The following is a 54,546-nucleotide window of genomic DNA, read 5'->3' as shown; positions in this document are numbered from 1 at the left end:
CGTGGACCCTCCGCCGGATCGTGAAGCTCGTGCCCTGGTTCCTCATCGGCTTCGTCATCGCTGCCGCCGTGAACTCCACCGGCGTCCTGCCCGGGCCAGTGCACCCCGCCATCTCGGCGATCGCAGCGTTCCTGATCACCGTCGCACTGAGCGCGATCGGTCTGTCCACCGACGTGGCCGGGTTCCGCCGCGCCGGGTTCCGGCCGCTCGTGCTCGGGCTGGTGCTCTGGGTCGTCGTCACCGGATCGAGTCTCGGGCTGATGGCGTTGACCGGGGCACTGTAAGCCGCGGTACCGTCGTCCGCATGAGCGTGACGTTCCCGGTGATCGACGGCCACAACGACCTGCCGTGGGAGCGGCGCGAGTCCCACGACTCCGGTGTCGAGGGCATCGACACCGAGGAGTCGTCGCTCCACACCGACATCCCGAAGCTCCGCGCCGGCGGTGTCGTCGGGCAGTTCTGGTCCGTCTTCGTCCCCGCCGACGAACCCGACCCGGTTCGCACGACCCTGCAGCAGATCGACCTGGCGCACCGGATCATCGCGCGGTACCCGGACGACCTCGCGCTCGCCCGCACCGCCGCCGAGGTCCGGGCCGCCGTCGCGTCGGGACGGATCGCGTCGTTGCTCGGCGCCGAGGGCGGGCACTCCATCGGGGACGACCTCGCCGTGCTCCGCGACTTCGCCCGGCTCGGCGTGCGCTACATGACCCTGACGCACAACGACGACACCCCGTGGGCCGACTCGGCGACGGGTGCCCGCGCCCACGGCGGACTGACCGACCGCGGCCGACAGGTGGTGGCGGAGATGGAGCGGATCGGCATGCTCGTCGACCTCTCCCACACGGCACCGTCCACGATGCGGGACACCCTCGACGTGGCCACCCGGCCCGTCGTCTTCAGCCACTCCTCGACGATCGCCGTGAACGACCACCCGCGGAACGTCCCGGACGACGTCCTCGCGCGGTTGTCCGACAACGGCGGCGTCGTGATGGTCACGTTCGTGCCGAAGTTCGTGTCGCGGGCATGGGCGGACTGGGAAGAGGCGGGCTCCGTCGGCGAGGGGCCCCTCGTCACGGTGTCCGACATCGCCGACCACGTCGAGCACGCCCGGGACGTCGCAGGGGCCGCGCACATCGGCATCGGTGGCGACTACGACGGCACCCCCGTGCTGCCGCCGGACGTCCGGGACGTCTCCCGCTACCCGGTGCTCGCCGAGGAGCTGTCGCGCCGCGGATGGGGTGCGTCCGACCTCGAGGCGTTGGCCGGCGGCAACGTGCTCCGCGTGCTCGAGGCCACCGATGACCGTTTCGCGCTGAACGTCTAGCGCGTCAGCCGTACGTCGGGAACTGCGGCCAGCCGTCGGGGCTGTCCTCCCAGTCCTGCTGCCGTCCGTACACCGTGCGGTCCATGACGTGCGCGACCGGCATGATCGCCTCCGTGCCGCGCGCCGTCGTCGAGTACGTCAGGTAGGGCACGCCGTCCCGGAGCAGGTAGTACGAGTAACCGGGGACCGGCCCCTCCGGCTGCGTCCAGCCCCAGTCGTCGTGGTAGCTCGTCGCGCCGGACGACACCCACGTGTGCGGCCAGCCCCGCGCCGCCTTCCACGCCTCGAGCTTCTCGATCGGGGCCTGCGCGATCATCGCGAACGCGATGCCCTCGTCCGCCAGCCGACCCATGTCAGCGGGCAGGTTGTCGGCGCCCCACGTGCACGCCGGGCAGGCCTCGTCCCACTCCGGGGCGTACATGACGTTCTGCACGAGCAGCAGGTACTTGTCGCCGAAGAGCTCGGTGAGTCGGACGGGGCCGTCCGGACCGGTGAACGCGTAGTCGTCGACCTGCACCATCGGGAGCCGCCGTCGTGCGGCTGCGACCCGGTCGCCGTGCCGGGTGAGTTCCTTCTCGTCCTGCACCTGCGCGTCGAGTGCCGCGTCGAACGTGGCACGGTCCACCACCGGTGGCGCGGCCTCGGGTTGAGACTGCTGGAACATGCCGACCTCCTCGTCGTTGCCGCGGAATGTACTCGGCTCGCCGCGTGCGCGCCCGAGTTCCGCGGTGGGCGACCGATCACGGGCATCAGCGGAGGAATGGTGTCGCTCAGCGTGCGACTCGGTGGGCAGCGGACCGGAGGCGCGAGCCGACCTGGGTGGGTGGGGCGCGTCATGGACAGGGCCGGATCGGGTCCGATGGCTAGGATCGGGCGCACACCGCGCCTCCAGGAAGGGTCGCGGACTCGACCCGAGTGAGGACGGACCGGATGAGCGGCACCATCTACGACAACATCTCCCAGGCCTTCGGCAACACCCCGCTGGTGAAGCTGAACCGGCTCCCGGCGGAAGGCGGGGCAGAGGTCCTCGCGAAGCTCGAGTTCTACAACCCCGGCGCCAGCGTCAAGGACCGCCTCGGCGTCGCGATCATCGACGCGGCAGAGGAATCCGGGGACCTGAAGCCGGGCGGCACGATCGTCGAGGGGTCGTCCGGCAACACCGGCATCGCGCTCGCGCTCGTCGGGGCCGCTCGTGGGTACCGGGTCGTCATCACGATGCCGGAGACGATGAGCGTCGAACGTCGTGCCCTGATCCGCGCGTACGGTGCCGAGATCGTGCTGACCCCGGGTCCGGAGGGCATGAAGGGTGCGGTCTCCAAGGCCGCGTCGATCGTCGAGGAGACGCCCGGCGCGATCCTGGCGCACCAGTTCGAGACCGCCGCGAACGCCGCGATCCACCGGAAGACCACCGCCGAGGAGATCCTCCGCGACACCGAGGGACATGTCGACGTGTTCGTCGCGGGCGTCGGCACCGGTGGCACGATCACCGGTGTCGGGCAGGTCCTCAAGGAGCGTGTGCCCGGCGTGCAGATCGTCGCCGTCGAGCCGAAGGACTCCCCGCTGCTGACGGAGGGCAAGGCCGGCCCGCACAAGATCCAGGGCATCGGTGCCAACTTCATCCCCGAGGTGCTCGACCAGTCCGTCATCGACGAGGTGTTCGACGTCGAGCTCGACGACGCGTTGCGGGTCGCCCGTGACCTCGGGACGCAGGAGGGCATCCTCGCCGGCATCTCGTCCGGTGCGATCATCCACGCCGCGCTCGTGATCGCAGCGCGCCCGGAGAACGCGGGCAAGCGCATCGTCGCCATCGTGTGCGACACCGGCGAGCGCTACCTGTCGACCGTGCTGTTCGAAGGGCTCACTGCGTGACGCATCGCCGACGTGGCGTGCTGCGGACCGTCCGGGAGGACCTCGCCGCAGCACGCCGAGGTGATCCCGCTGCTCGCGGGGACCTCGAGAACGCCGTCGTCTACTCGGGGCTGCACGCGATCTGGGCCTACCGGCTCGCCCACAAACTGTGGATCGCGGAGGGGCTGCCCGGCTCCCGATTCGCGGCGCGGGTCGTCGCGCAGACCGCCCGCGCCCTCACCGGCATCGAGATCCACCCGGGGGCACGCATCGGGCGACGGTTCTTCATCGACCACGGCATGGGGGTCGTCATCGGGGAGACCGCGGTCGTCGGCGACGACGTCCTGGTGTTCCACGGCGTGACGCTCGGCGGTCGTGGGGGAGCGCACGGCCCCGGCGCGAAACGGCACCCGACCGTCGGCGACCGTGTCGTGCTCGGCGCAGGGTCGTCGCTGATCGGGGACATCACGGTGGCGCACGACTCCGTCGTGGGCGCGAACACCGTCGTGACGAAGGACGTCCCGCCGCACTCGGTCGTCACCGGGGTCGCCGGCACCGCCCGTCCGCGGTCCGGTGGCGAGGGCGTCCCGACGCTGTAGGCGCTCGGGTCAGCTCAGCTCGCACGCGATGCCGTCGGCGTCAGCGTCGAGCTTCTTGTTGGCGTTGTAGAGCGCGTCGTCCTTCTTCACCGTGCCCTTGAACGCACGGTGGGTGACCTTGCCGCCCGACCGCACGGTGTTGTCCTTCGTGGCCTTCAACGCGATGCCACCGGAGTAGGCCTTGTGGACGGCGTCGCAGTTCTTGTACGTCGTGGTGGCCGCCTGCGCCGAGGTCGCGCCGCCGAGCGCGACCGTCCCGGCGAGGACGGTGGTTGCCGCAGCGACGGCGATGGTACGGATGACGCGCATGGTTCCCCCTGGATCGAGATCGCCGCATCGGGCATGCGGCAGGGGCGATCGTAGGAAGCGTCGTGCCGCGACGTCGCACCCCAGAACGGGGTGCTGTCGGCGGTGTGGGGCATGCTGGGGGAATGGACGGCACGGAGCTGCACGAGGTCGCTGCCCGCACCGCGCTGGCGCTCCCGGCAACCGAGGAGACCCAGCCCTTCGGCGAAGGCGCGTTCGTCTACAAGGTCGTCGGCAAGATGTTCGTGATGACGTCCGAGCTCCGCGGGGTGCCGATCGTGAACCTCAAGTGCGCGCCGCCGCACGGCGCCGCACTGGTCCGTGACCACGAGGAGATCACGCCGGGGTGGCACATGAACAAGCGGCACTGGATCACGCTCGCACCAGGGGACGGCATCGACGAGACCGTCGTCGAGGACCTCGTGGCGAACGCCTACGAGCTCGTGGTCGCGGGGTTGCCCGTGGTGAAGCGGCCCATCGATCCGGCACGCCGACGCGGGTCGGACTGACGGCGCCGGGGCATCTGGCAGGCTGTGGTCATGCAGTGGCGCAACGACCGGACCGTGCTCGAAGCCGCGACGGCGGTGGCCGAACGACTCGGCGGTGACGTCACCCACACCGTGGCGTCGGCTGCGATGGACCTGTCCGGCCGCGTGCACACGGCCGTGAACGTCTCGCACTTCACCGGAGGCCCGTGCGCGGAACTCGCCGTCCTCGGTGCCGCGGCAGCGGTGTCCGACGACCCGATCATGACGATCGTCGCGGTCGCCGATGCCGGACGCGGGGTCATCCCGCCGTGCGGTCGGTGCCGCCAGGTGCTGCTCGACCTGCAGTCCCAGGCGATGGTGCTGATGCCGGGGGACGGTGACGACGACCCGGTGGGGACCCCGGTGCGCGATCTGCTCCCCGGCGCCTACGACTGGCCGGACGCCCGTGCTCAGCGGGTCGTGCGGTTCGCCGGGCGGTACCACGACGACGTGCTGACTGGACGGAAGACCGCGACGATCCGGTTCCGCGATCCGCAGGGCATCGGCCCGACGACGTTCGTGTTCGAGGACGAGCACGCCGACGGGTTCGTGACGGCCGACGCCGTGGTCGACTCCGTGACGGTGAAGCGCGTCCGCGAGATCGACGACGCCGATGCCCGGGACGAAGGAGTCGGCGACGTGGCGGCGCTGCGCGACGGGCTCACCGGGCACTACCCACAGCTGCGTGACGACGACCTGGTCGAGGTCGTCCGCTTCCGGGTGGTCTAGACAGCGGCCCTGGCGAGGACCTTCGTCACGTCGCGTTGCACCTTCGGCGCGAGCGGCCGTTCGCTCGACAGGACGGCCCGTGCCTGGTCCGGGGTCATCCCCGCGAACATGTCGCCGATCGTGACGCCGTGGTCGGGGCGCTCGAGCACCGTGATCGGGTCGCCCGCCGCGACCGGTCCGGACTTGACCACCCGGAAGTAGGCGCCGGGTCGGCCCTCCTCGGTGAACCGCTTCACCCACTTGTCCACGCGGAGCCGGCGGGCGAAGGTGCCGCAGGGGATCCGCGGGATCGTGACCTCGAGCAGCAGGGTGTCGCCGACGAGCCAGCGTTCGCCGGTCACGGCCCCGGTGACGTCGATCCCCGACGTCCGGAGGTTCTCGCCGAACAGCCCGGCGGGGATCGGACGGTCGAGCAGGTCGGCGAAGTGGGCGGCGTCCTCGTCGGCGTACGCGTAGACGGCCTGGTCCTCCCCGCCGTGGTGCTTCCGGTCCGCCTGCACGTCAGCGTAGAGGCCGAGGGGTCGGACGCGGACCGGTCCGTCGACCGGACGCTTGTCGATCGCGGTGATCCCGATCGTGCCGGAATCGGGCAGCAGGCGGTCGACGCGGCAGACGGCGGTGACGAGCGACATGGGAACAGGATGCCCGAGATGTGTGACGAAGTGCAGTCTGGACGCGTCACATCCGTGAGCGCAGCATGCTCGCAACTCCGACCAGTAGAAGGAAACCGTGCACCACCCACCACCCAGGACGGCTCTCGTCGACCTCGACGACGGTGTCCTCGCCGGACGGTCGGCCGACGGCGACGTCCGTGCCTTCGAGGTCCTCATCCGCCGACACACACCACTGCTCCGCGCGTACGCACGCCGGACCCTCGGTTCGACGGACGAGCTGGACGACGTCGTGCAGGAGACCTTCATCACCGCCTGGAACCGCCTCGACGCCCTCCAGGACAACGCGCACGTGAAGGCGTGGCTGATGCGGATCCTCAGCCGGAAGTGCATCGACCGCATCCGAGCGCGCCGGGACCACGACGACGTCACCGAGCTCGAGGTCGCCGCTCCGTCCGACGATGCCCCGGAACGCGTTGCCGAGGCGCGCGACCGCGAGCACGCCGTCGAGATCGCGCTCGCCGAGCTCCCGGACGCGCAGCGGCGGTGCTGGCTGATGAAGGAAGTGCTCGGGTACCGCTACGAGGAGATCGCCGAGGAACTCGACGTGCCGCTCTCGACCGTCCGCGGGCTGTTGTCCCGTGCCAGGAAGAACATGATCCGTCTGATGGAGGGATGGCGATGACCGCCGCACCCGAACCGCTCGAGCCCGACCGCGTGGTGCTCGCCGCCCTCGAGCCGGAGGACCTCGACGGACACACGATCGACGAGCTCGCCGACTACCTCGACGCCGGCATGCAGCCGGCGGACCCGGACATCGACGACTCACCGGCCTGCCAGAACGCGCTCGCAGCGATCATCCGGCTGCGGCAGGTGTCATTCGGTTCGCTCGAGGCGGCGGCCCTGGCAGAAGCCCCCGCCGACGAGTCGTGGATCGGTGGTGTCCTCGCGAACATCTCACTCGAGGCCCGATCCGGCCGCGACGTCCCGCTCCGCGCCGAGGCAGCGACGGAACACCCGGTCATGACCGAGGGAGCGATCCGCTCACTGGTCCGTCGAGCAGGTGACGCCGTCCCGGGCATCGTCGTCGCACGCTGTTCGATCGACGGCGACGTCACCGTGCTCGCGGCCCCGGTGCGGGTGACCGTCGAGGTCGCGATCGTCGCCGGCCCGTCCATCCCGACGACCGCCGATCTGGTCCGCGCCGCGGTGGCCTCGGCGCTCGCCGAGCAGACGGACCTGGTGGTCGAGGCGATCGACGTGGTCGTCCGTGACCTGATCCAGACGACGTCGGAGGAGGAACGATGAGCGAGACGCGGGACGAGGACGTGCAGTCCGACACGACGGACACGGGGTCCGCCGTGGCCTCGATCGAGACGGCCGTGCTGGGGGTGGCCGGTGTCGCCGACCTGTTCCACGCGAAGCCGACACTCGGCAGCACCGCGAGGGCCGTGCGGCACCTGACGACGCCGGCATCGGCGCCACGGATCGTCGTCGACGGTGACGTGCTCCGCGTCGTCATCGGGACCGACGGTGTCGTCCCCGCGCCGCAGGTCGCACGAGCGGTGCACGACGCGGCCCTCGCCGAGGCGGCGCGCAACGGTCTCGTGCTGGCTCGGATCGACGTCCGAGTCGCGCGAGTCGGCTGACAGGCGGGTCCTTGCACGCGCGCGGGAGCGACACCGTCGTTGTCGTACGACAGCGATCGTGTCGTTCCGAGTCGGCACCGACGCGCCACCCGCCACCCCCGCCACCCCTCACCCACGCGCCCTCGCGTCCGCGACCTCCAGCACCACGACGATCGCGGCGACGAGCAGCGCGGTCGCGACGAGCGACACCTCCGGCACCGCGATGGTCGCGAGGACGGCCAGCGTCAGCACGACGACCACGGTGTTCCACCCGACGGACAGCGACGGCCGCAGGGCCAGCGCCCAGATCGCGAGGACGAACAGCGCGACGGGGACCGCGATCGTGGCGGCGACGGACGCGTGGGACAGGTCGGCCTCACCCGCGTCGGCGCTGACCGCCACCTCGATCCCGGCGGGCAGCGCGGCAGCGGCGGCGAACACGAAGTAGTGCCCGTAGCCGAACACCAGCGCGCTCGGCAGGCCGCGGATGTGGTCATGCTGCTCGTGCGAGAAGTAGATCCACCAGAGGCCCGCGACGATGACCAGTCCGCCGGCGGCCAGGACGAGCAACGGCCCGAGGTGCTCAGCGTGCCGGAGTCCGTCGATCACGGCGCTCGCGGACGCGACGAGCCCTTCACCGAGGACGATCAGCGTGAACAGCGAGTACCGCTCCGCGATGTGGTGCGTGTGCCACGGGGTGGTCTGCGCCCGGGACTCGGACCAGATCGGCACGAGGAGCTCGAGCAGGACGAACAGCGGTATGACGAACCCCGACGATCCACGGGGCAGGAACAGCATCACGACCCAGAGGACCTGCACGACGGTGATGCCGACGGCGTAGTGCAGTGCGGTCGACCGGTACTCGGACGTCGATGCCGCGACACGGATCCACTGCCCGACGAGTGCGAGCCGCATCACGACGTACCCGATGACGACGATCGTGAACGACCCGTCCTGCATCGCCGGGCCGACACCGGCGGCGAGCACGAGGACACCGGCCATCTGCACGAACGTCATCACGCGGTACAGCCAGTCGTCGGTGTCGAACGACGTCGCGAACCACGTGAAGTTCAGCCACGCCCACCAGATCGAGAAGAACACGAACGCGAACGACACGATCGCGGAGGAGATGCGCCCCTCGGCCTCGATCTCGTGGAGGTTCGTCGCGGCGAACCCGACGGCCACGACGAAGACCAGGTCGAAGAGCAGCTCGAGCGGGCTGGCGGCGCGGTGTCCCTCTGCGGGGTCGCGCGGCCGCATGCGGCGGAGTCCGATCGTCGTCACCGTGCATGCCTACACGACGGCGGGTGCCGTCCGCGATGGCGACACGACCTGCGGGCTCACCACGGGCCGTGGTCGCGCCCGGCGACGGACGGGAGGCCCGGTGCGGCGCCGCACCGCGCCTCCCGTCCGGCGCTGGCCGCGTCCAGGGCACGTCCGTTGCGTCCGCGACGAACGACAGCTCCCTCGTCGTACGACAGCGACTCTGTCGCTGCCGAGCGCCCGCAACTGTTGCAGACGCCTGACGACGACAAGGTCGCTGTCGTACGACAGCGACCTTGTCGTTCCGGGTCGAGCGGGGGAGGGTCAGCCGATCAATAGAAGTTGGTCGCCTGCGAGTGTCCCCACGCCGCGCAGGGCGTGCCGTAGGCGTCCTTGATGTACTGCAGCCCCCACGTGACCTGGGTGGTCGCGTTGTCGGCCCAGTCGGACGAGATCGTGGCCATCTTCGAGCCGGGCAGCGCCTGCGGGATGCCGGTCGCGCCGGACGGGTTGTACGCCTTGTAGTTCCAGCCGGACTCCTTGGTCCAGAGGCTGTTCAGGCACTGGAACTGGTCGGAGCCCCATCCGTACTTCGACGACGCGAGGGAGCTCGCGGTGGCCTTCGCCCCGGCGGGGGAGTTCGCCGCGGCCTGCGCTGCTGCCGCGGCCTGCGCTGCCGCTGCCGCATCGGAGGCCGCCTTCTCCGCGGCGGCCTTGTCCGCCGCTGCCTTCGCCGCAGCCGCCCTCGCGTCGGCGTCCTGCTTGTCCTGGTCGGCACTCGCCTGGGCGACGTCCTGGGTCGTGTCGACGGTGGACGCGATCCGCTCGGACAAGGCACCGCCGGAGAGCTTCGCGGGGTTCGACAGCGACGAGATCTGCTGTTCGAGCTTCGATGTGTCCGTCTTGTCGTTGGCGTTCTCGACGACGGTCTTCGCGGTCGCGACGGTCGCCGCTGCCTGGGCACGGTCGAGGGCGGTGCCGCTGAGTCCGGGGGTCGGGCTCGACGTCGGCATGCCGACGGCCTCGGCGAGTGCCGGCTGCGTCGTGACCGTGAGTGCACCGCCGGCGATCGCGAGGACCGCTGCACCGCTGGCGATGAGCACACCGCGCTTGCGGAGGGTGCGTCGGATCCTGCGGCTGGGGGAGTCCAGGGCTGCTCGGCGGGTGCCGGTCGTGGTGGTGGTCGGGAGGTCGGAGTTCTGTCCTGTCATCGATTCCGGTGGTTCGGGCGGTTCGTACGTGCGCACTGCGTCATCGCGAGAGAGCACCGAGAGCCGGTGTGAGACCGGACGGTGGTGTGGGGCCCGTCCGTTCGCCGGGAGGGCAGCCGTGTGGGGCGGCCGCCGCGATGGCGAAGCGGCAACGATGACGGGTCACCCTGGACGGCCCGTCCGGGAACACTGGCAGAACCGTCCGTCCACCCGTCGATAACGGTTCGGTAACGGCCTGATCAGACCGTGGAGCTGTGGGTCTCCTGGGTGACCTGGCCCTGCGCCACGCGCTCGAGTGCTCCGAGGGCGCGGGCGATGTCGTCGACGTCCTCGGCGGGGAGCTCGGCGATCAGCGACGCGACGATCCCGGTGCGCTCCGAGCGGGCGAGCTCGACCGCCGCGATGCCCTCAGGGGTGGCGCTGACCATGAAGGCGCGGCCGTCGGTCGGGTCGGCCTCGCGGGCGATGAACCCGCGCTGCTCGAGCTCGGTGAGGATACGGGTCATCGTGGGCTTCGTGACCACCTCGAGCCGCGACAGGTCGCCTGGGCGCAGGGGTCCGTCGCGCTGGATCGTCGCGAGCGCCGACACGATCCCGTACCCGAGTGCGGCGGAATCGGTGCGTGCCCGACGGTTGATGCGGCCGACCGCGGCGGCGAGGCGCGCGGCGATCTCGGTGCGGTCCGTCTGCCCCGTGTGCGGTTCGGGTTGGCGCTGCGTCATCTGCTGCTCCGGGGTCGTCGTCGAGCGGTCGTGGCGATGCTACCGGCTGCCCGGATCGCGTCGCTGGGAGCGTGCCAGGGGCGTCGCGTGGGGAGACACACGAAGGACGAACCGCCCGCCCCGGGGTCCGGGACGGGCGGTTCCTGTACGGCTGCTCAGTGCAACAGCGGATCGATGCAGCTCAGTGCTTCTCGCCGGGGAGCTGGTGGATCGCCTCGGTCGCGAGTTCGGCCTCGATGTTGTCGCCGTTCTCGGTCGCGGTGCGGAGGCGCTTGAAGTCCGCCGTCATGCGGTCCCAGTCGACGAGCTCGTCGAGGTTCGGCAGACGCAGACGGAAGGCGAGCCCGTCCATCGTGTCGACGCAGACGCGCCGCAGGTTCTCGTTGCCGCACTCCTCGACGTAGAGGGCGAAGACCTCGAGGGCGTCGGTGTTGACGCCCTTGATGTCGTGCGACTCGAGTTCCTTGATCGTCTTGTCCAGCGCCGCGAGGATCTTCTTCCGCGAGGCGGTGCCCAGTCGCGGCACCGCGAGCCGGACCACGCCGCCGAAGAGCACGCCGAGGGTCTGCAGCGCCTCGATCACCTCTCCGGGGTCCGGCGTGGTGACGCGCGTGTAGCGGTTCGGCGCCATCTCGATGAGCCCGGCACGGGCGAGCTGGCTGAGGGCCTCGCGGATGGGGGTGCGCGAGACGCCGAGCCAAGCGATGAGCTCGTCGTCGTTGAGTCGCTCACCGGGCTCGAGCGTGCCGTCCATGATCGCTTCGTGGATCTTCTGGCGGACGGTGTCGCGGAGCAGCTGGTGTTCGGTCGGGGCGCTGCTGGGGACCGGCATGTTGTGTCCTTCGGATCGGGGGCTCCGCACCTGTTTCGGGATCTGTGCGGACGCATCGGTCACGATACCTGATATGCGAACGGCGTTCCGGTCGGTTCCGGGAGTGTCACGTACCCGTCGACGGGTTCGGCCCGAGCAGGTCCGTCGTCCGGCGGTCCTCGGCCCCGCCCCACCACCGGTCGAGCACCGATCGGAACGGCCGGGGGTCCTCGGCGACGGCGGCGAAGAGCGTCATCGACGACCGGAGCTTCAGCGCGTCGATGCCGCCCACCAGCTCCTCGACCGAGCGCGCGGGGGCGGTGCCGGCTGCCTCGGCGGCGGCGAGCAGTCGCGGGCCGAGCACGGGGTGGGCCAGGTAGGCGCGGGCCTCGTCGGCGCCGGAGATGCCGTAGCGCTCGGCGGTCGGGCTGTGTCCGAGGCCGCGGAGCTGGGGGAACACGAACCACATCCAGTGCGATGACTTCCGGCCCCGGGCGAGTTCGGCGAGCGCGGTGTCCTGCACGCCGTCCTGCGCGCGGACGAAGCGGTCGAGTGCGAACGGGTCGCTCATCGGACGACGTCACCCCAGCCGTAGCGGACGGTGGTGCCGTCGAGGACGAGGAGCGAATCCGGTGCCCGGTCGAAGAGCCCCGGCATGCCGACGGCGTCCGGCAGGTCGCCCTCCAGCCGTTCGAGCGTCGCCGAGCGGAGCACGAGGGGTTGGTGCTCCCGCTGCCAGAAGACGGTCTGCGCGAGGTGTCTGGCGTGGATCCCCGCGCGCGTGGTGAGCTCGGCGGCGAGCGGTGAGGAGTCGGTGGCACCGGCCACGACGCGGACGAACGCGGCGTGGCGGGGGCGAGCCGGGCCTCCCGGCCGTGCGCGACGCAACCGGTCAGGGTGCCGCACCGAGCGGTACCGCAGCGCGTCCCCTCGCCGTTTCCCCCTGGCGTGCGCGAACGCGTAGGGGACCCCGAGCAACGCGTGCGCCGCGACGATGGCCGGGACGTTCGCCGTGTCGATCGTCCGGTAGGCGACCCCGTGCCGACCGCGGTCGTCGACGGTGAGGATCTCGATCGTCACCTCGGTCATCGTGCCCAGACGACCCGACGGCGGGAACGGCGGCACGCGCGTCTCGCGGAACACGTACGCGCTGAGCCCGGCCCATGCGCTCCCGTCCACCACGTCCGGTCGGGTCCCGCGGGGGACGAGCCGGGCGAGCGACGCCGGGTCGTGCCGCCAGTGCGCGAAGACGACGTCCTCCCACGCGTGCACCGTGACCGGACGGTGCAGGAGCGGCTCCGCGGCCCGACTGTCCGGCGAGGTGGTCATCGGCGTGGGGCTGACCGGCCGACGCGGAGCGCCCATGACACGAGCGGTGCCTGCAGGGGCAGGCGCAGGACGGACACGATCCGCATGGTGCGGCTGGACCGCGGGCTGTCGAGCAGGTCCTTCGCCATCTTGACGTTCGCGGGGAACACCGCCATGAAGAGGGCGGCGGCCGCGATGCCGGCCGCGCGGCGGGTGGCCGGGACGGCGAGTCCCGCGGCGATCCCGAGCTCGGCGACGCCGGAGGCCAGCGTCGTGGTCCGTGGGGGCAGGCCCTCCGGGACGATGCGGTCGTAGCCGCGCGGGCGGAGGAAGTGCGTGACGCCGGCGCCACCGAGGATCACGGCGAGGAGTGCCGCCGTCCGGTTGGCGCGTCTGGCGCGTGCTGAGCGTCGTCCCATGGCACCATCGTGGCCCGCATGCCCGTCGACGCTCTCAGAGCCGGCCCAGGATCCGGCAGCGCCGCGGTCGGGCGGGCGCGGGGCCGGGGCGCGTCAGGCCAGCGCCGTCGCGACGAGGTCCAGGACGACGGCTGCGACCTCCGCCTTCGTGCCGGAGGCGGCGCGCACCACCTCGCCGCCGGGGACGATGACCTCGATCGCGTTCTCCTCGCGCTCGAACCCCTCTGACCAGCCGACGCGGTTCACCACGAGCATGTCGGCCGGCTTCCTGGCGATCTTCGCGCGGCCGAGCTCGATCCGGGCATCGCGGTCCGGTTCCGTCTCGGCGGCGAAGCCCACGACGATCTGCCCGGTCCGACGGTTCGCCACGAGGTCCGCGAGCACGTCTGGGTTCCGCACGAGCTCGAGCGTCATCCGGTCGCCCTGAGCGTCCTTCTTGAGCTTCTCGGCGCGGACCTCGGCCGGTCGGTAGTCGGCGACGGCGGCGGTCATCACGACGACGTCCGCGTCCGCTGCCGCGGCGTGCACGGCCTCGGCGAGTTCCAGCGCCGACCCGACCTGGACGACGTGCGCGTCGAGTCCTCGGGTCAGGCCGCCGTCCACGTTCGCGCTGACGAGGGTCACGTCGGCGCCACGGGCAGCGGCCGCGGTGGCGATCGCGATGCCCTGTCGGCCGCTCGAGCGGTTGCCGACGAAGCGGACGGGGTCGAACGGTTCGCGGGTGCCGCCGGCGCTGACGACGAGGCGGACGCCGGACAGGTCGCCCTGCTCGCCGCGGGCGGTCGTCCCGGTCGTCCCGGTCGTCCCGGTCGTTCCGGTCGTTCCGGCCTGGAGGCTCGGCTCACCCCCGTCGGGTCGTCCCGCGTCCGGCGTCTGCCCCAGCACCGCCAGGGCGGCCGCGACGATCGTGTCGGGTTCCGACATGCGCCCCATGCCGGCGTCGTCGCCGGTGAGGGCCCCGACCTCCGGGCCGACGACGTGCACGCCGCGCTCGCGGAGGGTCGCGATGTTCGCCCGGGTCGCGGGGTGCTCCCACATCTGCGGGTGCATCGCCGGCGCGACGACGACGGGTGCCTCGGTCGCGAGCAGGGTCGTGCCGAGCAGGTCGGGGGCGAGGCCGGCGGCCATCCGCGCGAGCGAGTCGGCGGTCGCGGGGGCGACGACCACGAGGTCGGCCCGACGTCCGAGCGACACGTGGCGGACCTCGGCGACCTCCTCGAAGACGCTCGTCGAGACGGGGTTCCTGCTGAGTGCCTCGAGCGTCGGGAGCCCCACGAACCGCAGGGCGCCCTCGGTGGGGACGACGTGCACGTCGTGGCCGGCCTTCACGAACTCCCGGACGACCTGGACGGCCTTGTACGCCGCGATGCCCCCGGTGATCCCGACGACGATGGTCCTGCGCTGCTGCGGTGCGTTGGTCACGTCGGCCACGCTACCCGGCGGGGCGTGGCCGGACCGGGCCTGTGCCGGGCGCGGGTGCGGGCGGGTGCCGGGGGCGGGTGCCGGCGTCTGCTCGTGCTCGGGCGCGCATGGCAGGATCGGCTCCATGTGCACCGTCGTCGTCCGTGTCGAACCGGGCTCGGCGTGGCCCGTCACCGTGCTGGCCATGCGCGACGAGTCCCCGACCCGCCCGTGGGACCCACCGGCGGCGTGGTGGCCCGACCGCGACCCCGGGCTGCGCGGTGTCCGCGACCGCGAGGCCGGCGGTGCCTGGCTGGCGGCCTCGGACGAGGGCGGGCTCGCGGTCGTGCTGAACCGCTGGGAGGACGTCCCCTCCGCCGACGGCACGTGGACCACGCGTGGGGTGCTGCCCGTCGACGCGGTGGCCGACGGCGTGCTGCCCGGCCACGACGACACCGTCCCGACCACCCGCGCGTTCAACCTGGTCCGTGCCACGTCGTCCGGGGCGTCGGTGATCTCCTGGGACGGGTCGCGGGTCCGGACGACCGTGCTCGAGCCCGGCGTGCACATGATCACGCACGGCGAGCCCGATGATCCGGCAGCGCCGCGCATCGGTCGCTGGCTCGAGCCCTTCCGTGCCGTCGACGCACCGGTCGGGCCGCCTGAGCTCGCCCCGTTCGACGAGCTCCGCGCCGCCGACGTCGGGACGGACGCCGGTGACGGGTGGAGCCCCTGGTTCGGGGTCCTCGCCGCCTCGGCCGCGCTGGCGTCGGACGATCCCGACGCGATCCTCCGCGACGCGCACGAACCAGAGGGGCACTTCGCGACCCTGTCGATCGTGGCCGCGGCCGTCGGACCCGGGCGCACCGTGTTGCAGCACGCCCGCCTGGCCGACCCGGGCGACATCGACGGCAGCGTCGAGCTCCACCACGCCTGAGGCGTCGGCGCCGCCGGCCGTGCTCGCCGCCGGGCCGGCGGGGCGGGCGTGCGCCGAGCCTCCCGGCCGTGCGGCGCGCGTCAGGCGGGCAGGTGCGTCCCGGTGAGGTCCTCGGCGACGGCCCACAGGCTGCGGGCGAGCTCCGGGCTCCGCGCCGAGCGGGGGATCGGGGCGTTCGTGGTCGGACCGACCATGCCGAACATCCCCGACGGGCCGTAGTACGCGCCGCCGACGGCGTTCGGCCCGACCGCCGCGTACAACAGCGGCTCGCTGCCCTGCGCGACGTCCTGCGTGAACGGCCACGCCCGCTGCTTCGTCGACACCGGCCGTGATCGACCGAGCGAGCGACCGGACGACTGCAGGTTCGTGCGGGTGTACCCGGGGTGCGCCGCGGTGCTCACGAGCGGCCAGTCGAGCTCGACCGACAGCGTGTGGAGGTGCAGCGACAGCAGCAGATCGGCGAGCTTCGACTGCGCGTACGCCCGCCACGGGGAGTACCCGCGCAGCCACTGCAGGTCGTCGAACCGGATCCTCCCGGGGATCGCCGCGAGGCTCGACATCGTCGCGACCCGGGGTGACGACGACCGGAGCAGTGCCGGCATCACGAGGTTCGTCAACGCGAACGGGCCGAGGAAGTTCGTCCCGAACTGCAGCTCGAAGCCGTCGACGGTCTCGAAGCGCTTCGGCGGGATCATCACGCCGGCGTTGTTCACGAGCACGTCGAGCGGCCGGTCCTCGTCGACGATCCCCGCGGCGAACCGACGGACGCTCGACAGGTCGGCCAGGTCGAGCTCACGCACCTCGACGTCGGCGCCCGGGTGTGCCTGCCGGATCGACGCGGCGGCGGCGTCGCCCTTCGACGGCGTCCGGACGGCGAGCACGACGGAGGCGCCGGCCTCGGCGAGCCGGGTGGCGGTCTCCTTGCCCGTGCCGCTGTTCGCTCCGGTCACGACGATGCGGCGGCCGGTCTGGTCGGGGATCTTGGGCATGCGCGCGACCGTACACGCGGACTGTCCGAGGACACGCAACTGTGCTAGATTCATGCAAACGCATTCACTTGGAGGGCGCGATGAGCAACGCATTCGGAACCGGTCGTCCGTCGGACGTCCCGCCGCCCGCACCCGACCGCGTCGGACCCGTGCAGCTCGGCCTCGACACGTTCGGCGACGTCACCGAACTCGCCGACGGCTCGCTGCAGTCCGATGCGCAGAGCATCCGCGACGTGGTGGACCAGGCCGTCCTCGCGGACCAGGTGGGCATCGACTTCATCGGCGTGGGTGAGCACCACCGCGAGGACTTCGTGGTCAGCGCCCCCGAGGTCGTCCTCGCGGCGATCGCCGCCCGCACGGAGCGCATCCGGATCGGGTCCGCGGTCACGGTGCTGTCGTCCGACGACCCCGTCCGCGTCTACGAGCGGTTCGCCACCGTCGACGCGATCTCGAACGGCCGCGCCGAGGTCATCCTCGGGCGGGGCTCCTTCACCGAGTCGTTCCCGCTCTTCGGCTACGAGCTCGCCGACTACGAGGTCCTGTTCGAGGAGAAGCTCCAGCTCTGGGCAGCACTGCGCGGCGGCGACCCCGTCACGTGGAGCGGCACCAAGCGCGCGAGCCTGACCGACCAGGACGTCTTCCCGAAGCTCGAGCACGGTCCGATCCCGACGTGGATCGGCGTCGGGGGGTCCCCGCAGTCCGTGATCCGTGCGGCGTCCTACGGCATGCCGCTGTTCCTCGCGATCATCGGCGGGCAGCCCGCGCAGTTCGCCCCGTTCTCGCGGCTCTACCGGCAGGCCCTGACGCAGCTCGAGCTGCCGCAGCAGCCCATCGCGATGCACTCGCCCGGGTTCGTCGCCGCCACCGACGAGGAGGCCGCCGATCGCTACTGGCCGTACCACAAGGCCGTCACCGACCGCCTCGGGCGCGAGCGTGGATGGCCGCCCCTCGACGCGGCGCAGTACCAGGCAGGCCTGTCGGCCGGCGGGTCGCTCTACGTCGGGTCCCCGGAGACCGTCGCGCGCAAGATCGCCCGGAACATGCGGATCCTCGGCGTGACGCGGTTCGACATGCGCTACGCCACCGGGCGTCTCCCGCACGCCGACATGATGCGCTCGATCGAGCTGTACGGCACCGCGGTCGCACCCCGCGTGCGCGAGCTCCTGGCGGAGCCGGTCCCCGTCCCGTAGCGCGGGCGGTTCCCCGCGCACGGCGGCGCACGGCCGCGCACGGCGCGGCGCGGTCGGGAGGCTCGGCACGGGCCCGGAGCGTCGGCTCACGGCAGCGCCGCGTACGGTCCAGGGCATGTCGTCACGCCCTGCCATCGTCGAACGCCGGTTCCGCGGACGCATCACGGGCGTCGGCACCAGCTCCGGCGTGCGACTCGTCGTCGGGATGTGGGAGCGGTCCCCGTTCGGAGCGTTCACGGACGTCTTCGTGGAGCTCCCTGACGGGTCGAGCGTGCTGCTCGCCCCCGACGAGATCGTCGCCGCGTACGTCTCCGGCACGTACCGCTTCGACGCCGTCGAGGTCGTCGACGTCACCGCCAGACGGACCGCATCCGGCATCGACCTCGACGCGGGGCCGCTCCGCGCCGCGATCGACGTCGGCACGATCTCGCCGCTCGGTCGCGTGCTGCGGGTCGTCCCGAAGCCGATCGCCCGCGACCCTCGGTGGTTGCGCGCGATCGACCCGATCGCACGTCTCGTGGCACCGGGTGCAGGGACCGCTGGCACCGCGGGCGGCGGCCGACGCGAGTACTACGGCGTGACCGGGGCGCACGACGTCACCGGTGTCCGCGGGACCTGGGCGGACGAACCGCTCGGCTCCCTGGTGCCGCTCGACCCGCCGGTCCGGTTCGGGTTCGCGTCGATGCCGCGCATCCCGCAGGTCGTCGACGTCGAGACGACGATCCACGAGCCCGCCTGAGCCGTTCGGACGCGTTCCAGGGATCGGGGGCAGACTGGTCCGAACGGTACGGCCCCGCTCGCCAGGCCGCTCGTCGGGCGGCGGGGCGCACGATGCGAAGGAGCACCATGACCGACACCCAGACGGACCAGCGCGCCGCCATCTCGGACATCGTCCACGGAGCCCGCACCGCCCTGCTGACCACGGTCAGCGAGGACGGCTCCCTGCACGCCAGGCCGCTCGCCGTGCAGGACAAGGCCTTCCACGGCACACTCCGCTTCCTGGTGCAGGACGGCAGCGAGAAGGTCGAGGACATCGCCAGGAACCCGCACGTGAACGTCGCGATCGAGTCGCAGGGCGGGTACCTGTCCATCGCCGGCACCGCGACCGTCACCCAGGACGACTCGGTGATCGACGAACTCTGGTCACCGTTCGCCGAGGCGTGGTTCCCGGACGGCCGCGACGACCCCTCGATCCGACTGCTCACCGTCGAGGGCGACTCCGTGGAGTACTGGACGCAGGACACCGGCACGGTCGGCAGCCTGGTCCAGACGATGAAGGCCGCACTCGGCGGGCAGTCCCAGCCGGACGTCGGCCGTCACGGCACCGTCGAGCTCTAGTCGGCACCGCCGAACGCGAGACGCCCTCCAACACACGAGACGCCGCCGGGTTCGGCGGCGTCTCGTCGATCCGGCGGCGTCTCGTCAGCGTCGGGGCGTCACGGGGGGCCGAGCAGCCAGAGCACGGCGACCAGCACGGGCTGCCCGATGAGCGCGCACGACACCAGTGTCCAGCGCATCCAGGGCTTCGCGACGAGCTCGGGCGAGCCCATCAGCGGCGCGAGCGGCATGAGCAGCCGCGGCGTCGAGGCCATCGGCAGCGAGACCGCGAAGACGTAGAGCGCGTACCCGCCGGAGAACACCAGCGTCGTGAGCCCGAGCTTCCGCGTCGAGCGGCGCAGGAGCCAGATCGGGTACCCGACCACGAGCCCGATCACGATCGGGATCCCACCGATCCCGACCCACTGCAGCGTCGTGAGGAACCACGGCGTCAACGGCACGAAGTCCACGCGCCCGATGAAGTTCACCCACCACGACATCTCGGTCGCCAGGTAGGCGTCGGGGCGCCCGGTCACGTGCGACGCGATCACCGGCCACGCCACACCGGCGGCGACCATCACGAGCCCCGACAGCACGACCGTGAGCTGTTCCCGCAACGGGAACCGGTCGAGCACGCGATCGCCTGCACGACGGAGCCGGACCCAGCGCACCAGGGCGACGATGCCGAGCGTCAACGGGATCGCCAGCGCCCCCGGCCGCGTGAAGGCAGCGACGATCCCGAGTGCCGTCAGGAGCCCGTACCGCCGGTGCTCGATCGCGAGCAGCGCACCGAAGGTCAGCGCGAGGAACGTGCTCTCGGCGTAGCCGACCTGCAGCAGGAACGACAGCGGCCCGCAGGTGAAGAAGAAGACGGCCCACAGGGCGGCGGTGTCCCCGGCACGCTCCCGGACGAGTCGGTGCAGCAGGAACGTCGCGACGATCCCGGCCACGAGCGCGATCAGCGGCGCCGCCACCTCGAACGTCATCCCGGTCCACACGGTCACGAAGCGGATCGTGAACGGGAACGCCGGCAGGAACGCCCACGGGTTCTGTGCCACGTGTCCGGCGGCGTCGAGCGGCAGCGTCGTGGGGTAGCCGTGCAGCGAGATCTGCTCGTAGTACTGGCCGTCCCACGCGGTGAGGAACCGCAGGAACCCGTGGTCGTTCGTCCAGATCGCGTTCTCCGGCTGCGACCGCCCGATCAGCGGGTACGCGAGCGCGAGCCACAGCGTGGAGAGCACGCGCCCACCGACCCAGACGAGCACGACCGTCGCCCAGGTGGGCAGGCTCGTGACCAGATCGACCGCGCGGCGACGGCCGGCGGCGATCGACGACGGGGCGGACGGCACGACACGACGATAGTCACGGTGGCTGAGTGGTGCTCGCACTGGAGGCTCGTGGTGCGTTCTGCAGGCCAGAATCCGTACCGCGGACGGCCGGGCACGCCCCCGTGGCGCGCTCTAGCCTGGAGGCCCCGTTCGACCCCCACCGTGAGGAGCCACCGTGACGAAGACCGCCATCGTGACCGACAACGCCCCCAAGCCCGCAGGACCCTACAGCCAGGGCATCGTCGCGGGCGGGTTCATCTACACCGCCGGCTTCGGCCCGCAGGACCCCGCGACCGGGGCGCTCGCCGACGACGTCGCCGGTCAGACCGCCCAGGTCCTGGCGAACGTGGCAGCCGTCCTCGCCGAACACGGCGCGACGCTCGACGACGTCGTGAAGTCGACCGTGCACCTCGAGCACTCGGACCGCGACTTCCCGGCCTTCAACGAGGAGTACGCGAAGCACTTCTCCGAGCCGTACCCGGTCCGGACCACCGTCCAGTCGCACCTCGCGAACATCCTCGTCGAGATCGACGTCGTCGCGGTCCTGCCGACGAAGACCCGCGTCACCGACGTCGAGGACGCCTGATCCCGCGCAGCTGAGTCCAGTCTCAGCGACCCCCGGTCATGGAGTCCCGTCACCGACCTCGACGGAGACCCCGACCGGGGGTCTCGTGCGTCAGCGCACCGTCCGCGAGCACCAGCACCCCGGCGACGAGGACGTCGTCGATGCCCTCGGCGACACGCGTCGGGTGGTCGTACGTGGACTGCGCCGCGACGGTCTCCGGATCGACCACGACGAGGTCGGCGACCGCCCCGACGGCGACCCGTCCGCGGTCGCCGAGCCGGTAGCGCTCGACGGCGGTGGTCGACAGGCTCCGCTGGACCTCTGGCCACGTCAGCCGACCCGCGACCGCGTACTCCTCGAGGTACCGCGCGAACGTGCCGTACGCCCGCGGGTGCGGGTGCGTGCCGACGAAGATGCCGTCGGAGCCCGCCGAGTGCCCCCGGTGCCGGAACAGCGGCGCGAGGTCGTCCGCGGTCCGCGGCCGGGGGACCCGCATCACCACGGTCACCTGCAGGTCCGAGTCGACGAGCACGTCGAGGGCGAGGTCGACCGGGTCGGTCCCGGTGGCCTCGGCCGCGTCGGCGAGCGTCCGGCCCTGCAGCGCGTGGAACTCCGCGGCCGGGACGTGCGAGAGCGTGATCTGCTCGGCCCACCCGGTGCCGAGGTCGGCGCGGCCGAGCACCCGGTCGAGCACCGCACCGCGGACACGGGCACGACCGTCCTGGTCGGCGATCGCCCGGGCGAGGTCCGTCGTCCCCGGGCGGGCGAGCGCCGCCGGCAGGAGGAGCATCGACAGGATCGTGCACCCACGGGAGTACGGGTACGCGTCGAACGACATCGGGGCGCCGGTCCGCTCGAGGTCGGCGAGCGCCTCGAGCAACAGGTCGACCGGGGCGTGCAGGTGCGACACGTGCGCCCGGACCCCTGACGACCGGACGATCGCGGCGATCTCGTCGAGCCCCGCGCGGGCGTTCGTCTCGTAGCCGCCACGCATGTGCGACACGTAGAGCCCGTCGACGGCCGCGACCTCGGTGCACAGCGCGATGAGCTCCGCCGTGTCGGCGAAGAGCCCCGGCACGTAGTCGAGCCCGGTCGCGAGCCCCACGGCGCCGGCGTCCAGGCCCGCTCGCACGGCGGTCCGCATCGCCGCGAGCTGTTCGGGGGTCGCGGGCCCGTCGACGTCGCCGACGACCTGCTGCCGGACGGTGCCGGCTGGGACGAGCGTCGCGACGTTGACCGGGGTCGTCCCGTCGTACGTGTCCAGCAGCGCGCCGATGCCGCCGCCGCGGTACGTCGGGTGCGGCCCGTCGATCGCGGCGAAGTAGGTGTCCGCGTAGGACCCGTCGCCGGGAGCGGGGCCGACGCCGTCCTGTCCGGTGACGATCGTGGTGACGCCCTGCCGGAGGAGCGCGAGCTGGACCTCCGGTTCGAACACCAGTGAGCCGCCGTGCGAGTGCGCGTCGACGGACCCCGGCATGACGAGACGCCCGCCGCAGTCGACGACGGTCGCGCCGGCCGGGACGTCGAGGTCGGTCCCGACCCCGGTGATCCGACCGTCCTCGACGAGGACGTCCGCTCGGAGCGCTCCGGTCTCGACGATGACCGAGCCGCCGCGGAGCAGGACGCTCGTCACCTCGACAGCCCGGCGACGAGGCGTTCGGCCCGCCCACGGAGCGCGTCGAGGTCGCCGGACGTCAAGGCGTCACCGACGAGCGGGGAGCCGAGACCGACCGCGACCGCACCGGCGGCGATGTACTCGGCCGCGTCGTCGACCCCGATGCCCCCGGTGGGGATGACGTCAACGAAGTCGAGCGGCGCGAGCACCTGCTTGAGGAACGCGGGGCCGCCGAGCGGCGCGGCGGGGAAGACCTTCACGGCTCGGGCACCGAGCTGCCACGCCCGCACGATCTCGGTCGGCGTCGCGGCGCCCGGGTACCAGCCGAGCCCCCGCTCGTGGGCCCGTTCGCCGATCGCCTGGTCGGTGTGCGGGCTGACGGCGAAGGTGGCTCCCGCTGCCGCTGCCTCGTCGAGCTGTCGCGTGTCGAGCACGGTCCCGACGCCGATCGACGCAGCGCTGCCGTAGCGCTCGGCGGCCCACGCGATGCCCTCGCGCCACCGCGGGGTGTTCGTCGTGATCTCGATCGCGCTCACGCCGCTGTCGACGAGCGTGCGGATGACGTCCTCGACGTGGTCGCCGGTCCCGCCCCGCAGGATCGCGATCGTCGGGCCGGCGTCGTGACGGTGTCGCTGGGGGCGCGTGGCGGGGGATGCGGTGTCGGTCATCGTGCGTTCCTTCTTCGGATCGTGGTCAGCGGTCGACGCGGTCGTGGACGGCGTGGTCGATGCCGGCCGGGTCCACGACGCCGAGCGCTGCCGGGTCGGGACGGCGCCAGTCGCCGTCCACCGTGCAGGCGAGCGCGCCGGCGTCCGCGGCACGGTCGAGGGCCTGGTCGGGGGAGTCGCCGGCCAGGTCGGCGGCGAGCCAGGCGGCGACGAACGCGTCACCGGCACCGACCGGGTCGACCACGGCGACGGGGCTCGCCGCGCGGCGGTGCAGCACGCCGTCGATCGAGGCGACCGCACCGCGCGACCCGAGCTTCACGACGGCGCGACCGTTCGCGAGGGCGGCCAGCTCGTGCGCCAGCGACTCCTCGTCGCCGTCGTCCTCGTCGTGCCCGAGGACCAGTCGAGCCTCGTCGTCACCGGCGAACACGACCGACGACCGTGCAGCGACCGCGCGGTAGTACCCGCGTCCGGTCACGTCGTCGACGAGCTTCGGCCGGTGGTTGACGTCGAACGCGATCGGCACCCCGGCGTCGTGCGCCCGGACGACCGCGGCGTGCACGGTCTCACGGGCGGTCTCGGACAGCGCCAGGGTGATGCCGCTCACGTGCAGGAGCGACGCGCGCTCGACCATCCCCGACGGCAGGTCTCCCGGCGTGAACGCGGAACCGGCGGAGCCGCGTCGGTGGTAGGTCACACGGGTGCGGCCGTCCGCCAGTCGTTCCTTGACCATGATCCCGGTCGACCGCTCGGGATCCCGCACCGCGACCACGTCGACGCCCTCTGCTGCGACGTCGGCGAGCACCCGGTCACCGGCGGGGTCGGCACCGACGCGGCCGATCCAGGTCACGTCGACCCCGGCACGCGCCAGGCCGATCGCGACGTTGCTCTCGGCGCCGCCGGTGTCGACGCGCATCGTGTCGAGGTCGGTCAGCGCTCCGCGTCCGGCGAGGAGCAGCATCGTCTCGCCGAAGGTCAGGACGCCGGTCACCGGGCACCCCGCGCGAGGGCGAGCTGCGCGGACGACGACCCGAGCGCCACCGAGATCTCCAGCGCGGTGCGGACGACCCCGTCACCGAGCTCGCGCACCGCGGTCGTGCGGAAACGGGAGGCGAGCCCCGAGATGCTCATCGCCCCGACGACCTGGTTGGCGTGGTCGAACACCGGGGCGGCGACGCACCGGATGTCCGGCTCGTTCTCGCGGTCGTCGATGCCGTACCCGCGTTCCCGGGTCCTGCCGATCTCCTGCCGCCACCGGTCGTCGTCGGTGATGGAGTGCTCGGTCATCGCGGTCGCCGGGTGCGCGAGCACGCGGTCGAGCAGCTCGGGGTCCCCGAACGCGACCATTGCCTTGCCCGAGGCGGTGTTGCGCATCGCCAGACGGTTGCCGATCCTCGACCCCATCCGGACGGTCCCGCGGGTCTCGACCTTGTCGACGTACACGATGTCGGTGCCGTCCGGCACGACGAGGTGGCACGTCAGCCCGGTGCGTTCCGCCGTCCGCCGCAGGAACGGTGCGGCGGCTGCGCGGAGGTCGATGCCCTCGAGGTAGCTCTGGCCGAGCAGGAGCGCCCCGAGCCCGAGCGTGAACCCGGCGTCCGCGGTGCGGCGCAGCAGGTCGTTCTCGATCATGGGTGCCGTGAGCCGCAGGACCGTCGACTTCGACGTGCCGAGCTCGACGCTCAGGGTCGTGAGGCTGACGGACGGCTCGCCGTTCCTGGTGCGGTCGGCGACGAGGTCGAGGATGCGCAGGCCGCGGCGCAGCGACAGGGCGGCGTTGCGGGCCGGCAGCTCCTGCGCATCCGTCACGGTCATCAGAACCACGTCGCGATCGTCTCGAGCACGGTGTCGTCGTCGTCGATGACGTGCACCTGCCGCCACTTGTCGAACACCGTGCACGGGTGCGAGATGCCGAACACGACGACGTCGCCCGGCGTCAGGGCCACCCCCGCCGCCAGCGCGAGGTAGCAGTGCTGGTCGTCGAGGCGGGTGACGGTGACCGTCCCGGGTGCCGGGACGCTCTGTGTGGCGTCAGCCGTGCCTCTCCCCGTCGGCACGGCCGACCCGCCGCTGGCGCGTCGCGCCGGAACCGGCTCCGTGGGCCCAGTCCGGATCTGCCGGACCACCGGCAGCCCCTCGTCGAAGGAGATGTCGCGCTTGCCGACGGCCACGAGTGCCAGGCCGGGCTCGGGGCACGACGTGACCCGCCCCCAGACCTCGATGGCTGCGCGGAGCGCGCCCTCCGTCGGGTGTCGGTGGAACGGTGTGCGCTCCTCGTAGAAGCCGTCGTCGTGCGTGAGGTACGCACCGGAGCGGAGCAGCACGTCGAGGTCGTCCGGGCGGGCCGCGACGGCCTCGCTCACGGCGTCGAACCAGGCGCTGCCGCCCATGCTCAGCAGGGCGCGCGGACCGGCGACCAGCGGGCGGACGGCCGCGGCCACGTCGAGGACGCCGGCCACGTACGCGCGGGCCTCGTCGACGCCGGGCAGACCCCCCTCGTACCCGGAGACCCCGCGGAGGACGAGACCGGCATCGGAGGCGGCTCCCGCGACCGATGCCGCTGCCGCCGCCGATCGGGCGCCGGTACGACCGCCGGGGAACCCGACCTCGACCAGCACGTGGAGTTCGCCGTCGACGGCGGACGCGGCGGCAACGGCCGCGTCGACCCCGGCGGTCGAGTCGACGTAGCAGAGCACGTCAGACGAGGGGTCGACGGCGCGGCGCGATGCGAGCCAGCGGAGTCCTGCCGGGTCGAAGACCTCGTTCGCGATCAGGACGTGCCGGATCCCGTGCTCCCACGCGACCATCGCCTGCTGCACGGACGCCAGGGTGACGCCCCACGCGCCGGCGTCGATCTGCCGCTGGGCGAGTGCCGGCGCCATGTGCGTCTTCATGTGCGGCGCAAAGAGGAGCCCGTGCCGCTCGACGTACGCCTGCATGGCGGCGGTGTTGTTCGTCAGTGCGGACTCGCGGAGCGTCATCACGGGCAGGTGCGCGTCCTGCAGCACGTGGTGCGGTGCGGGAGCGCTCGGCTCCCACGAGCCCTTCGCGGTCACGGTGGCGGGGGTGGTCGGCATCGATCCTCCTTCGACGGGTCCCACGCTGGTCCAGCGGCGCTCGCCCGGACAACGTCGTCACGTCCACCGTTCCACATTGCAGAACGTCATGTGGTGGTGGCGGGCATAGCATTCGGTCTGACATGACGAGGACGACATCGACAGCACCCCCTGCCCGCCGACGCACCGGGAGCACCGCGGTCGCCGTGCTCGTGGCGGGGACGTTCTTCATGGAGCTCCTCGACGGCACCATCCTGGCCACCGCCGCGCCGGCGATGGGCCGTGACCTCGGCGTGGACTCGGCGGCGATCGGCATCGCGATCACCGCGTACCTCGTCACCCTCGCCGTGTTCATCCCGGTGAGCGGCTGGCTGACCGACCGGGTCGGCTCGCGCACGGTGTTCGTGGGCGCCATCGCGGTGTTCACGATCGCGTCCGGACTCTGCGCCCTGTCGACCGGATTGGTCGAGCTGACGATCTGGCGGATCGTGCAGGGGATCGGCGGAGCGCTCATGGTGCCCGTCGGGCGGCTCGTCGTGCTGCGGAGCGCCGGGCGCGAGCAGCTCGTCACGGCGATCGCGATCCTGACGTGGCCGGCCCTCGCGGCGCCGATCATCGCGCCGTTCGTCGGTGGTGTGCTCGTCGACACCCTGTCGTGGCACTGGATCTTCCTCGTCAACATCCCGCTCGGGGTCATCGCACTGATCGCCGCGCTCGTCCTCGTGCCGCAGGAACGTGCGCCGGAGCGCGTGCCGTTCGACTGGCCGGGGTCGTTGCTGGCGTGCGTCGGGCTCGGCGGGGTCGTCGTGATGGCGTCACTGCTCGCGCTCGACACCGTGCCGGTCGTCGCCACGATCGTGTCCGGCGTGGTCGGAGCCGCCTGCTGCTGGCTCGCGATCCGGCACTTCCGGCGGGCGCAGCACCCGATCATGGGGCTCGACGCGTTCCGGCTCGAGACCTTCCGTGTGTCGCACGCGGGCGGCAGCCTGTTCCGCCTGGCCGTGTCCGCGGTGCCGTTCGTGCTGCCCCTGCTCTTCCAGGACGCCTGGGGGTGGACGGCCGTCGAGGCGGGCAGCGCCGTGCTGTTCGTCTTCGTCGGCAACCTCGGCATCAAGCCGGCGACCACGCCGTTCCTCCGCTGGTTCGGCTACCGGCCGGTGATCGTCGTGTCGTCCGCCATCGCGGCGCTGACGGTCGTCGCGATGACCTTCCTGACGCCGGACACCCCGTTCTGGCTGCTCGCCGTCCTGCTCGTCGTGAGCGGTGCAGCACGCTCGGTCGGGTTCACCGCGTACAACACGATCGCCTTCGCCGACGTCGAGCAGGCCGACATGACCCCGGCGAACACGCTGTCCTCGACGCTGCAGCAGACGGCGGCCGGGTTCGGTGTCGCCGTCGCGGCCGTCGTCATCCGGGCCGGCGCCGGGCTCGCCGGCGACGGCGCCTACGTCCTGACGTTCTGGGTGATCGCGGCCCTGCTCGTGGTGGCCTGCGTCGAGGGGCTCGTGATGAGTCGGACGGCGGGGGAGACCGTCCGACCGGCACGACGGGTCCGCGCATGAGCCGTCGTGGCGACACGACCGTTCGTGTCGCCGTCACGCGCACGAAACCCGGCAGGCGCTACAGTCTCAGAAACTGCTTGAGGTCGACGAGTACCGTTGCCGCGGCAGACTGAGCGGGACGCAGGGACCCCACTCCGGAAGGAAGGCAGCATGACCGTGCCAGACCAGCAGGGGACGATCCCGACGGACACCGACGTCCGACCCACCACCATCCGCGTCGTCAGCTACAACCTGCGGGAGCACACCGCGAACGGCGAACTCGCCGCACTGGCCGAGGCGTCGGACGCCGACGTCATCTGCGTGCAGGAGTGCGACAGCAACGACCTCGCGCCGTCCGTCGGCGGGCTCACGCTCGCGGCGTCGACCAAGGCGAACCGGCTCGGACTCGCGATCTACAAGCGTGACGACCGGTTCGACGTGCAGGACTTCAGCATCCACTCGCTGCAGAAGTCGCTCCACGACCGCGTGCTCGCTCCGGCGCACGAACGGCTCATCGCGATGCACCTCCGCGACCGCGAGGCGTCGACCGACGTGATCGTCGCGTCGTTCCACGCCTCGCCCCTGACCGCGACGAACTCCCTGCGCCGCAAGCAGATCGAGGCAGCGCACCAGTTCGTCCGCGACCTGTCGAGCGAGGCCCCCGCGATCATGGTCGGCGACTTCAACTACCCCTGGTTCCAGACGAACCTCCGCCGCAAGATCGAGTCGCACGGCTTCGCGCTCTCGCTCTCCGACCAGCCGACGTACCTGCGGTACCGGAAGTTCACGGGGCACTTCGACTTCGCCACGAGCGTCGGGCTGCACATCGCGGGCGTGGAGACGCTGCCCGCCGGCATCTCGGACCACCGCCCGATCCTGGTGCGGGCGCACTACGAGGCCCCGGCAGCGTCGTCGTCCCGTCCCGTCGAGGCCGATTCCGCCGCCTGACCGGAGCGGGGCGCGCTGCGCGTCGCGCCCCGCCGACGGCCGGCGCCCGCCGACTGGTCACGACACTCCGCCGGCGGACCCCCGAGCGGTCACGAACCGTCGCTCGGGGACACTCCGAGCGACGCTCTGCGACCTGTCGGCGGACGTGAGCGGGGTGTTGTGACCGGCCGGACGACCGCTACCGGCGGAGCGTCGCCCGCGCCAGGCGGTTGCCGATGAACTGCCCGAGCTGCACGATCACCACGATCGCGGCCACCGACACGTAGACGATCCACCAGTCGTACCGCTGCGACCCGTACGTGATCGCGTACTCGCCGAGGCCACCGCCGCCGATCAGGGCACCCTGCGCCGTCATGTCGACGATGCCGATGAAGATGAACGTGTAGCCGAGGATGAGCGGCCCGAGGCCCTCGGGGATGAGCACCGTCAGCAGGATCGAGATCGGGTGCGCACCCGATGCCCGCGCTGCCTCGACGACACCCGGGTCCACGGACAGCAGGTTCTGCTCGACGATGCGGGCGACCGCGAACGCCGCCGCCAGTGAGATCGCGAACGTCACGGCTGGGACACCGATCGTCGTCTGCACGACCACGCGGGACAGTGGTGCGATCGCCGCGAGGAAGATCACGAACGGGATCGGACGGACGATGTTCACGACCAGGTTGATGACCGTGTACGCCGTCCGGCTGCCGAGCAGGCTGCCCGGTCGGGTGGCGTACAGCGCCAGGCCGAGCGCCAGACCGATGAGCCCGGCGATCACGAGCGAGACGAGCGACATCACGATGGTGTCGCGCACCGAGGACAGGAAGACGTCGAACGTGTCGATCACGCTCTGGAAGGAGTTGTTCACGCTCGGTCCTCCTCGTCGGTGGTGACCCCGGCCGCGCGGAGCGCCGAGACGACGTCGTCGATGCCGGGTCCGGACAGCTCGTACGTCAGGGAACCGATCCGGCGCTCCCGGATCTCACCGACCCCGCCGTAGACGAGCTCTGCGGTGACCCCCGCGGACCGGAAGACCTGGTCGATCCGGTTCTGCAGGCCGACCTCGTCGGTGATCTGCACGGTCACGAGCCGACCTGGATGGCGTTCCCGCAGCCGTGCCAGCGTCTCGGCCGACGGCCGGTCGTGCAGGGCCGTCCGGACGAACCGCTTGGTCGCCGGGTTGGTCGGCGTGGAGAAGACGTCGTACACGTCGCCGACCTCGACCACCCGTCCCTGTTCCATCACGGCCACCCGGTCCGCGATCTGCCGGACGGCGTCCATCTCGTGCGTGATGACGATGATCGTGACGCCGAGTTCCCGGTTCACACGACGGAGGAGTGCCAGGACCTCCGAGGTGGTCTCGGGGTCGAGGGCGCTCGTGGCCTCGTCGGCGAGCAGCAGGTCGGGGTTGCCGGCGAGTGCACGGGCGATGCCGACGCGTTGCTTCTGTCCACCGGACAGCTGCTCGGGGTAGGCGTACGCCCGGTCGAGCAGTCCGACGAAGTCGAGGAGTTCGGCGACACGGCGGTCGCGCTCCTCCTTCGCGACACCTGCGACCTTGAGCGGGTACGCCACGTTGCCGGCGATGGTGCGCGACCGGAACAGGTTGAACTGCTGGAAGATCATCCCGATGCGACGACGCGCCAGACGGCGATCCCGCTCGGGGATCGCCGTCAGCTCCTGGCCGGCGACCGTCACGGTGCCCGAGGAGGGCAGCTCGAGGGCGTTGACCAGGCGGACGAGGGTGGACTTGCCGGCACCGGAGTACCCGATGACGCCGAGGACCTCGCCCTGTTCGACGTCGAGCGACACGTCCTCGACGGCGACCACGGTCTCGCCGGTGTCGGCGCGGCGGTAGTGCTTCGAGACGCCGCGGAGTTCGACGAGGGCAGCCACTACTTCGTTGCCGCCTTCGCGTCCTTCTCGACCGACACGAGTTCCTGCTGCAGGGACGCAGCGCTCTCGTCGCTCGACACGGCGTCCGGGTAGTCCTTCGCGAAGACCTTCTGCACGGCGTCGTCCTGGAACAGCTTCGCCAGGTCGAGGTACGTCTTGTTGTCCTTGTCGGCGTCACGCACCGCGAAGACGTTCACGTACGGCTTGGCGGAGGCGCTCTTCGGGTCGTCCTGGAAGATCGCGTCCTTGGTGTCGAGCCCGGCCGAGGTGGCGTAGTTCACGTTGACGATCGAGCCCTCGACGGACCCCTGCTGCAGCGCGTTCGCGGTCTGCGAGGCGTCGAGCGTCTGCACGTCGACCTTGTGCGAGGTGATGTCCGCGGTCGTGGAGAAGGCGCTGCCGCCGTCCTTGAGCTCCAGCAGGCCGGCCGACTGCAGCACCAGCAGTGCACGCGCCTCGTTGATGGCGTCGTTCGGGATCGCGATCTTCGCGCCGTCCTCGAACTGGGAGACCTTCGAGACCTTCGTCGAGTACAGCGGGAGCGGGTACACGGCGGTCGCGCCGATCGGCTGCAGGTCGTCGTCCGAGGTGACGTTGTAGTTCGCCAGGTACTGGATGTGCTGGAACTGGTTGATGTCGATCTGCTTGTCCTTGAGCGCAGGGTTCGGCAGCGAGTAGTCCGAGAAGTTCTGGAGCTTCACGGTGACGTTGAGCTTGTCCTTCGCGAGCTTGACGTACGTGTTCCAGTACGGCAGCGACTTGTCGGAGACACCGATCGTCACGGTCTTCGGAGCGGCACCCGATGCGGCACCGTCACCGTCACCGCCGGAGCGGACCGCGACGGCGACGATGGCGACGATGATCGCGACGACGACGATCGCCGCGGCGACGATCCAGCCGATCGGGCGCTTGCGCTTCGGCTTCTGGGGCAGTGCGGGGGCGGTCATGGGTGCTCCTCGTGGGGCGGGGGCCTCGCGGGCCGTGCTGCGTGGGTCACACGGTCGTGACTGACCACGAGTGTGACGCGCAGACCGAGCGGCGGCGACTTGCGTTCCGCCGTGTTACATCCGTTGCGCAGGCGTCCGTGGGCAGACTCGACCCGTGCGGAGCATCGAGCTGGTCCTGGACGACGATTCGGATCGCGAGGTCCGGGCGGTGTGGAACGCGCTGACCGAGGCCGACCTGCCGAGCCTCGGGCGCTCCGGCACGAACGACCCGCACGTCACGCTGGCGGCGGGCGAGTCCCTGCCCGTCCCAGAGCGTTTCGACGTGTCCCTGCCGGCGGCGCTCCGCATCGCGGGGATCCTGCTCTTCCCCGCAGGACCCGGCCGGCACGTGCTCGGCCTCGGCGTGGTCGTCGACGAGCCCCTCGCACGGTTCCACCAGGCGGTGCACCACGTCTCGCCCGGGTCGCTCGACCCATCGGCACCCGGACGGTGGGCGCCGCACGTCACACTCGCCCGGCGCATCCGCGACGTCGACCTCCCCGCGGCGCTCCGCGCGCTCGCGGCGATCGGGCCACTCCCGCAGACGCTGGCCGTCGGCGGTCTCCGCCACTGGGACGGCGACGCGAAGGTGGTCACCCCACTGGCGTGAGGGGGGTGGCGGGCCGGTGCCGAGCCTCTCCCCACCGGCACGGCCCGTCCGCCGCTGGCGCGTCGGCCGGGAACCGGCGGCGTGGGCCCAGTTCGGTGGCCGGGGACTGCCGGACTGGAGGCTCGGCTCAGGTCCCCAGGACGCGCTCGCCGAAGGCGGACGCGAACGTCCGATCCGGGTCGGCCCTGCGGACCAGGTCACGGAACGCGGGCAGCCGCGGGTACAGCGCTGCCACCGCGTCCGCGTCGAGCGAGCTCATCTTGCCCCAGTGCGGGCGGGCGTCGAAGGGGGCGAGCCGCGCCTCGAGGTCCGGGAGGAGTGCCGCGACCTCGACGGGGTGCTTCTTCCAGGTGAACGCGATGCAGAACACGTCTCCGCCCTGCGTGGGGGAGAGCCAGAGGTCGTCGGCCGCCATCGTGCGGAGCTCGGCGACGTGCAGGTGTGGCTGGATGCGGTCGGCCAGTCCGCGGAGGGCGTCGAGGGCGGCTGCTGCGTGCCGGATCGGGACGAAGTGCTCGCTCTGCACCTCTGACCCGTGGGACGGGACGGTACCGATCGGGAAGTGCGGGAGTCGGTCCCACCACGGGCCCATCGACCCGTCGCGGGCGGTGCGGTGCTCGTCTCCCGGCGTCCCTGGCAGCCGCGGTGCGCCGACGAGCTCGTCGGGCACGTGCTCGCTGCGGGTCTTCACGAGGACCTCGCTGGTCTCGTCGCCGAAGCGCGTGTACGAGCAGACCGAGGTGCCGGCGGCGTGGATCTCGGCGGCGTGGTCGAGGAACGTCCGCCACGGGAACGGGCCGTACGCGTCCTGGCGCATGGCGTAGGTCGGCTCGAGGTCGAGCGTCACCCGGGTCACGATGCCGAGGAGGCCGAGGTGCAGGACGCTACCGGCTCCGTCGACGTCGTCGCTGCCGATGGTGCGCGTCTCGCCGTCCGGACCCAGCAGTTCGAGGCTCCTGACGGCCGTCGAGAGCGACCCGAGCGCGGTGCCGGAGCCGTGCGTGCCGGTGGCGATCGCGCCGCCGATCGAGATGTGCGGGAGCGACCCCATGTTGTGCAGCGCGAAGCCGGCCTCGTCGATCGCGGGGGCGACGTCGCCGTACCGGGTGCCCGCGCCGAGCGTGGCGGTCGCGCGGCCGTCGGGCATGCGGTCGATCACCAGGTCGGTCGGGATCGCCGTCAGGTCGAGCAGCACCCCGGGAGCGTCCGCGACGTCGTTGAACGAGTGCCGGGTGCCGAGACCGTGGACGCGGGGCTCCCTGGCGACGATCGCGGCGGCTTCGTCCAGCGTGCTCGGGCGTTCGACGCGCTCCGATGTGTACGTGACCGTGCCGGACCAGTTGAGCTCGCTCGCCGTCGACCGCATGCGCCCACGATGCCACGCGCGGGTGTGCGCCGCGGTGGCCGTGGTGCCCGCTGTGCCGTTTGCACAACCGAAAGCCGTCCGCGCCGCGATGTTGCGCGGTGCGGACGGCTTTCGGTTGTGCGGAATCGAATCGCGCTGCGGCGACCCCGTGAGCGGCGCCGGGCGCGTGGGCTCCCGCGGCGGGCTAGTGCGCCGGCGGGGGCGTCGGGGCGCCCTCCGGCAGTTCGGGCTTCCGCACGAAGAAGGCGGTGAGGATCCCGAAGAGCGAGATGACGCCGCCGACGAGGAACGCCGTCTTCACGCCGGAGGCCGTCGCGAGCGCCACGCCCTCTGCCCCGGAGCCCGCCGTCGCCGTCGCCGCGCCGATCGTCAGGAACGTCACGAACAGCGCCGTGCCGGCGGCACCCGCGAGCTGCTGCGTCGTGCCGAGGACCGCGCTGCCGTGCGAGTAGAGCTTCGGCGGCAGCACGCCGAGTGCCGCGGTGAAGAGGGGCGTGAAGGTCAGGGCGAGTCCGATGCTCAGCACGACGTGGGCGCCGAGGACGAACCACACGCTCGTGTCCGTGCCGACCGTGGACAACCCCCACATCACGACGCTGATGATGATCGTGCCCGGGACGAGGAGGACCCGCGGCCCGCGCCGGTCGTAGACGCGCCCGACGATCGGGGAGAGCAGCCCCATGAGCAGGCCGCCGGGGAGCAGGAGGAGACCGACGTTCAGGACCTCGAGCCCGAGGACGCGCTCGAGGTAGATCGGCAGCAGGATCAGCGTGCCGAGCATGACCAGGAAGCTCAGCCCCATGCCGACGATCGGGACGGTGAAGCCCCGGCTCTGGAACGTGCGGAGGTCGAGCAGGGCGCGGTCGCTGCGCTGGAGCCGGGTCTGCCGGAGGACGAACAGCACGAGCCCGACGACACCGACCACGAGGGCCGCGATCGGGACGACCGGTCCGCTGGTGGCGATCTCCGCGATGCTCGACAGGCCGTACACGACGCCGCCGAACGCGAAGGCGGAGAGCACGACCGAGAGCACGTCGAGCGGGGCAGGCCGAGGGGTCCCCACGTTCCGGACCTTCACCATGCCGAGGACCAGCGCGGCGATCGCGATCGGCAGCACGAACCCGAACAGCCAGCGCCACGAGAACGCGTTGAGGATGAGCCCGGAGATGGTCGGTCCGACGGCGGGGGCGACCGAGATGACGATCGAGATGTTGCCCATGATCCGACCGCGGTGTGCCGGATCGACGAGCGTCAGGACGGTCGTCATGAGCAGCGGCATCATGATCGCCGTGCCGCTCGCCTGGACGATGCGCCCGACGAGCAGGGTGGCGAACCCGGGAGCCAGGAGCGCGATGAGCGTGCCGGCGGAGAACAGGCTCATCGCCCACATGAAGACCGGCCGCGTGTTGAAACGCTGCAGCAGGAACCCGGTGATCGGGATGACGACGGCCATCGTCAGGAGGAACCCGGTCGTCAGCCACTGCCCGGTCGCCGCACTGATGTCGAGGTCGTCCATGAGCCGCGGCAGCGCGACACCCATGATCGTCTCGTTGAGGATCACGACGAACGCGGACACGAGCAGCAGCCCGATGACCAGGCGGTCGTCGGCAGCCGTGCGCGCCGGAACGCTGCCGGTCCGTGGTGCGGTGTCGAGGGCGTGGTCGGTCATGTGGCGGCTCCGAACGGTGGGTTGTGGGGAGTCCGCACGAGCGGACGCGTGACCGGGCGTCACGCCGGGCACTGGGTGTGCAGCACCTGAACGGACTCGATTATTCCGCGATCCACCGACACCCGTGGTGAACGGTCAGTGCAGGATGTCGAACGACGCCGCGTCGCCGTGCGGGACGACCGGGCGCGTCGAGACCTCGGTCACGCTCGCCGACGGCGGTCCGGTGTGCAACATCTCCACGAGGGCGTCCACGGCGGGCGACGGCCCCTCCGCCTCGACCTCGACCGTGCCGTCGAAGAGGTTCCGTGCGTAGCCCGTCAGCTCGAGCCCGTCCGCCTTGCGTGCCGTCCAGTAGCGGAACCCGACCCCCTGGACCGTCCCCGAGACGATGGCGTGCACCCTGGTCACCGTTGTCATGTCGCCCAATGTATGCGGGTCGGGTTTCCCCAGCATCACCAGGGTTTTTCGGGGCCGTGACCGATTGTTTCGGCAACGTGTCGACGGCATGTGGAGGCAGTGATAGAGTCGCGGGAACCAGAACACTTAAGGTCAATCAAACCTGAACGCAGGCACCTTGGACGAAGCAGCAATCCGCGTCGCGGTCTCGACCGTGATCGTCGCGCTGCGCCCGCACCCCGACACGGGGGCGCCGGCGCTGTGGATGCCGCTCGTCCGCCGCACCGCCGAGCCGTACGAGGGATCGTGGGCGCTCCCCGGTGGCTGGGTCCGCCCGGACGAGGGGCTCGAGGACTCCGCAGCCGCCCGCCTGCGCGAGACGACCAACGTCCAGCCGCGGTACCTCGAGCAGCTCTACGCGTTCGGCGACGTCGACCGGTCCCCGACCCGCGTCGTGTCGATCGTGTACTGGGCGCTGGTCCGCCCGGACGAGGCGAGCGTCGTGCCGGACGACTGGAACGTGCGGTGGTTCCTCGCCGACGAGCACCCGCCGCTCGCGTTCGACCACGACCACATCGCCGAGTACGCCCTCTGGCGGCTGCGGAACAAGATGTCGTACTCCCGCATCGCGCAGGCGTTCCTCGGCGACCGGTTCACCCTCGCCGAGCTCCGCGCCGTGTACGAGGCCGTGCTCGGGCGTCCGCTCGACCCCGCGAACTTCCGGCGGCAGGTCGCGCAGTCCGACGCCGTGATCGCCACCGACGAGACCACGAGCGGGGACCGGCACCGTCCGGCCCGGCTGTACCGCTCGAACCCTGACCTCGCATACGCGGACAACGGCCCGCTGCGACAGGGCACCACGACCGAGAACCAGACACGACCGCAGAACCGATAGGAACCACCGTGTCCATCGCAACGACCATCGAGCTCATCTCCAACGGCAAGGCCGACGGCAGCACCTGCACGCCGGACCTCGCGATGCCGACGTGGGACTTCGACGCCAGGCCCGGCTACGGCCCCGGTTCGTCGATGTCCGACGTCATCCCGACCTCCGCACCGCGGCAGGGCGTGATCCCGGACGAGTACAAGCACGCACCGGTGGAGGAACTGCACGAGCGCATCGAGCGGGCGAAGGCGACGCTGGGGGACCGGGTCGTGGTGCTCGGCCACTTCTACCAGCGCGACGAGGTCGTCCGGCACGCGGACTTCCTCGGCGACTCGTTCCAGCTCGCCAACGCCGCCCTGACGAAGCCCGATGCCGAGGCGATCGTCTTCTGCGGTGTGCACTTCATGGCGGAGACCGCAGACGTCCTTGCCCGTGACGACCAGCGCGTCATCCTGCCGAACCTCGCGGCGGGCTGCTCGATGGCCGACATGGCCGACATCGACAGCGTCGAGGCGGCGTGGGCCGAGCTCGAGTCCGTCTACGGCACCGAACCCGACGCCGACGGCCGCGTGCCGGTCATCCCCGTGACCTACATGAACTCCGCCGCCGACCTCAAGGCGTTCTGCGGTCGCCACGGCGGCATCGTCTGCACCAGCTCCAACGCGGCGACCGTGCTCGAGTGGGCGTTCGAGCGCGGGCAGCGCGTGCTGTTCTTCCCCGACCAGCACCTCGGGCGCAACACCGCGAAGGCGATGGGCATCAGCACCGACCTGATGCCGATGTGGAACCCGAGGAAGCCCCTCGGTGGCAACACCGCCGAGGACCTGCGGGATGCGAAGGTCGTCCTCTGGCACGGCTTCTGCTCCGTGCACCGCCGCTTCACCGTCGACCAGATCGACCAGGCGCGCCGCGACCACCCCGGCGTCCAGGTGATCGTGCACCCGGAGTGCCCGATGGCCGTCGTCGACGCCGCTGATGCCGCCGGCAGCACGGACCTCATCAGGAAGACCGTCGCGGCCGCGACCGAACCGACCACGTTCGCGATCGGCACCGAGATCAACATGGTGAACCGGCTCGCGGCCGAGTACCCGCAGCACACGATCTTCTGCCTCGACCCGGTCGTCTGCCCGTGCTCGACGATGTACCGGATCCACCCCGGGTACCTGGCGTGGGTGCTCGAGGCGCTCGTGCGCGGCGAGGTCCTCAACGAGATCGTCGTCCCGGACGAGGTCAAGGCCGACGCCAAGGTCGCCCTCGAACGCATGCTCGCCGCGAAGCCGCGGGACTAGGACGACGCCGTGCACGTCGTCATCGTCGGTTCCGGCATCGCCGGCCTCACCGCCGCGATCCGTGCGAGCGCCCGCCACGACGTCACCCTCGTCACGAAGGGCGCCCTCGCGGACGCCGCCACGAGCCACGCGCAGGGCGGCATCGCCGTCGCGCTCGGCGCCGACGACACCGTGGCGCTGCACGCCGCGGACACGCACGTCGCGGCGGCGGGCAGCGCCGACGCCCGTGCCGTCGAGGTCCTCTGCTCGGACGGGCCGGCACGCGTCCGCGACCTGCTCGCGCTCGGCGTCCCGTTCGACCGCACCGACGACCCGGCGAGCCTCGACCGGTACGGCGACGACCTCGCCCGCGGACGGGAAGCCGCACACGGGCGCTGGCGGGTCGTGCACGCCGCCGGGGACGCGACGGGCGCCGCGATCGAGCAGACGCTCATCCGCGCACTGCACCGCCAGCACGTGACGATCCTCGAGCGCACCTGCCTCACCGACCTCGTCGTCCGGGACGGCACGGTCGTGGGGATCGACGTGCTCGACCTGCTCGGCGAGCCGCGCCGCATCGACGCCGATGCCGTCGTGCTCGCCTCCGGGGGAGCAGGACACCTGTACCGCGAGACGACGAACCCGCTCGTGGCGACCGGCGATGGCGCAGCGGCCGCCTGGCGCGCTGGTGCCGTCCTCGCGGACCTCGAGTTCATGCAGTTCCACCCCACCCGGCTCGCGGTCGCCGGCGGCGGGCTCGTCTCCGAGGCCGTCCGGGGCGAGGGCGCCGTCCTCCGCGACGCACGCGGACACCGCTTCATGCCGGACGTCCACCACGACGCCGAACTCGCCCCGCGCGACGTCGTGGCACGGGGGATCGCGGCCGCGATGCGCGACGGCGGACAGGTGCTCCTCGACGCGACCGGCCTCGACCCGGACTTCCTCGTCGCACGGTTCCCCGGCCTCACCCGTGCGACCCGCGCAGCCGGCTTCGACTGGACCCGGGAAGGCGTCCCCGTCGCGCCCGCCGCGCACTACTTCATGGGCGGCATCGCGACCGACGCGGAGGGACGCACCAGCCTCCCCGGACTCCTCGCGATCGGCGAGGCGGCCTGCACCGGCGTGCACGGCGCGAACCGACTCGCGTCGAACTCGCTGCTCGAAGGACTGGTCTTCGCCGTCCGCGCAGCGGACGCGGTCGACGCGGCGCGACCCGGCCTGCTCCGCCTGCGCGGCGATGCGACGTTCCCCGTCACCACGGTGGGCGACGAGGCGGCGGCGATCCGGGCCTCCCGGCAGTGCCGTCCTGGAGGCCCGGATCGCCAGGACCCGCAGGCGCACGTCCGTCGGACGGTGCAGACCGTCATGACCGACCGCGTCGGGCTGCTCCGTGACGCCGGTGGGCTGGCGGCCGCGCGCCGCGAGTTCGCGGCGCTCGCCGTGGACGCACCGCGGACGGTGCGGGAGCACGAGGACCGAGCGCTGCTCGACCTCGCCCGTCTGGTGGCCCGTGCCGCCGAGGCCCGCACCGAGTCCCGCGGCGCGCACGCCCGCACCGACCACCCGGACACCGACCCCGATGCTCCGGCATCGACCGGTTGGGTCGCCGTCCGCTCGTCCGTCTCCGATCCCGTCCCCGAGGAAGCACTCGCATGACCACCGATCCAGGAACCATCCCGCCGCACGCGCTCCGTCGCGTCATCGAGACCGCGCTCGAGGAGGACGCACCGTGGGGCGACGTCACGAGTGAGACGCTCATCCCCGTCGACGCGATCGCGACGGCGACCCTCGGCGCGCGGGAACCCGGCGTGCTGAGTGGTGGCGGTGTGTTCGTCGCCGTGATGCACGCGGTCGACCCGCTCATCTCGGCGACCGTCCTCGTCGCGGACGGCGACCCGTTCGAGCCGGGGGACGTCCTCGCGACCGTGACCGGGCCGGCGCGAGCGGTGCTGCGGGCCGAGCGGGTCGCGCTGAACCTCGTGCAGCGGATGTCGGGCATCGCGACGTCGACGGCGCGGTACGTCGCGGCCGTCGCCGGGACCCGGGCTCGGATCGTGGACACCAGGAAGACCACGCCGGGGCTCCGCGCGCTCGAGCGGTACGCGGTCCGGTGCGGCGGCGGGCACAACCACCGGACGTCGCTGTCCGACGCGGTGCTCGCGAAGGACAACCACCTCGCCGTGCTGCTCGCGAGCGGGATCGGCATCGGGCAGGCGATCCGGGACGCCCGGGAGCGACTCGGGCACACCGTGCACCTCGAGGTCGAGGTGGACCGCATCGACCAGATCGAACCCGTCGTCGCCGCCGGTGTGGACACGATCATGCTCGACAACTTCTCGATCGAGGACCTGGTGACGGGTGTCGATCTCGTGGCCGGACGCGCACTCGTCGAGGCGTCCGGCGGGGTGGCCCTCGACACCGTCGCGGCGATCGCGGCCACCGGGGTCGACGTCATCTCGGTCGGGGCCCTGACGCACTCTGCGCGCGCACTCGACCTCGGGCTCGACGTGTCCGTGACCGGGTCGGCGGCCGGCGGCGGTGCCGGTGGCGGTTCCGGTTCCGGTTCGGATGCCGGTTCCGGTGCCGGTGCCGGTTCCGGTTCTGGTTCTGCGGGCTGACGTGTTCTACCTCGACCGGGCCGCGACGACGCCCGTCCGCCGCGAGGTGCTCGAGGCGATGTGGCCGTGGCTGACCGGTGGCTTCGGGAACCCCTCGTCGACCCACGGCATCGGGGACCAGGCGGCGCGCGGGCTCGCGGCGGCGCGGGCGTCCGTCGCCGACCTGCTCGGATGCCGCCCGGCCGAGGTCGTCTTCACGGCCGGTGGCACCGAGGGGGCGAACACCGCGGTGAAGGGCATCGCGCTCGCGACACCGCGCGGGCGCCACGTCGTGACGAGTGCGATCGAGCACGAGGCGGTCCTGGCGAGCTGCGAGTACCTCGAACGCTTCCACGACTTCACGGTGACAGTGCTGCCGGTCGACGCGTCCGGTCGGGTCGACCCTGCCGTGCTGGCCGCCGCGCTCCGACCGGACACCACCCTCGTGTCGATCGCCCACGCGGACAACGAGATCGGCACCGTCCAGGACATCCCGGCAGTCGCCGCACTCGCGCACGGTGTCGGCGCGCGCTTCCACACCGACGCGGTGCAGTCCGCGCCGTGGCTGCCGATCGGGCTCGACGTCCTCGGGGTCGACGCGCTCTCGTTCTCCGGTCACAAGCTCGGCGCCCCGAAGGGCACCGGTGTCCTCGCGATCCGTGCCGGGGTGCCGATGGAGCCGCTCGTGCACGGCGGGGGACAGGAGCGCGGGCGTCGGTCCGGGACCGAGGACGTCGCCGGCGCGGTGGCGGTGGCGACGGCGCTGTCGGTCGGGGGTGCGTCCGCGTCGGACGCGGCGCGGGCCTCCTCGGTACGTGACGCTGTGTTGGACGGGGTCGTGGCGCGGGTTCCCGGGGCGTTCGTCACCGGGTCGCGCGAGCACCGGCTGCCCGGGCATGCGTCCTTCTGCTTTCCCGGGGTGAACGGCGAGACGGTCCTCCTCGAGCTCGAACAGCGTGACGTGGTCTCGTCGTCGGGGAGTGCCTGCGCCGCCGGCAGCACCGAGGCGTCGCACGTGCTCACGGCCCTCGGGCTGTCCGACGAGGTGGCACGGAGCGCCGTGCGGCTGACGTTCGATGCGTCGTTGTCCGAGGCGGACGTGCCCGTCGTGGTCGGCTCGGTCGCCGCCGCGGTCGCCGCGGTCCGTGCGCTGGGCTGAGCCCTCGCTTGCCGTCGCCTGGGGTGTACTAGACGTTCTACTCCATCACTGGGGACCTGTCCCCCCTTTTGCGGACAAGCGAACTCCGCCAGAGTGTTCACATGGCAAATGCGATGACGACTCGAGTCCCCCGGGAGGACCGCTTCCGGGTGGTGCAACTCCTGCCGGCGCCCGCGACCGTCCTCGCGCTCGCCGTGGCCGCAGGGCACGATCTCGGCTCGGCCCCGCTCGGGCTCATCGCCGTCGTCGGGGCGCTCGCGACCATCGGGAGCGCGGTGCTCCCGATGATCCGTCCCGCTGCGGCGTGTCGATCGATGCCCGCTCCGACCGAGTCGGAGCGGTACCGAGAGGACACCGAGCACCGCTGAAGACCCGCGCCGCCCGGATCCGGTTCCCCCCCTCGGGATCCGATCGGCGCGATCAGCCGGACGCGCCCTGTGAAGGAAGCGTCCGGAGCGGGCCACGACATCCCCTGTCGTCGTGCCCCGCAGCACCCGGAACCCCGCCACGGATCGCGGGACGTCATCCCTGTACGACGTCCCCGGATCCCCTCCGTCCGTGGCGGGACCGGGTGCGTCCCTGGCGGGGATGATCGCTAGCGTTGGCCTGTGCCCTCGTACCGTGTGACCCTCGCCGTCGGTGCCCTGGCGCCCGGTGTCGCCCCCGACGCCGTGCTCCCAGCTGTTGCTCGCCTCGTCGCCGAGCAGGTCGTCGTCGAGGCGCAGGACGTCCGCCTGATCCGGGGTGTCCCGTGCGCGGTCGTCCGCTACGAGGCGGCTGACGACGAGGTCGCGATCGCGGTCGCCCGGCTCGCGGTCGCCGGCCTGCGGGACACGGTGGAGATCCGATCCGACCGGGTCACGCGCCGTGACGGCGGGACGTGGACCCCGATCGCGTAGGACTTCCCGCAGCGCTCCCCGCTCGCGTCGCCCCCGCGGACGGGACCGGCCAGACGTAGTCGAGGTCGTCGGGGACGTCGGGGAAGAGCGGCAGGTAGTGTTCCCGGTCCTTCTGCACGAGCTTCGACCGGTGCGATCGGTGCACGGCCTCGTCGTCGTTCCACGGCGGCACCCGGTAGTCGCCGCGTTCGTACGCGTCGAGGTCGTCGGGGGAGCGGCCGAGGTCGGCCAGGGTCTTCGCGAGACACGTGTCGACGTGCCCGCGGTCGAGCCAGACGGCGCAGACGGCGTCCTGGTACGCCATCAGCGCCGGCCGGTACCCGCGCCACATCGCCACGACGGGGTGGTGCTGCCACCCGTAGTCCGGCAGGGTCAGGGCCCGCATCACCTGCAGCGTCTCGACGCGCTGCTTCCCGAGCCGCCGGTCGTCGAGGGACTCGGCCGATGCGTGGAAGTCCGCGAACGGCAGGAACGTCTGCATGCGGCGAACGGTACGCGGGCTGCCTGGGGCGACACATGTCGTCACAACCGTGCGGGCTCTCCGGGTGCGTGTGAGCATCGAACGCATGAGCGGAGAACTCGTCGTCGGCGTCAGCGGCAGCCCATCTGACCCGTCGCGCACATCGACCCTGGTCGCCGCCACGGTCGCGCGACTCGGTGAGGAGATCGAGGACGCGCGCACCCTGACCGTGGAGATCGGGCCGCTGCTCGCCGACCTCGGGGCAGCGTCCGACCGTTCGGCGATGTCCCCGACCACGGTCGCCGCACTCGAAGCCGTGGAAGCGGCCGACGTGCTCGTCGTCGGCAGTCCGGCGTTCCGCGCCGCGTACTCCGGCGCCTTCAAGCTCTTCTTCGACTGGATCGGGCAGTACGACCTCGTCGACACCCCGGTCCTCCTCACCGCGACGGGCGGGAGCGACCGGCACGCACTGCTCGTCGAGCACCAGATGCGTCCGCTGTTCGGCTTCTTCCAGTCCACGACGCTCCCGATCGGGGTGTTCGGCAACGAGCGGGACTTCACCAAGCGCGAGGGCGGTTACGACATCTCGAACATCGACCTCGAGCTCCGCATCGACCAGGCCGTCCGCCGGGCGCTGCCGATCATCCGCGGCGGCTTCGTCACGGCAGCCACGACGGACGTCCCCCGCCCCGCCGACTTCTAGCCTCGCACCCGCGCACCCGCGCACCCGCGCAGGGGCCGACCGAGGGTCAGTCCAGCAGGGACGCGACGTGCGCGACCGCCAGGCGGTAGCCGTCGGCGCCCGCGCCGGCGATCACCGCTGTGGCCGCCGTGGCGACGTGGTCGACGTGCCGGAACGACTCCCGCTTCCAGGTGTTCGAGATGTGCACCTCGACGACCGGGACCGAGAGCGCCTCGACGGCGTCGTGCAGCGCGACCGAGGTGTGCGCGTACGCCGCGGGGTTGATGACGACGCCGACGAAGTCGTCGAGCGCCTCGTGCAGCCACTCGACGAGCTCGCCCTCGCGGTTCGTCTGACGGAAGTCCGCCTCGAGATCGTGGACCGCTGCCTCGGTGTGCACGATCGCCTCGATCTCGGCGAGTGTCACGGCGCCGTACTGCTCCGGGTCGCGTCGGCCGAGGATGTCGAGGTTCGGGCCGTTGAGGACGAGGATGCGCGACTGCTCGGTCATGTCCGAAGCCTACCGAGGGGGATTCCGTCGTCCCCCGGTTCGCCTGACACATGCCATGGCTATGTGAACGGTCACAATAGGCCACCGCGCGGATCGGCGCAAAAGTTACAAAACGGTACTACCCGGGTAGTGTCCCCCGATGGATCTGCGCAGACGCGGATCACAGCACATCGACGTGGAGTCAATACATGGTTCTCGCTGCAGCGAACAACGGGATCCAGCTCAACCTGGGCTGGGTCGACTACCTGATGATCATCGTGTACTTCGCGGTCGTCATCGGGATCGGGTTCACAGCCCGGAAACAGGTCAGGACGAGCATGGACTTCTTCCTGTCCGGCCGCTCGATGCCCGCCTGGATCACCGGTCTGGCGTTCGTGTCCGCCAACCTCGGCGCGACCGAGATCCTCGGCATGGCCGCCAACGGTGCCCAGATCGGCATGGCGACCCTGCACTACTACCTCGTCGGTGCCGTGCCGGCGATGGTGTTCCTCGGGCTCGTGATGATGCCGTTCTACTACGGCTCCAAGGTCCGGTCGGTGCCGGAGTTCATGCTCCGTCGCTTCGGCAAGGCACCGCACCTGGTGAACTCGATCGCGTTCGCGGTGTCGAACGTCCTGATCGCGGGCATCAACCTCTACGCGATGGCGATCGTCATCGAGGCGATGCTCGGCTGGCCGGAGTGGCTCGCCATCATCGTGTCGGCCGGCTTCGTGCTGGCGTACATCACGCTCGGTGGGCTCTCGAGCGCGATCTACAACGAGGTCATGCAGTTCTTCGTGATCATCGCCGGGCTCGTCCCGCTGACGATCGTCGGCCTGCACCGCGTCGGCGGCTGGAGCGGCCTCAAGTCCGCGATCATCGAGACGCAGGGCGTGCAGCACCTGCAGGCGTGGGCCGGCACCGGCTTCGGTGACGTGACCAACCCGATCGGCGCCAACTGGCTCGCCATCGTCCTGGGTCTCGGCTTCGTGCTCGGCTTCGGCTACTGGACGACGAACTTCACCGAGGTGCAGCGCGCGTTCTCGGCGAAGAACATGTCCGCGGCCCGCCGCACCCCGCTCATCGCCGCGATCCCGAAGCTCTTCATCCCCTTCATCGTCGTCATCCCCGGCCTCATCGCCGCGGCGGTCGTCGGCAACCAGTTCGCCGACGGCACGCTGACGTACAACGACGCGATCCCGAAGCTCATCCAGATGTACCTGCCGACCGGCGTCCTCGGCGTCGCGGTGACGGGGCTCCTCGCGAGCTTCATGGCCGGCATGGCGGCGAACGTGTCGTCGTTCAACACGGTCTTCACCTACGACATCTGGCAGCGCTACATCAAGCCGAACATGCCGGACGTGCACTACCTGAAGACCGGTCGCTGGGTCACCGTCGTCGGTGTCCTCGTCGGCATCGCCACCGCGTTCATCGCCGCCCAGGCGGGGAACATCATGACCTACATGCAGACGCTGTTCTCGTTCTTCAACGCGCCGCTGTTCGCCGTGTTCATCCTCGGTCTGCTCTGGAAGCGGATGACCACCCAGGGCGCGCTGTGGGGCTACATCCTCGGCATCGTCACCCCGACGGTCACCTGGATCGCGTACCTGGTGAACCCGAAGCTGTTCGCCACCGGGACTGCCGAGACGCTGTACGGCGCGATCATCTCGTTCGTCACGGTGCTCGTCGTCGGGTTCGTCGTGTCGATGTTCACCAAGCCCAAGGCCGAGAAGGACCTCGGCGGCCTGGTCTACGGCGTCGGCAAGATCGACATGCACGGTGACGCCGTCGCGACCGACACCGCCTGGTACCGCTCGCCGGCGCTCCTCGGCACGATCGCCCTCGTGCTCTGCGTCGTCCTCTACCTGCCGTTCCTCTGATCCGAAGGAGATCACCGCTCATGAGTGACACCACCACCTCGATGACGGACGAGCAGAAGGCCGCGCTCGTCCGCTCCACCCGCCGCCTCGACCTGCGCCGCATCCTCGGCGGCCTCTTCGTCCTCTACGGCATCATCACGACGATCGTCGGGATCGTGCACTGGGACACCGACCCGGAGAAGACCGGCGGCATCCACATCAACCTCTGGGTCGGGCTCTCGATGCTCGCCGGCGGGCTCCTCTTCTTCCTCTGGGACCGGCTCGCGCCCGTCCCGGCGGAGGACATCATCGGCCAGGCCGAGGCGGAGGCGCACCAGAAGGCAGCAGGCGAGGGCCGCGAGCTCGCCTGATCGATCGGTCGGCCGCTGAGCGATCGGTCGGCCGCTGATCCGGCTCGACTCGGAACGACGAAGTCGCTGTCGTACGACAGCGACTTCGTCGTTTCTGCACGGGCGCAACAGTGTGCGTCCGCAAGGGGCGACAGAGCGGTCGTCGTACGACAGCGACGTTGTCGCTCTGGAACGGACGGGAGGCTCGGGTCGGGTCCGGCGGAGATGGTTGCGACACGAAACGGTTGCGGCGCGCGCGTGGTCGGGCCAGGTTGGGTCCATGCCGACCATGGTCTTCATCAACCTGCCCGTCGCCGACCTCGACCGCTCGAAGGCCTTCTACGAGGCGCTCGGGTACTCCATCAACCCGATGTTCAGCGACGAGACCGCCGCGTGCGTCGTCGTCAGCGACACGATCTACCTCATGGTCCTGACCACGGCCAAGTTCGCCGAGTTCACCGACAAGACGATCGCGGACCCCTCGACGATCGAGGTGATCAACTCCCTCAGCGCCGACTCGAAGGACGACGTGCACCGCATCGTCGACGCGGCCGTCGCAGCGGGTGGCACCGAGGACCGGCCGGAGATGGACCTCGGGTTCATGTACCAGCGGAGCTTCACCGACCCGGACGGCCACCGCTGGGAGTACGTGTGGATGGATCCGCAGGCCGCCCAGGACGGCCCGCCCGCGGCGTGACGGTCGTGGCCGGTAGCATTCCGGCATGATCCACCAGGGGGAGTCCGCCGTCGACCGCAGCGTCCCGGGGTGGGCGACCGCGCTCTTCGTCGTGCTCGCACTCGGGGGAGCGTGGGCGGTGACGCTCCCGCTCTGGCTGTCCGGACGCGGGCTCGGGACGTCGTTCGCCACGATGTTCATCGTCGGCATGATGTTCACGCCGCTGCTGTCGGCGGTCGTCGTCCTCGCGCTGCTCGGGCGACGGCGGCCGCGGCCGGTGCTGCGGTTCCTCGGGGTGTGGCCGCTCCGCCCGGTGCGCCGCACGATCTGGGTGACCGTGTTCGCGTACCTCGGCGGCGTGCTCTTCCCGGTCGCGGCGCTCGTCGTGGCGGTGCTCGCCGGCTGGTTCCCGATCGACCTCGCCGGCTTCTCCGGCTACCGGGACGTCCTCGCCGCTGCGGGGCTCCGCGAGCTGCCGATGCCGATCGGGCTGCTCGTCGCCCTGCAGCTGGCGCAGGTGCCCTTCGTCTCGGTGTTCAACGCGCTCGCCACGGTGGGTGAGGAGATCGGGTGGCGGGGCTTCCTCGTCCCGGCGCTCGAGCGGTACGGCACCTGGGTCGCGCTGGTCGGGTCCGGTGTCGTCTGGGGTGTCTGGCACGCGCCGATCATCCTGCTCGGCTACAACTTCGGTCGCACGGACTGGCTCGGCGTCGTGTTCATGGTCGTCGCGTGCGTGCTGCTCGGCATGATCCTCGGGTGGCTCCGGCTCCGCACGGGATCGGTCTGGCCCGCCGTCTTCGCACACGCGGGGGTGAACGGCGCAGCCGGTGTGGGGGCGGTGCTCGTCGCCTCGGGTGTCGACGTGTCCGACGTGGCGCGCAGTCCGCTCGGGTTCGGCGGGTGGATCGTCCTCGCGCTCGTCGTCATCGTGCTCGTCGTGACCGGTGCGATCCGTCGCCGGGGTGCACTCGCGCCCACCCCGGCGGCGACCGTCGCGGCCGCCGAGCCGATCCGCCCGGCCGACTGATCACACCGGGCGGCTGAGGAAGTACCGCCGGATCGCGTCACCGTACGGGGTCGGGGTGCCGTTCCAGTCGCTGATGAGCGCCGAACCGCCGTACTGTCCGCCGTCGGGGCAGCCGGTGGTGCCGAAGTTCCAGAACACGTACCCGTCACCGCCGTTCGCGTCCATCCAGCGCATGAACGCCAGCGGCATGGTCGTCGAGCAGTCGTTCACGCCGATCTCCTCGGCGACCATCGGCATCCGCGCGGCGACCGGGGCGAAGTTCGCCGACCAGCACGACGCCGTCACGCAGCCCTTGAAGTTGTAGAGGTGCTGCCCGGCGACGAGGGCCTTCGCCGGGTCCTTCGGCAGCGAGCGCAGTATCGGCGACATGTCGTGGCCCCAGTCGAGACCGTTGATGATGATCGGTTGCTTCGCGCCGGTGGCCCGGATCGTGTTCACGAGCTGCTGGTACCCGGCCGCCTGCCAGCCCTCCGGCATCGTGCAGCCGTTCAGCCAGCACGCCTCGGAGATGTCGTGGGGTTCGTTGAACGGCTCGTAGAGGACGGCGGGGCTCGAGGCGAACCGGCTCGCGACCGATGTCCAGAACGGCAACGAGAACGTCGTGTTCGCCATCTCCTTCTCCTGCTCGCCCCAGATCGCGACCGGGCCGGTGAAGTGCAGGTCGAGGATCGAACGGATCCCGTTCGCCGCCAGCCGGTCCACGTAGTCCTGCACCGCCGCGCGGTAGGGCTCGCCGGTCGACTGCGGTGCCCAGTCGATGCCGAGCCAGCAGTGCTCGTTGAGCGGGATCCGCACGGTGTTGACGTTCCACGAGCGGAGCAGGTCGATCGACGCCTGGTCGGTCGGGCCGGAGAAGATCCCGCCGCCCTGCTGGCAGTTGTACTCGGTGCCTGACCGGTTCACGCCGCGGAGCTTGACCGCCTTGCCGGCGGGGTCGACCATGACGTTCTTCGTGACGCGCAGTGCGTTGACCGGGGTCGCCGGGGTCGTCGCTGCGCCGGCGGTCGCCGCGGGGATCAGGGAGCCCGCGAGGACGGCGATGATCGTGCATCCGGCAGCCAGGGCGCGCCGGACGAGTTCGGGTCGTCTCATGCGGCAATGGTGCGCTCTCTCCGGCGTCACCGCCACCGGGTACCCCTAGGGGGTATGGTGGACGGCATGGACGAGCACCGCCACGGAACCACCGTCGACGAGCACGCGGACCACCAGGGACACGTGCACGACGACCACGCCCACCACGAGCACGACGAGCACGCCGGCCACGACCACCACGCGGACCACGGCGGAACCGCTGGGCACGGCGGGCACGACCACATGCACCACGGGCACGGCGGGCACGGCGACCATGCCGCGATGTTCCGCGACCGCTTCTGGTGGAGCCTCGTCCTCGCGGTCCCGGTCGTGGCGTTCAGCACGATGTTCGCCGACATCCTGCACTATCCGCTTCCCGACGCGGCCTGGGCGAGCTGGGTCTCACCGGTGCTCGGCACGGTCCTGTTCGTGTACGGCGGCTGGCCGTTCCTGACCGGGGGGTGGTCGGAGGCCAGGACGAAGCGGCCGGGCATGATGCTCCTGATCGGCATGGCGATCGTCGTGGCCTTCGTCGCGTCGTGGATCACGAGCCTCGGCCTGTTCGGGCTCGACCTCGACTTCTGGTGGGAGCTCGCGCTCCTCATCGTGATCATGCTGCTCGGGCACTGGATCGAGATGCGCGCCATGGGCGTCGCGTCGAGCGCGCTGGACGCGCTCGCGGCTCTGCTGCCCGACGAGGCGGACGTGATCGACGACCAGGGCGACGTGTCCCAGGTGCCGGTGTCGAGCCTCCAGGTCGGCCAGACGGTCGTGGTCCGGCCAGGCGGCCGCGTCCCGGCGGACGGCGAGGTCGTCGACGGACGCGCGCAGGTCGACGAGTCGATGATCACGGGGGAGTCCGCGGCCGTCGAACGGGCCGCTGGTGACCGCGTCGTCGCAGGCACCGTGGCGACGGACAGCTCGATCCGCGTCCGGATCACCGCCACCGGCGACGACACCGCCCTGTCCGGCATCCAGCGGATGGTCGCCGAGGCGCAGTCGTCGTCCTCGCGGACGCAGGTCCTGGCCGACCGTGCTGCGGCGCTCCTCTTCTACTTCGCCACCGGGGCGGCGATCATCACCTTCGTCGTGTGGCTGCTCCTCGGCAGCCCGACCGAGGCGATCACCCGCACCGTCACCGTGCTGATCATCGCCTGCCCGCACGCCCTCGGTCTCGCGATCCCGCTCGTCGTCGCGATCTCCACGGAGCGCGCCGCGAAGGCCGGGATCCTCGTGAAGGACCGGCTCGCGCTCGAGGCGATGCGGAACGTCGACACCGTCGTGTTCGACAAGACCGGCACGCTGACGACCGGGGCTCCGGAGGTCGTCGACACCGTCGGGGACGACGCCGTCCTGGGACTCGCCGCAGCGGCCGAGCGGGACAGCGAACACCCGGTGGCGCGCGCGATCGTCAGCGCCGCCGACGCCCGTGGCGTGCCCGTGCCCGACCAGGTGACCGACACCGGGTCCGTCCCCGGCCGCGGGGTCAGCGCGGTGGTCGAGGGCCGACGTGTCGAGATCGGCGGACCGGCGATGCTCCGTGAGCGCGGTGCGACCATGCCGTCCGCGTTCGAGTCCGCCGTCGACGGGTGGCGTGCCGACGGAGCGGCGGTCATCGTCGCGGTGGTCGACGGGACGGTGCAGGCCGCCTTCGCCGTGCGCGACGCCGTCCGTCACGAGTCCGCCGAGGCCGTCCGTGCCCTGCACGACCGCGGGATCCGGGTGGCGATGGTGACCGGCGACGCCCAGCAGGTGGCCGATGCGGTCGCGCGAGAGCTCGGCATCGACGAGGTCCGTGCCGAGGTGCTGCCAGAGGACAAGGACGGCGAGGTCGCACGGCTGCAGGAGTCCGGGGCCGTCGTCGCGATGGTCGGTGACGGTGTGAACGACGCCCCGGCGCTGGCCCGTGCCGACGTCGGGATCGCGATCGGCGCGGGGACCGACGTCGCGGTGCAGAGTGCCGGCGTCGTGCTCGCGTCGAACGACCCGCGTCGGGTGCTCACCGTGATCGACCTGTCGCGTGCGACCTACCGGAAGATGGTGCAGAACCTCGTGTGGGCCACCGGGTACAACGTGCTCGCGGTGCCGCTCGCGGCCGGGGTGCTCGCGGGGGTCGGGTTCGTGCTGTCCCCGGCGGTCGGCGCGGTGCTGATGAGCCTGTCGACCGTGATCGTCAGCCTGAACGCCCAGCTCCTCCGTCGCTTCCGCGCCTGACGCGCGGGGCCACGCGTGCCGCCGGCCGGCGGCGCTCGCCCGTGGCGCCCGCTCCTCGTCGCCCGGCCGCGTCTCCCGCCCGGCCAGGTGGTCGAGTGGTCACAACACCCCGGCGGGGGTTCGCCGAGGGGTCACCATCTGTCGGATCCAGCGCGCTCAAGCGACCGTTCGAGGCCGCTCGGCAGCACTGAGCGGGGTGTCGTGACCGGTCGACGACCGGGCGACGGGCGGATGCGCGGACGGGAGGCTCGGGTCGGGTCCCGCAGGTCAGCTCCTGCACGACGAGAGGGGACGACGATGACGTCGGTGCGGACCGGCAGGATGGGGGCGTGACTGATCTGGTGACCGGGGACGACGGACTCGTCCGCCCGGTGTGGGCCTCGACGGACCCGATGCTGCGGGACTACTACGACACCGAGTGGGGCATGCCCGTGCGGGACGAGCGCGGTGTGTTCGAGCGGCTCTCACTCGAGGCGTTCCAGTCCGGCCTCTCGTGGCGCACGATCCTCGCGAAGCGACCGGCGTTCCGCGCCGCCTTCGCGGACTTCGACGCCGACGTGGTCGCGGGCTTCGGTGAAGCGGACGTCGCCCGACTGATGGCGGACGCCGGCATCGTCCGGAACCGGGCGAAGATCCTCGCCACGATCACCAATGCGAACGCCACGGTGGCGCTGCGGGCGGACGGCGGACTGGCGGACTTCGTGTGGTCCTTCCGCCCCGACTGGACGCCGGAGCCGATCACGTCCGCCGACGTCCCCACGAAGAGCGACGAGTCGCTCGCACTGTCGAAGGCGCTGCGGAAGCGCGGGTTCGCCTTCGTCGGTCCGACGACGATGTACGCGCTGATGGAGGCGCTCGGCATCGTCGACACGCACCTGGTCGGTAGTCACCGGCGGGGCACCTCGGGCGTCTGGGCCTGAGCCGTTCGACGGCGGCTGCCCGGGCGGACTCAGCCCGGGCGGACGCGACCCCGCGGGGCTAGGGTCGCGGGCATGACGCACGAGCACCCGAACCCCCGGGTCACGCCGATCACCCCCGTCGATGCGGTGCACGTCGACGTGCCGGTCGACGTCGAGGTCCCCACCTCCGATCCCGTCGAGGACGACGTGACCACCCCGGAGCACGACCCGTCGGAGATCCGGATCGCGTTCCTGCTGTTCCCGGACCTCACGCAGCTCGACCTCACCGGACCGGCGCAGGTCCTCAGTCGCGTGCCCGGCGCCCGGATCGAGTACGTCGCCGCCACGCTCGACCCGGTGCCGAGTGACTGCGGGCTGTCCCTCGTCCCCACCGTGACGATCGCCGACGCCGCTCCGGCGGACGTCCTCGTGGTCCCCGGTGGCGACGGTGCGTTCGACGCGATGCTCGACCCCGAGATCGTCGGGTTCGTCCGGCGGGAGGCAGAACGCGCCACGTGGGTCACCTCGGTGTGCACCGGCGCGTTCGTCCTCGGTGCCGCCGGCCTGCTCGCCGGAAAGCGGGCGACGACGCACTGGGCCTCGAAGCCGATGCTCGCCGCGTTCGGTGCGACGCCGGTGGATGAACGGGTGGTCGACGACGGGTCGATCGTCACCGCTGCCGGGGTGAGCGCCGGCATCGACATGGCCCTGTGGTTCGCGTCCGAGCTCGCCGGTCAGCCGGTCGCCGAGCGCATCCAGCTGCAGATCGAGTACGACCCGCAGCCGCCCTTCGACGCCGGGTCGGCGGATCGGGCGGACGCGCGCGTCGTCGCCGAGGCGCGCGCAGCCGCCGAGGAGTCCCGCGGCGAACGCGTCGCACGGGCGGCAGCCGCCGTCATCCGCCGCCCCGCGACCTAGCTGCTGGCAATCTAGTACCTTTCCATCAGGGGAGGTAAAAATGATCCTGTTTGCACTCCAGCCAGCGGAACCATTTCCGGCAGCACCAGGCGCCCTTGTAGTGCACTTGCAACGGAGTAGTTGGGACGACTACGGCTTTGGAACCACGTTCGCAGTTTCGGTGTGGTCGGGGACGGAATACAAAGCGATCGGGGTAACGAAAATCGGTCGTCGCGGCATGACCTCGAGTGGGGCGTATGGGCCAGAAACGGTCGGGACTCCGCTGGACGAGTTCTTCCAGGAACTCGACACCTCATACGTGTCGGTCGGGCAAGACATTAACTTCTACTACAACTTGGTTCATCAATGTGGGTATGACTCCGCCCTCCAAGTCCTCCGTTCGCTGCGTGATCTGAGTGTGATCGACGATGATCTTGACGCGCTTATCGACGAAACGGTTGTCCGCAGGTCGCTATTACGGTCAGTATCGCTTCCAACGATCCAAGATCAGTATCGGAGATTTCTAGAGAGCGGTCGTGCGCTTCACGCATTTTCTCTGACCTACGTGTTGGATACGGAGACCCCGGATTCGCCATCTATTGAATTCAAAGTGGACCCGAGCCGTTCACTATCTAACAACGTTCAGGTGATTATTGGCGCCAACGGCGTAGGCAAGACAACTCTCCTTCGCAACCTTCGATGGGCGTTCGATGATTCGGACGCCAATAAGTATTCACCGCAGCGCTGCCGCCTCTCGGAAAACGACCGTCTTTCGGCGCTGGTCTCGGTCAGCTTCAGCGCTTTCGACGTATTCGAACCAGAGGATCGTTCTGAAAGCGCGCAGGCCAAGTTTCGAGTTACGAATGTTCGACTTCCTTGGCTTGCCGGATTGGGTGACGGCCGCTCGGGCACTGCGGTAGCGGATCAGCAGGACAAAGCATTCGGAGATCTGATTCGCGACTGTTTATCGGATAGAGCGGAACGACTTCTGAAGGCTTTTGGATTACTCGCAGAGGCGGACTTGATTCTGGCTGGTCATGGAATCGATCAAGAGGAATTGCTTCCTAAGTTGATTTTTTCTGAACTAAGCTCGGGGCACAAAATTGTGCTTCTTGCAATTGCAAATATAGTGCGCTTCTGTGATGAGAAGACGTTAGTCCTCGTGGATGAACCAGAGTCGCACCTGCACCCGCCGCTCCTCGGGGCGTTTACGTCTGCGCTCTCCTACATCATGGAGGAGACAAACGGGTTGGCGATAGTTGCGACTCATTCGCCAGTTGTCTTGCAGGAGGTCACTGCGGATTGTGCTTGGTGTCTGTGGAATTATGATGGCGTCGTTGGAGCTC

Annotated in this window: 60 protein-coding genes (2 of these 60 only partly in view); 33 read left to right on the top strand and 27 right to left on the bottom strand. The window is 71.1% G+C overall.

Going from position 1 to position 54,546, the window contains the following annotated elements; genetic code table 11:
- Together AAEP80_RS16335 and AAEP80_RS16330 are read left to right on the top strand one after the other, a co-directional pair.
- Positions 1-284: the 3' portion of a YeiH family protein gene (locus tag AAEP80_RS16335; protein WP_420365142.1), read on the top strand. 772 nt of this gene lie to the left of the window's left edge; 284 of the gene's 1,056 nt are visible here — the last part of the coding sequence; its start codon lies off the left edge, out of view; it ends in the stop codon at positions 282-284.
- A gap of 20 nt (positions 285-304) precedes the next feature.
- Complete coding sequence (locus tag AAEP80_RS16330; protein ID WP_420365141.1) at positions 305-1,324, top strand: dipeptidase; 1,020 nt, start codon at positions 305-307, stop codon at positions 1,322-1,324.
- 4 nt (positions 1,325-1,328) lie between these two features.
- Here AAEP80_RS16330 and AAEP80_RS16325 read toward each other — a convergent pair whose 3' ends face one another.
- Positions 1,329-1,988 (bottom strand): DUF899 family protein, encoded by a 660-nt coding sequence (locus AAEP80_RS16325; protein WP_420365140.1) that lies wholly within the window; start codon positions 1,986-1,988, stop codon positions 1,329-1,331.
- A gap of 266 nt (positions 1,989-2,254) precedes the next feature.
- On the opposite strand from AAEP80_RS16325, the gene cysK reads away from it, so the two are divergent.
- Positions 2,255-3,193, top strand: a complete 939-nt coding sequence (cysK, locus tag AAEP80_RS16320) for a cysteine synthase A (RefSeq protein ID WP_281265249.1) — start codon at positions 2,255-2,257, stop codon at positions 3,191-3,193.
- Positions 3,190-3,771, top strand: coding sequence for a serine O-acetyltransferase EpsC (gene epsC / locus AAEP80_RS16315; protein ID WP_281265248.1), 582 nt, complete (start codon positions 3,190-3,192; stop codon positions 3,769-3,771). Before cysK ends, epsC begins: the two co-directional genes overlap by 4 nt.
- Positions 3,772-3,780: 9 nt before the next feature.
- Here the strand turns inward: epsC and AAEP80_RS16310 are convergent, their stop codons facing one another.
- Positions 3,781-4,080: an excalibur calcium-binding domain-containing protein gene (locus AAEP80_RS16310; protein ID WP_281265247.1), complete on the bottom strand. Its 300-nt coding sequence runs from the start codon at positions 4,078-4,080 to the stop codon at positions 3,781-3,783.
- A 122-nt stretch (positions 4,081-4,202) separates the two neighbouring features.
- Between AAEP80_RS16310 and AAEP80_RS16305 the strand changes: the two genes are divergently transcribed.
- Positions 4,203-4,586 (top strand): MmcQ/YjbR family DNA-binding protein, encoded by a 384-nt coding sequence (locus tag AAEP80_RS16305; RefSeq protein ID WP_413601391.1) that lies wholly within the window; start codon positions 4,203-4,205, stop codon positions 4,584-4,586.
- A gap of 30 nt (positions 4,587-4,616) precedes the next feature.
- Positions 4,617-5,333, top strand: a complete 717-nt coding sequence (locus tag AAEP80_RS16300) for an ASCH domain-containing protein (protein WP_420365139.1) — start codon at positions 4,617-4,619, stop codon at positions 5,331-5,333.
- Here the strand turns inward: AAEP80_RS16300 and AAEP80_RS16295 are convergent.
- Entirely contained in the window at positions 5,330-5,965 is a 636-nt protein-coding gene (locus AAEP80_RS16295; protein ID WP_413601393.1) for an MOSC domain-containing protein, read from the bottom strand. The two genes, AAEP80_RS16300 and AAEP80_RS16295, sit on opposite strands and share 4 nt — an antisense overlap.
- 97 nt (positions 5,966-6,062) lie before the next feature.
- Here AAEP80_RS16295 and AAEP80_RS16290 point away from each other — a divergent pair, with 97 nt between their 5' ends.
- From AAEP80_RS16290 to AAEP80_RS16280, 3 genes are read left to right on the top strand one after another with little or no spacing between them, the layout of a single operon-like run.
- The gene (locus AAEP80_RS16290; RefSeq protein WP_413601394.1) at positions 6,063-6,629 is read left to right on the top strand and encodes an RNA polymerase sigma factor; all 567 of its coding nucleotides are present in this window, start codon (positions 6,063-6,065) and stop codon (positions 6,627-6,629) included.
- The gene (locus AAEP80_RS16285; protein WP_413601395.1) at positions 6,626-7,252 is read left to right on the top strand and encodes a hypothetical protein; all 627 of its coding nucleotides are present in this window, start codon (positions 6,626-6,628) and stop codon (positions 7,250-7,252) included. The genes AAEP80_RS16290 and AAEP80_RS16285 overlap by 4 nt, the downstream gene beginning before the upstream one ends.
- Entirely contained in the window at positions 7,249-7,593 is a 345-nt protein-coding gene (locus tag AAEP80_RS16280; protein WP_413601396.1) for a hypothetical protein, read from the top strand. Before AAEP80_RS16285 ends, AAEP80_RS16280 begins: the two co-directional genes overlap by 4 nt.
- Before the next feature lie 108 nt (positions 7,594-7,701).
- Here the strand turns inward: AAEP80_RS16280 and AAEP80_RS16275 are convergent, their stop codons facing one another.
- The 8 genes from AAEP80_RS16275 to AAEP80_RS16240 all read right to left on the bottom strand — a co-directional run bounded on the left by AAEP80_RS16275 (position 7,702) and on the right by AAEP80_RS16240 (position 14,728).
- The gene (locus AAEP80_RS16275; RefSeq protein ID WP_420365138.1) at positions 7,702-8,856 is read right to left on the bottom strand and encodes a low temperature requirement protein A; all 1,155 of its coding nucleotides are present in this window, start codon (positions 8,854-8,856) and stop codon (positions 7,702-7,704) included.
- 311 nt (positions 8,857-9,167) lie between these two features.
- On the bottom strand, positions 9,168-10,046 hold the full coding sequence (locus AAEP80_RS16270) for a phospholipase (RefSeq protein ID WP_420365137.1): 879 nt from the start codon (positions 10,044-10,046) through the stop codon (positions 9,168-9,170).
- Between the two features lie 239 nt (positions 10,047-10,285).
- Positions 10,286-10,768, bottom strand: coding sequence for a MarR family winged helix-turn-helix transcriptional regulator (locus AAEP80_RS16265; protein WP_281265238.1), 483 nt, complete (start codon positions 10,766-10,768; stop codon positions 10,286-10,288).
- Between the two features lie 181 nt (positions 10,769-10,949).
- On the bottom strand, positions 10,950-11,600 hold the full coding sequence (locus AAEP80_RS16260; RefSeq protein ID WP_420365136.1) for a GntR family transcriptional regulator: 651 nt from the start codon (positions 11,598-11,600) through the stop codon (positions 10,950-10,952).
- Positions 11,601-11,706: 106 nt separating this feature from the next.
- On the bottom strand, positions 11,707-12,150 hold the full coding sequence (locus tag AAEP80_RS16255) for a DUF1810 domain-containing protein (RefSeq protein ID WP_281265236.1): 444 nt from the start codon (positions 12,148-12,150) through the stop codon (positions 11,707-11,709).
- Positions 12,147-12,908: a YqjF family protein gene (locus AAEP80_RS16250; RefSeq protein WP_420365135.1), complete on the bottom strand. Its 762-nt coding sequence runs from the start codon at positions 12,906-12,908 to the stop codon at positions 12,147-12,149. Before AAEP80_RS16250 ends, AAEP80_RS16255 begins: the two co-directional genes overlap by 4 nt.
- On the bottom strand, positions 12,905-13,306 hold the full coding sequence (locus AAEP80_RS16245; RefSeq protein WP_420365134.1) for a hypothetical protein: 402 nt from the start codon (positions 13,304-13,306) through the stop codon (positions 12,905-12,907). Before AAEP80_RS16245 ends, AAEP80_RS16250 begins: the two co-directional genes overlap by 4 nt.
- A gap of 93 nt (positions 13,307-13,399) precedes the next feature.
- On the bottom strand, positions 13,400-14,728 hold the full coding sequence (locus AAEP80_RS16240; protein ID WP_420365133.1) for a bifunctional phosphopantothenoylcysteine decarboxylase/phosphopantothenate synthase: 1,329 nt from the start codon (positions 14,726-14,728) through the stop codon (positions 13,400-13,402).
- A 124-nt stretch (positions 14,729-14,852) separates the two neighbouring features.
- On the opposite strand from AAEP80_RS16240, the gene AAEP80_RS16235 reads away from it, so the two are divergent.
- The gene (locus AAEP80_RS16235; protein ID WP_420365132.1) at positions 14,853-15,644 is read left to right on the top strand and encodes an NRDE family protein; all 792 of its coding nucleotides are present in this window, start codon (positions 14,853-14,855) and stop codon (positions 15,642-15,644) included.
- 80 nt (positions 15,645-15,724) lie between these two features.
- Here the strand turns inward: AAEP80_RS16235 and AAEP80_RS16230 are convergent, their stop codons facing one another.
- A complete protein-coding gene (locus AAEP80_RS16230) occupies positions 15,725-16,633 on the bottom strand; it encodes an SDR family oxidoreductase (protein ID WP_420365131.1) in 909 nt (302 codons plus the stop codon).
- An 80-nt stretch (positions 16,634-16,713) separates the two neighbouring features.
- Here AAEP80_RS16230 and AAEP80_RS16225 point away from each other — a divergent pair, with 80 nt between their 5' ends.
- The 3 genes from AAEP80_RS16225 (at position 16,714) to AAEP80_RS16215 (ending at position 19,161) form a co-directional block, all read left to right on the top strand.
- Complete coding sequence (locus AAEP80_RS16225; RefSeq protein WP_420365130.1) at positions 16,714-17,823, top strand: LLM class flavin-dependent oxidoreductase; 1,110 nt, start codon at positions 16,714-16,716, stop codon at positions 17,821-17,823.
- 115 nt (positions 17,824-17,938) lie between these two features.
- A complete protein-coding gene (locus AAEP80_RS16220) occupies positions 17,939-18,562 on the top strand; it encodes a hypothetical protein (protein WP_281265229.1) in 624 nt (207 codons plus the stop codon).
- A gap of 107 nt (positions 18,563-18,669) precedes the next feature.
- A complete protein-coding gene (locus AAEP80_RS16215; protein ID WP_420365129.1) occupies positions 18,670-19,161 on the top strand; it encodes a pyridoxamine 5'-phosphate oxidase family protein in 492 nt (163 codons plus the stop codon).
- Positions 19,162-19,259: 98 nt separating this feature from the next.
- On the opposite strand, the gene AAEP80_RS16210 is transcribed toward AAEP80_RS16215, so the two are convergent.
- Positions 19,260-20,489, bottom strand: coding sequence for a hypothetical protein (locus tag AAEP80_RS16210; RefSeq protein ID WP_420365128.1), 1,230 nt, complete (start codon positions 20,487-20,489; stop codon positions 19,260-19,262).
- Positions 20,490-20,643: 154 nt separating this feature from the next.
- On the opposite strand from AAEP80_RS16210, the gene AAEP80_RS16205 reads away from it, so the two are divergent.
- Positions 20,644-21,054 carry a RidA family protein gene (locus AAEP80_RS16205; RefSeq protein WP_281265227.1) on the top strand — a complete coding sequence of 137 codons (411 nt, stop codon included), beginning with the start codon at positions 20,644-20,646 and terminating at the stop codon, positions 21,052-21,054.
- Between the two features lie 49 nt (positions 21,055-21,103).
- Here the strand turns inward: AAEP80_RS16205 and AAEP80_RS16200 are convergent, their stop codons facing one another.
- The 5 genes from AAEP80_RS16200 to AAEP80_RS16180 are packed head-to-tail and all read right to left on the bottom strand — an operon-like array spanning position 21,104 to position 26,393.
- Positions 21,104-22,666, bottom strand: coding sequence for an N-acyl-D-amino-acid deacylase family protein (locus AAEP80_RS16200; RefSeq protein ID WP_420365127.1), 1,563 nt, complete (start codon positions 22,664-22,666; stop codon positions 21,104-21,106).
- Positions 22,663-23,316, bottom strand: a complete 654-nt coding sequence (locus AAEP80_RS16195; RefSeq protein ID WP_420365126.1) for a bifunctional 4-hydroxy-2-oxoglutarate aldolase/2-dehydro-3-deoxy-phosphogluconate aldolase — start codon at positions 23,314-23,316, stop codon at positions 22,663-22,665. The genes AAEP80_RS16200 and AAEP80_RS16195 overlap by 4 nt, the downstream gene beginning before the upstream one ends.
- Before the next feature lie 25 nt (positions 23,317-23,341).
- On the bottom strand, positions 23,342-24,307 hold the full coding sequence (locus AAEP80_RS16190) for a sugar kinase (protein ID WP_420365125.1): 966 nt from the start codon (positions 24,305-24,307) through the stop codon (positions 23,342-23,344).
- Positions 24,304-25,131, bottom strand: coding sequence for an IclR family transcriptional regulator (locus AAEP80_RS16185; RefSeq protein WP_281265223.1), 828 nt, complete (start codon positions 25,129-25,131; stop codon positions 24,304-24,306). Before AAEP80_RS16185 ends, AAEP80_RS16190 begins: the two co-directional genes overlap by 4 nt.
- Positions 25,131-26,393 carry an alanine racemase gene (locus AAEP80_RS16180; RefSeq protein WP_420365124.1) on the bottom strand — a complete coding sequence of 421 codons (1,263 nt, stop codon included), beginning with the start codon at positions 26,391-26,393 and terminating at the stop codon, positions 25,131-25,133. The genes AAEP80_RS16185 and AAEP80_RS16180 overlap by 1 nt, the downstream gene beginning before the upstream one ends.
- 122 nt (positions 26,394-26,515) lie before the next feature.
- Between AAEP80_RS16180 and AAEP80_RS16175 the strand changes: the two genes are divergently transcribed.
- A complete protein-coding gene (locus AAEP80_RS16175; protein ID WP_420365123.1) occupies positions 26,516-27,934 on the top strand; it encodes an MFS transporter in 1,419 nt (472 codons plus the stop codon).
- 150 nt (positions 27,935-28,084) lie between these two features.
- Positions 28,085-28,861 carry an endonuclease/exonuclease/phosphatase family protein gene (locus tag AAEP80_RS16170; RefSeq protein WP_281265220.1) on the top strand — a complete coding sequence of 259 codons (777 nt, stop codon included), beginning with the start codon at positions 28,085-28,087 and terminating at the stop codon, positions 28,859-28,861.
- Positions 28,862-29,039: 178 nt separating this feature from the next.
- On the opposite strand, the gene AAEP80_RS16165 is transcribed toward AAEP80_RS16170, so the two are convergent.
- From AAEP80_RS16165 to AAEP80_RS16155, 3 genes are read right to left on the bottom strand one after another with little or no spacing between them, the layout of a single operon-like run.
- Positions 29,040-29,711: a methionine ABC transporter permease gene (locus AAEP80_RS16165; RefSeq protein ID WP_413601415.1), complete on the bottom strand. Its 672-nt coding sequence runs from the start codon at positions 29,709-29,711 to the stop codon at positions 29,040-29,042.
- Entirely contained in the window at positions 29,708-30,739 is a 1,032-nt protein-coding gene (locus AAEP80_RS16160) for a methionine ABC transporter ATP-binding protein (protein WP_281265218.1), read from the bottom strand. The genes AAEP80_RS16165 and AAEP80_RS16160 overlap by 4 nt, the downstream gene beginning before the upstream one ends.
- The gene (locus tag AAEP80_RS16155) at positions 30,739-31,686 is read right to left on the bottom strand and encodes a MetQ/NlpA family ABC transporter substrate-binding protein (RefSeq protein WP_420365122.1); all 948 of its coding nucleotides are present in this window, start codon (positions 31,684-31,686) and stop codon (positions 30,739-30,741) included. Before AAEP80_RS16155 ends, AAEP80_RS16160 begins: the two co-directional genes overlap by 1 nt.
- Positions 31,687-31,840: 154 nt before the next feature.
- Here AAEP80_RS16155 and AAEP80_RS16150 point away from each other — a divergent pair, with 154 nt between their 5' ends.
- Complete coding sequence (locus AAEP80_RS16150) at positions 31,841-32,335, top strand: 2'-5' RNA ligase family protein (RefSeq protein ID WP_420365121.1); 495 nt, start codon at positions 31,841-31,843, stop codon at positions 32,333-32,335.
- Positions 32,336-32,462: 127 nt separating this feature from the next.
- Here the strand turns inward: AAEP80_RS16150 and AAEP80_RS16145 are convergent, their stop codons facing one another.
- The 3 genes from AAEP80_RS16145 to AAEP80_RS16135 all read right to left on the bottom strand — a co-directional run bounded on the left by AAEP80_RS16145 (position 32,463) and on the right by AAEP80_RS16135 (position 35,787).
- Positions 32,463-33,701: a D-arabinono-1,4-lactone oxidase gene (locus AAEP80_RS16145; RefSeq protein ID WP_420365120.1), complete on the bottom strand. Its 1,239-nt coding sequence runs from the start codon at positions 33,699-33,701 to the stop codon at positions 32,463-32,465.
- Between the two features lie 184 nt (positions 33,702-33,885).
- Positions 33,886-35,370, bottom strand: coding sequence for an MDR family MFS transporter (locus tag AAEP80_RS16140; protein WP_420365119.1), 1,485 nt, complete (start codon positions 35,368-35,370; stop codon positions 33,886-33,888).
- 135 nt (positions 35,371-35,505) lie between these two features.
- Positions 35,506-35,787 (bottom strand): acylphosphatase, encoded by a 282-nt coding sequence (locus AAEP80_RS16135; RefSeq protein WP_281265213.1) that lies wholly within the window; start codon positions 35,785-35,787, stop codon positions 35,506-35,508.
- A 157-nt stretch (positions 35,788-35,944) separates the two neighbouring features.
- On the opposite strand from AAEP80_RS16135, the gene AAEP80_RS16130 reads away from it, so the two are divergent.
- The 7 genes from AAEP80_RS16130 to AAEP80_RS16100 all read left to right on the top strand — a co-directional run bounded on the left by AAEP80_RS16130 (position 35,945) and on the right by AAEP80_RS16100 (position 42,575).
- The gene (locus AAEP80_RS16130; RefSeq protein WP_402729504.1) at positions 35,945-36,661 is read left to right on the top strand and encodes an NUDIX hydrolase; all 717 of its coding nucleotides are present in this window, start codon (positions 35,945-35,947) and stop codon (positions 36,659-36,661) included.
- Between the two features lie 8 nt (positions 36,662-36,669).
- Positions 36,670-37,941: a quinolinate synthase NadA gene (gene nadA / locus AAEP80_RS16125; protein ID WP_420365118.1), complete on the top strand. Its 1,272-nt coding sequence runs from the start codon at positions 36,670-36,672 to the stop codon at positions 37,939-37,941.
- Between the two features lie 9 nt (positions 37,942-37,950).
- Positions 37,951-39,576, top strand: coding sequence for an L-aspartate oxidase (nadB, locus tag AAEP80_RS16120; RefSeq protein WP_420365117.1), 1,626 nt, complete (start codon positions 37,951-37,953; stop codon positions 39,574-39,576).
- The gene (gene nadC, locus AAEP80_RS16115) at positions 39,573-40,538 is read left to right on the top strand and encodes a carboxylating nicotinate-nucleotide diphosphorylase (protein WP_420365116.1); all 966 of its coding nucleotides are present in this window, start codon (positions 39,573-39,575) and stop codon (positions 40,536-40,538) included. The genes nadB and nadC overlap by 4 nt, the downstream gene beginning before the upstream one ends.
- A 1-nt stretch (position 40,539) precedes the next feature.
- Positions 40,540-41,676, top strand: coding sequence for a cysteine desulfurase family protein (locus tag AAEP80_RS16110; RefSeq protein WP_420365115.1), 1,137 nt, complete (start codon positions 40,540-40,542; stop codon positions 41,674-41,676).
- Positions 41,677-41,789: 113 nt separating this feature from the next.
- Positions 41,790-42,044, top strand: coding sequence for a hypothetical protein (locus tag AAEP80_RS16105; RefSeq protein WP_413601423.1), 255 nt, complete (start codon positions 41,790-41,792; stop codon positions 42,042-42,044).
- Between the two features lie 240 nt (positions 42,045-42,284).
- Complete coding sequence (locus AAEP80_RS16100; protein WP_420365114.1) at positions 42,285-42,575, top strand: hypothetical protein; 291 nt, start codon at positions 42,285-42,287, stop codon at positions 42,573-42,575.
- On the opposite strand, the gene AAEP80_RS16095 is transcribed toward AAEP80_RS16100, so the two are convergent.
- Positions 42,535-43,056, bottom strand: coding sequence for an MSMEG_6728 family protein (locus AAEP80_RS16095; protein ID WP_420365113.1), 522 nt, complete (start codon positions 43,054-43,056; stop codon positions 42,535-42,537). The two genes, AAEP80_RS16100 and AAEP80_RS16095, sit on opposite strands and share 41 nt — an antisense overlap.
- Positions 43,057-43,141: 85 nt before the next feature.
- On the opposite strand from AAEP80_RS16095, the gene AAEP80_RS16090 reads away from it, so the two are divergent.
- Positions 43,142-43,738: an NAD(P)H-dependent oxidoreductase gene (locus tag AAEP80_RS16090; protein ID WP_413601426.1), complete on the top strand. Its 597-nt coding sequence runs from the start codon at positions 43,142-43,144 to the stop codon at positions 43,736-43,738.
- A 46-nt stretch (positions 43,739-43,784) separates the two neighbouring features.
- Here AAEP80_RS16090 and aroQ read toward each other — a convergent pair whose 3' ends face one another.
- Positions 43,785-44,228, bottom strand: coding sequence for a type II 3-dehydroquinate dehydratase (gene aroQ, locus AAEP80_RS16085; RefSeq protein ID WP_420365112.1), 444 nt, complete (start codon positions 44,226-44,228; stop codon positions 43,785-43,787).
- 188 nt (positions 44,229-44,416) lie between these two features.
- Here aroQ and AAEP80_RS16080 point away from each other — a divergent pair, with 188 nt between their 5' ends.
- From AAEP80_RS16080 to AAEP80_RS16065, 4 genes are all read left to right on the top strand, one after another.
- Positions 44,417-46,087 carry a sodium:solute symporter family protein gene (locus AAEP80_RS16080; RefSeq protein ID WP_281265202.1) on the top strand — a complete coding sequence of 557 codons (1,671 nt, stop codon included), beginning with the start codon at positions 44,417-44,419 and terminating at the stop codon, positions 46,085-46,087.
- 20 nt (positions 46,088-46,107) lie between these two features.
- Positions 46,108-46,437: a hypothetical protein gene (locus tag AAEP80_RS16075; protein WP_281265201.1), complete on the top strand. Its 330-nt coding sequence runs from the start codon at positions 46,108-46,110 to the stop codon at positions 46,435-46,437.
- Between the two features lie 259 nt (positions 46,438-46,696).
- Positions 46,697-47,113: a VOC family protein gene (locus AAEP80_RS16070; RefSeq protein ID WP_420365111.1), complete on the top strand. Its 417-nt coding sequence runs from the start codon at positions 46,697-46,699 to the stop codon at positions 47,111-47,113.
- A gap of 25 nt (positions 47,114-47,138) precedes the next feature.
- On the top strand, positions 47,139-48,119 hold the full coding sequence (locus AAEP80_RS16065) for a CPBP family intramembrane glutamic endopeptidase (RefSeq protein WP_420365110.1): 981 nt from the start codon (positions 47,139-47,141) through the stop codon (positions 48,117-48,119).
- Here AAEP80_RS16065 and AAEP80_RS16060 read toward each other — a convergent pair whose 3' ends face one another.
- A complete protein-coding gene (locus AAEP80_RS16060) occupies positions 48,120-49,211 on the bottom strand; it encodes a glycoside hydrolase family 5 protein (RefSeq protein WP_420365109.1) in 1,092 nt (363 codons plus the stop codon).
- A 66-nt stretch (positions 49,212-49,277) separates the two neighbouring features.
- On the opposite strand from AAEP80_RS16060, the gene AAEP80_RS16055 reads away from it, so the two are divergent.
- From AAEP80_RS16055 to AAEP80_RS16040, 4 genes are all read left to right on the top strand, one after another.
- The gene (locus AAEP80_RS16055; protein ID WP_420365108.1) at positions 49,278-51,404 is read left to right on the top strand and encodes a heavy metal translocating P-type ATPase; all 2,127 of its coding nucleotides are present in this window, start codon (positions 49,278-49,280) and stop codon (positions 51,402-51,404) included.
- A 329-nt stretch (positions 51,405-51,733) separates the two neighbouring features.
- The gene (locus AAEP80_RS16050) at positions 51,734-52,324 is read left to right on the top strand and encodes a DNA-3-methyladenine glycosylase I (protein ID WP_420365107.1); all 591 of its coding nucleotides are present in this window, start codon (positions 51,734-51,736) and stop codon (positions 52,322-52,324) included.
- Positions 52,325-52,396: 72 nt separating this feature from the next.
- Positions 52,397-53,221, top strand: a complete 825-nt coding sequence (locus AAEP80_RS16045; RefSeq protein ID WP_420365106.1) for a DJ-1/PfpI family protein — start codon at positions 52,397-52,399, stop codon at positions 53,219-53,221.
- A 40-nt stretch (positions 53,222-53,261) separates the two neighbouring features.
- On the top strand, positions 53,262-54,546 hold the 5' portion of the coding sequence (locus AAEP80_RS16040) for an AAA family ATPase (RefSeq protein ID WP_420365105.1). It continues 218 nt past the right edge of the window; 1,285 of the gene's 1,503 nt are visible here — the first part of the coding sequence; it begins with the start codon at positions 53,262-53,264; its stop codon lies off the right edge, out of view.

This window comes from Curtobacterium sp. L3-7, from assembly GCF_048756585.1.
Lineage (GTDB): Bacteria > Actinomycetota > Actinomycetes > Actinomycetales > Microbacteriaceae > Curtobacterium.
This window is presented reverse-complemented; position numbering and strand designations above follow the sequence as displayed.

What these genes read in the sequence shown, in the direction of transcription:
- AAEP80_RS16330 (WP_420365141.1), top strand. Translation starts at nt 305, where the DNA reads ATGAGCGTGACGTTCCCGGTGATCGACGGCCACAACGACCTGCCGTGG.
- AAEP80_RS16325 (WP_420365140.1), bottom strand. Translation starts at nt 1,988, where the DNA reads ATGTTCCAGCAGTCTCAACCCGAGGCCGCGCCACCGGTGGTGGACCGT.
- cysK (WP_281265249.1), top strand. Translation starts at nt 2,255, where the DNA reads ATGAGCGGCACCATCTACGACAACATCTCCCAGGCCTTCGGCAACACC.
- AAEP80_RS16310 (WP_281265247.1), bottom strand. Translation starts at nt 4,080, where the DNA reads ATGCGCGTCATCCGTACCATCGCCGTCGCTGCGGCAACCACCGTCCTC.
- AAEP80_RS16305 (WP_413601391.1), top strand. Translation starts at nt 4,203, where the DNA reads ATGGACGGCACGGAGCTGCACGAGGTCGCTGCCCGCACCGCGCTGGCG.
- AAEP80_RS16300 (WP_420365139.1), top strand. Translation starts at nt 4,617, where the DNA reads ATGCAGTGGCGCAACGACCGGACCGTGCTCGAAGCCGCGACGGCGGTG.
- AAEP80_RS16295 (WP_413601393.1), bottom strand. Translation starts at nt 5,965, where the DNA reads ATGTCGCTCGTCACCGCCGTCTGCCGCGTCGACCGCCTGCTGCCCGAT.
- AAEP80_RS16285 (WP_413601395.1), top strand. Translation starts at nt 6,626, where the DNA reads ATGACCGCCGCACCCGAACCGCTCGAGCCCGACCGCGTGGTGCTCGCC.
- AAEP80_RS16280 (WP_413601396.1), top strand. Translation starts at nt 7,249, where the DNA reads ATGAGCGAGACGCGGGACGAGGACGTGCAGTCCGACACGACGGACACG.
- AAEP80_RS16270 (WP_420365137.1), bottom strand. Translation starts at nt 10,046, where the DNA reads ATGACAGGACAGAACTCCGACCTCCCGACCACCACCACGACCGGCACC.
- AAEP80_RS16265 (WP_281265238.1), bottom strand. Translation starts at nt 10,768, where the DNA reads ATGACGCAGCGCCAACCCGAACCGCACACGGGGCAGACGGACCGCACC.
- AAEP80_RS16260 (WP_420365136.1), bottom strand. Translation starts at nt 11,600, where the DNA reads ATGCCGGTCCCCAGCAGCGCCCCGACCGAACACCAGCTGCTCCGCGAC.
- AAEP80_RS16255 (WP_281265236.1), bottom strand. Translation starts at nt 12,150, where the DNA reads ATGAGCGACCCGTTCGCACTCGACCGCTTCGTCCGCGCGCAGGACGGC.
- AAEP80_RS16250 (WP_420365135.1), bottom strand. Translation starts at nt 12,908, where the DNA reads ATGACCACCTCGCCGGACAGTCGGGCCGCGGAGCCGCTCCTGCACCGT.
- AAEP80_RS16245 (WP_420365134.1), bottom strand. Translation starts at nt 13,306, where the DNA reads ATGGGACGACGCTCAGCACGCGCCAGACGCGCCAACCGGACGGCGGCA.
- AAEP80_RS16235 (WP_420365132.1), top strand. Translation starts at nt 14,853, where the DNA reads ATGTGCACCGTCGTCGTCCGTGTCGAACCGGGCTCGGCGTGGCCCGTC.
- AAEP80_RS16230 (WP_420365131.1), bottom strand. Translation starts at nt 16,633, where the DNA reads ATGCCCAAGATCCCCGACCAGACCGGCCGCCGCATCGTCGTGACCGGA.
- AAEP80_RS16225 (WP_420365130.1), top strand. Translation starts at nt 16,714, where the DNA reads ATGAGCAACGCATTCGGAACCGGTCGTCCGTCGGACGTCCCGCCGCCC.
- AAEP80_RS16220 (WP_281265229.1), top strand. Translation starts at nt 17,939, where the DNA reads ATGTCGTCACGCCCTGCCATCGTCGAACGCCGGTTCCGCGGACGCATC.
- AAEP80_RS16215 (WP_420365129.1), top strand. Translation starts at nt 18,670, where the DNA reads ATGACCGACACCCAGACGGACCAGCGCGCCGCCATCTCGGACATCGTC.
- AAEP80_RS16195 (WP_420365126.1), bottom strand. Translation starts at nt 23,316, where the DNA reads ATGACCGACACCGCATCCCCCGCCACGCGCCCCCAGCGACACCGTCAC.
- AAEP80_RS16185 (WP_281265223.1), bottom strand. Translation starts at nt 25,131, where the DNA reads ATGACCGTGACGGATGCGCAGGAGCTGCCGGCCCGCAACGCCGCCCTG.
- AAEP80_RS16180 (WP_420365124.1), bottom strand. Translation starts at nt 26,393, where the DNA reads ATGCCGACCACCCCCGCCACCGTGACCGCGAAGGGCTCGTGGGAGCCG.
- AAEP80_RS16175 (WP_420365123.1), top strand. Translation starts at nt 26,516, where the DNA reads ATGACGAGGACGACATCGACAGCACCCCCTGCCCGCCGACGCACCGGG.
- AAEP80_RS16170 (WP_281265220.1), top strand. Translation starts at nt 28,085, where the DNA reads ATGACCGTGCCAGACCAGCAGGGGACGATCCCGACGGACACCGACGTC.
- AAEP80_RS16155 (WP_420365122.1), bottom strand. Translation starts at nt 31,686, where the DNA reads ATGACCGCCCCCGCACTGCCCCAGAAGCCGAAGCGCAAGCGCCCGATC.
- AAEP80_RS16145 (WP_420365120.1), bottom strand. Translation starts at nt 33,701, where the DNA reads ATGCGGTCGACGGCGAGCGAGCTCAACTGGTCCGGCACGGTCACGTAC.
- AAEP80_RS16140 (WP_420365119.1), bottom strand. Translation starts at nt 35,370, where the DNA reads ATGACCGACCACGCCCTCGACACCGCACCACGGACCGGCAGCGTTCCG.
- AAEP80_RS16135 (WP_281265213.1), bottom strand. Translation starts at nt 35,787, where the DNA reads ATGACAACGGTGACCAGGGTGCACGCCATCGTCTCGGGGACGGTCCAG.
- nadC (WP_420365116.1), top strand. Translation starts at nt 39,573, where the DNA reads ATGACCACCGATCCAGGAACCATCCCGCCGCACGCGCTCCGTCGCGTC.
- AAEP80_RS16105 (WP_413601423.1), top strand. Translation starts at nt 41,790, where the DNA reads ATGACGACTCGAGTCCCCCGGGAGGACCGCTTCCGGGTGGTGCAACTC.
- AAEP80_RS16095 (WP_420365113.1), bottom strand. Translation starts at nt 43,056, where the DNA reads ATGCAGACGTTCCTGCCGTTCGCGGACTTCCACGCATCGGCCGAGTCC.
- AAEP80_RS16090 (WP_413601426.1), top strand. Translation starts at nt 43,142, where the DNA reads ATGAGCGGAGAACTCGTCGTCGGCGTCAGCGGCAGCCCATCTGACCCG.
- aroQ (WP_420365112.1), bottom strand. Translation starts at nt 44,228, where the DNA reads ATGACCGAGCAGTCGCGCATCCTCGTCCTCAACGGCCCGAACCTCGAC.
- AAEP80_RS16080 (WP_281265202.1), top strand. Translation starts at nt 44,417, where the DNA reads ATGGTTCTCGCTGCAGCGAACAACGGGATCCAGCTCAACCTGGGCTGG.
- AAEP80_RS16075 (WP_281265201.1), top strand. Translation starts at nt 46,108, where the DNA reads ATGAGTGACACCACCACCTCGATGACGGACGAGCAGAAGGCCGCGCTC.
- AAEP80_RS16070 (WP_420365111.1), top strand. Translation starts at nt 46,697, where the DNA reads ATGCCGACCATGGTCTTCATCAACCTGCCCGTCGCCGACCTCGACCGC.
- AAEP80_RS16065 (WP_420365110.1), top strand. Translation starts at nt 47,139, where the DNA reads ATGATCCACCAGGGGGAGTCCGCCGTCGACCGCAGCGTCCCGGGGTGG.
- AAEP80_RS16060 (WP_420365109.1), bottom strand. Translation starts at nt 49,211, where the DNA reads ATGAGACGACCCGAACTCGTCCGGCGCGCCCTGGCTGCCGGATGCACG.
- AAEP80_RS16055 (WP_420365108.1), top strand. Translation starts at nt 49,278, where the DNA reads ATGGACGAGCACCGCCACGGAACCACCGTCGACGAGCACGCGGACCAC.
- AAEP80_RS16045 (WP_420365106.1), top strand. Translation starts at nt 52,397, where the DNA reads ATGACGCACGAGCACCCGAACCCCCGGGTCACGCCGATCACCCCCGTC.